62 protein-coding genes and 2 pseudogenes (2 of these 64 only partly in view) are annotated in these 56,928 nt (G+C 45.4%); 54 read left to right on the top strand and 10 right to left on the bottom strand.

Features of this window, described 5'->3' with window-relative positions; all coding sequences use genetic code 11:
• The 7 genes in view from yqeH to AXI59_RS04885 are tightly spaced (at most 19 nt apart) and all read left to right on the top strand, a layout consistent with a single transcriptional unit that may run on beyond the window.
• A protein-coding gene (gene yqeH, locus AXI59_RS04915; RefSeq protein WP_061521879.1) for a ribosome biogenesis GTPase YqeH crosses the window boundary here: on the top strand, nt 1–377 show its final stretch. The gene continues 724 nt to the left of window position 1, outside the view; 377 of the gene's 1,101 nt are visible here — the last part of the coding sequence; the start codon falls outside the window, past its left edge; the stop codon is at nt 375–377.
• Between the two features lie 19 nt (nt 378–396).
• Complete coding sequence (gene aroE / locus AXI59_RS04910; protein ID WP_061527546.1) at nt 397–1,239, top strand: shikimate dehydrogenase; 843 nt, start codon at nt 397–399, stop codon at nt 1,237–1,239.
• A complete protein-coding gene (yhbY, locus tag AXI59_RS04905) occupies nt 1,233–1,523 on the top strand; it encodes a ribosome assembly RNA-binding protein YhbY (RefSeq protein WP_061527545.1) in 291 nt (96 codons plus the stop codon). Before aroE ends, yhbY begins: the two co-directional genes overlap by 7 nt.
• 10 nt (nt 1,524–1,533) lie before the next feature.
• Entirely contained in the window at nt 1,534–2,103 is a 570-nt protein-coding gene (locus AXI59_RS04900) for a nicotinate-nucleotide adenylyltransferase (RefSeq protein WP_061521882.1), read from the top strand.
• Nucleotides 2,093–2,653 carry a bis(5'-nucleosyl)-tetraphosphatase (symmetrical) YqeK gene (gene yqeK, locus AXI59_RS04895; protein ID WP_061521883.1) on the top strand — a complete coding sequence of 187 codons (561 nt, stop codon included), beginning with the start codon at nt 2,093–2,095 and terminating at the stop codon, nt 2,651–2,653. Before AXI59_RS04900 ends, yqeK begins: the two co-directional genes overlap by 11 nt.
• A gap of 16 nt (nt 2,654–2,669) precedes the next feature.
• The gene (gene rsfS, locus AXI59_RS04890) at nt 2,670–3,026 is read left to right on the top strand and encodes a ribosome silencing factor (protein ID WP_061521884.1); all 357 of its coding nucleotides are present in this window, start codon (nt 2,670–2,672) and stop codon (nt 3,024–3,026) included.
• Complete coding sequence (locus AXI59_RS04885; protein ID WP_061527544.1) at nt 3,023–3,763, top strand: class I SAM-dependent DNA methyltransferase; 741 nt, start codon at nt 3,023–3,025, stop codon at nt 3,761–3,763. Before rsfS ends, AXI59_RS04885 begins: the two co-directional genes overlap by 4 nt.
• A 69-nt stretch (nt 3,764–3,832) precedes the next feature.
• Here AXI59_RS04885 and comER read toward each other — a convergent pair whose 3' ends face one another.
• Complete coding sequence (comER, locus tag AXI59_RS04880) at nt 3,833–4,654, bottom strand: late competence protein ComER (protein ID WP_061521886.1); 822 nt, start codon at nt 4,652–4,654, stop codon at nt 3,833–3,835.
• Nucleotides 4,655–4,711: 57 nt separating this feature from the next.
• On the opposite strand from comER, the gene AXI59_RS04875 reads away from it, so the two are divergent.
• The 3 genes from AXI59_RS04875 (at nt 4,712) to AXI59_RS04865 (ending at nt 8,337) form a co-directional block, all read left to right on the top strand.
• The gene (locus AXI59_RS04875) at nt 4,712–5,326 is read left to right on the top strand and encodes a helix-hairpin-helix domain-containing protein (protein ID WP_061521887.1); all 615 of its coding nucleotides are present in this window, start codon (nt 4,712–4,714) and stop codon (nt 5,324–5,326) included.
• A 66-nt stretch (nt 5,327–5,392) separates the two neighbouring features.
• Entirely contained in the window at nt 5,393–5,962 is a 570-nt protein-coding gene (locus AXI59_RS04870; RefSeq protein ID WP_061521888.1) for a ComE operon protein 2, read from the top strand.
• 2 nt (nt 5,963–5,964) lie between these two features.
• Nucleotides 5,965–8,337, top strand: coding sequence for a DNA internalization-related competence protein ComEC/Rec2 (locus AXI59_RS04865; protein ID WP_061527543.1), 2,373 nt, complete (start codon nt 5,965–5,967; stop codon nt 8,335–8,337).
• Here the strand turns inward: AXI59_RS04865 and AXI59_RS19180 are convergent.
• The gene (locus AXI59_RS19180; protein ID WP_003152870.1) at nt 8,334–8,468 is read right to left on the bottom strand and encodes a YqzM family protein; all 135 of its coding nucleotides are present in this window, start codon (nt 8,466–8,468) and stop codon (nt 8,334–8,336) included. The two genes, AXI59_RS04865 and AXI59_RS19180, sit on opposite strands and share 4 nt — an antisense overlap.
• Nucleotides 8,469–8,508: 40 nt before the next feature.
• On the opposite strand from AXI59_RS19180, the pseudogene AXI59_RS19695 reads away from it, so the two are divergent.
• Both AXI59_RS19695 and holA read left to right on the top strand, forming a co-directional pair.
• Nucleotides 8,509–8,663 (top strand): annotated as a pseudogene (locus AXI59_RS19695) (hypothetical protein).
• Between the two features lie 39 nt (nt 8,664–8,702).
• Nucleotides 8,703–9,743 carry a DNA polymerase III subunit delta gene (holA, locus tag AXI59_RS04860; RefSeq protein WP_061521889.1) on the top strand — a complete coding sequence of 347 codons (1,041 nt, stop codon included), beginning with the start codon at nt 8,703–8,705 and terminating at the stop codon, nt 9,741–9,743.
• A 17-nt stretch (nt 9,744–9,760) separates the two neighbouring features.
• On the opposite strand, the gene rpsT is transcribed toward holA, so the two are convergent.
• Nucleotides 9,761–10,027 carry a 30S ribosomal protein S20 gene (rpsT, locus tag AXI59_RS04855; protein ID WP_003152876.1) on the bottom strand — a complete coding sequence of 89 codons (267 nt, stop codon included), beginning with the start codon at nt 10,025–10,027 and terminating at the stop codon, nt 9,761–9,763.
• A gap of 203 nt (nt 10,028–10,230) precedes the next feature.
• Here rpsT and gpr point away from each other — a divergent pair, with 203 nt between their 5' ends.
• From gpr to mtaB, 12 genes are all read left to right on the top strand, one after another.
• Nucleotides 10,231–11,337, top strand: a complete 1,107-nt coding sequence (gene gpr / locus AXI59_RS04850; protein ID WP_061527542.1) for a GPR endopeptidase — start codon at nt 10,231–10,233, stop codon at nt 11,335–11,337.
• Between the two features lie 66 nt (nt 11,338–11,403).
• Entirely contained in the window at nt 11,404–12,600 is a 1,197-nt protein-coding gene (gene spoIIP, locus AXI59_RS04845) for a stage II sporulation protein P (protein WP_061527541.1), read from the top strand.
• Between the two features lie 17 nt (nt 12,601–12,617).
• Nucleotides 12,618–12,956, top strand: coding sequence for a YqxA family protein (locus AXI59_RS04840; protein WP_061521892.1), 339 nt, complete (start codon nt 12,618–12,620; stop codon nt 12,954–12,956).
• A 133-nt stretch (nt 12,957–13,089) separates the two neighbouring features.
• Nucleotides 13,090–14,925 (top strand): translation elongation factor 4, encoded by a 1,836-nt coding sequence (gene lepA, locus AXI59_RS04835; protein WP_061521893.1) that lies wholly within the window; start codon nt 13,090–13,092, stop codon nt 14,923–14,925.
• Nucleotides 14,926–14,983: 58 nt separating this feature from the next.
• On the top strand, nt 14,984–16,123 hold the full coding sequence (gene hemW / locus AXI59_RS04830) for a radical SAM family heme chaperone HemW (protein WP_061527559.1): 1,140 nt from the start codon (nt 14,984–14,986) through the stop codon (nt 16,121–16,123).
• A gap of 80 nt (nt 16,124–16,203) precedes the next feature.
• Entirely contained in the window at nt 16,204–17,235 is a 1,032-nt protein-coding gene (gene hrcA, locus AXI59_RS04825; protein WP_061521894.1) for a heat-inducible transcriptional repressor HrcA, read from the top strand.
• Nucleotides 17,236–17,294: 59 nt separating this feature from the next.
• Nucleotides 17,295–17,861 (top strand): nucleotide exchange factor GrpE, encoded by a 567-nt coding sequence (gene grpE, locus AXI59_RS04820; RefSeq protein ID WP_061527540.1) that lies wholly within the window; start codon nt 17,295–17,297, stop codon nt 17,859–17,861.
• A gap of 24 nt (nt 17,862–17,885) precedes the next feature.
• Nucleotides 17,886–19,724, top strand: coding sequence for a molecular chaperone DnaK (gene dnaK / locus AXI59_RS04815; RefSeq protein WP_061521896.1), 1,839 nt, complete (start codon nt 17,886–17,888; stop codon nt 19,722–19,724).
• Nucleotides 19,725–19,917: 193 nt separating this feature from the next.
• Nucleotides 19,918–21,045, top strand: coding sequence for a molecular chaperone DnaJ (dnaJ, locus tag AXI59_RS04810; RefSeq protein WP_061521897.1), 1,128 nt, complete (start codon nt 19,918–19,920; stop codon nt 21,043–21,045).
• A 23-nt stretch (nt 21,046–21,068) separates the two neighbouring features.
• Entirely contained in the window at nt 21,069–22,004 is a 936-nt protein-coding gene (prmA, locus tag AXI59_RS04805; protein WP_061521898.1) for a 50S ribosomal protein L11 methyltransferase, read from the top strand.
• Between the two features lie 22 nt (nt 22,005–22,026).
• Nucleotides 22,027–22,797, top strand: a complete 771-nt coding sequence (locus AXI59_RS04800; RefSeq protein WP_061521899.1) for a 16S rRNA (uracil(1498)-N(3))-methyltransferase — start codon at nt 22,027–22,029, stop codon at nt 22,795–22,797.
• Nucleotides 22,797–24,152: a tRNA (N(6)-L-threonylcarbamoyladenosine(37)-C(2))-methylthiotransferase MtaB gene (gene mtaB / locus AXI59_RS04795; protein WP_061521900.1), complete on the top strand. Its 1,356-nt coding sequence runs from the start codon at nt 22,797–22,799 to the stop codon at nt 24,150–24,152. Before AXI59_RS04800 ends, mtaB begins: the two co-directional genes overlap by 1 nt.
• A gap of 40 nt (nt 24,153–24,192) precedes the next feature.
• Here mtaB and AXI59_RS04790 read toward each other — a convergent pair whose 3' ends face one another.
• A complete protein-coding gene (locus tag AXI59_RS04790; RefSeq protein WP_061527539.1) occupies nt 24,193–25,119 on the bottom strand; it encodes a Na/Pi symporter in 927 nt (308 codons plus the stop codon).
• A 171-nt stretch (nt 25,120–25,290) separates the two neighbouring features.
• Here AXI59_RS04790 and rpsU point away from each other — a divergent pair, with 171 nt between their 5' ends.
• From rpsU to AXI59_RS04670, 25 genes and pseudogenes are all read left to right on the top strand, one after another.
• The gene (gene rpsU, locus AXI59_RS04785; protein ID WP_003152957.1) at nt 25,291–25,464 is read left to right on the top strand and encodes a 30S ribosomal protein S21; all 174 of its coding nucleotides are present in this window, start codon (nt 25,291–25,293) and stop codon (nt 25,462–25,464) included.
• A gap of 14 nt (nt 25,465–25,478) precedes the next feature.
• Nucleotides 25,479–25,925: a GatB/YqeY domain-containing protein gene (locus tag AXI59_RS04780; RefSeq protein WP_007408278.1), complete on the top strand. Its 447-nt coding sequence runs from the start codon at nt 25,479–25,481 to the stop codon at nt 25,923–25,925.
• Nucleotides 25,926–26,047: 122 nt separating this feature from the next.
• Nucleotides 26,048–27,364, top strand: a complete 1,317-nt coding sequence (locus AXI59_RS04775; RefSeq protein ID WP_061527538.1) for an NfeD family protein — start codon at nt 26,048–26,050, stop codon at nt 27,362–27,364.
• Between the two features lie 23 nt (nt 27,365–27,387).
• Nucleotides 27,388–28,383, top strand: a complete 996-nt coding sequence (gene floA, locus AXI59_RS04770) for a flotillin-like protein FloA (protein WP_061521903.1) — start codon at nt 27,388–27,390, stop codon at nt 28,381–28,383.
• A 27-nt stretch (nt 28,384–28,410) separates the two neighbouring features.
• Nucleotides 28,411–28,839: a hypothetical protein gene (locus AXI59_RS04765; RefSeq protein WP_061521904.1), complete on the top strand. Its 429-nt coding sequence runs from the start codon at nt 28,411–28,413 to the stop codon at nt 28,837–28,839.
• Between the two features lie 56 nt (nt 28,840–28,895).
• On the top strand, nt 28,896–29,177 hold the full coding sequence (yqfC, locus tag AXI59_RS04760) for a sporulation protein YqfC (protein ID WP_061521905.1): 282 nt from the start codon (nt 28,896–28,898) through the stop codon (nt 29,175–29,177).
• A gap of 18 nt (nt 29,178–29,195) precedes the next feature.
• A pseudogene (gene yqfD, locus AXI59_RS04755) lies at nt 29,196–30,426 on the top strand (sporulation protein YqfD).
• Nucleotides 30,390–31,349 carry a PhoH family protein gene (locus AXI59_RS04750; protein WP_061521907.1) on the top strand — a complete coding sequence of 320 codons (960 nt, stop codon included), beginning with the start codon at nt 30,390–30,392 and terminating at the stop codon, nt 31,347–31,349. Before yqfD ends, AXI59_RS04750 begins: the two are co-directional and overlap by 37 nt.
• A 78-nt stretch (nt 31,350–31,427) precedes the next feature.
• Nucleotides 31,428–33,560, top strand: a complete 2,133-nt coding sequence (locus AXI59_RS04745; protein ID WP_061521908.1) for an HD family phosphohydrolase — start codon at nt 31,428–31,430, stop codon at nt 33,558–33,560.
• 1 nt (nt 33,561) lies between these two features.
• Nucleotides 33,562–34,035 carry an rRNA maturation RNase YbeY gene (gene ybeY / locus AXI59_RS04740; protein WP_061521909.1) on the top strand — a complete coding sequence of 158 codons (474 nt, stop codon included), beginning with the start codon at nt 33,562–33,564 and terminating at the stop codon, nt 34,033–34,035.
• Nucleotides 34,016–34,390 carry a diacylglycerol kinase family protein gene (locus tag AXI59_RS04735; protein ID WP_061521910.1) on the top strand — a complete coding sequence of 125 codons (375 nt, stop codon included), beginning with the start codon at nt 34,016–34,018 and terminating at the stop codon, nt 34,388–34,390. Before ybeY ends, AXI59_RS04735 begins: the two co-directional genes overlap by 20 nt.
• A gap of 122 nt (nt 34,391–34,512) precedes the next feature.
• Nucleotides 34,513–34,923, top strand: a complete 411-nt coding sequence (locus AXI59_RS04730; protein ID WP_061521911.1) for a cytidine deaminase — start codon at nt 34,513–34,515, stop codon at nt 34,921–34,923.
• Complete coding sequence (gene era / locus AXI59_RS04725; protein ID WP_061521912.1) at nt 34,904–35,809, top strand: GTPase Era; 906 nt, start codon at nt 34,904–34,906, stop codon at nt 35,807–35,809. Before AXI59_RS04730 ends, era begins: the two co-directional genes overlap by 20 nt.
• Before the next feature lie 150 nt (nt 35,810–35,959).
• Nucleotides 35,960–36,103 (top strand): YqzL family protein, encoded by a 144-nt coding sequence (locus AXI59_RS19175; protein ID WP_007408286.1) that lies wholly within the window; start codon nt 35,960–35,962, stop codon nt 36,101–36,103.
• 36 nt (nt 36,104–36,139) lie between these two features.
• Nucleotides 36,140–36,907, top strand: coding sequence for a DNA repair protein RecO (recO, locus tag AXI59_RS04720; RefSeq protein ID WP_061521913.1), 768 nt, complete (start codon nt 36,140–36,142; stop codon nt 36,905–36,907).
• Nucleotides 36,908–37,207: 300 nt separating this feature from the next.
• Nucleotides 37,208–38,095: a glycine--tRNA ligase subunit alpha gene (gene glyQ / locus AXI59_RS04715; RefSeq protein ID WP_061521914.1), complete on the top strand. Its 888-nt coding sequence runs from the start codon at nt 37,208–37,210 to the stop codon at nt 38,093–38,095.
• On the top strand, nt 38,088–40,127 hold the full coding sequence (gene glyS / locus AXI59_RS04710; RefSeq protein ID WP_061527537.1) for a glycine--tRNA ligase subunit beta: 2,040 nt from the start codon (nt 38,088–38,090) through the stop codon (nt 40,125–40,127). The genes glyQ and glyS overlap by 8 nt, the downstream gene beginning before the upstream one ends.
• A gap of 104 nt (nt 40,128–40,231) precedes the next feature.
• Nucleotides 40,232–40,870 carry a transcriptional regulator CcpN gene (gene ccpN, locus AXI59_RS04705; protein ID WP_061522015.1) on the top strand — a complete coding sequence of 213 codons (639 nt, stop codon included), beginning with the start codon at nt 40,232–40,234 and terminating at the stop codon, nt 40,868–40,870.
• A 23-nt stretch (nt 40,871–40,893) separates the two neighbouring features.
• On the top strand, nt 40,894–41,706 hold the full coding sequence (locus AXI59_RS04700; RefSeq protein ID WP_061527536.1) for a pyruvate, water dikinase regulatory protein: 813 nt from the start codon (nt 40,894–40,896) through the stop codon (nt 41,704–41,706).
• Between the two features lie 256 nt (nt 41,707–41,962).
• Entirely contained in the window at nt 41,963–42,469 is a 507-nt protein-coding gene (locus tag AXI59_RS04695) for a YaiI/YqxD family protein (RefSeq protein WP_061521917.1), read from the top strand.
• A 21-nt stretch (nt 42,470–42,490) separates the two neighbouring features.
• Nucleotides 42,491–44,302, top strand: coding sequence for a DNA primase (dnaG, locus tag AXI59_RS04690; RefSeq protein ID WP_061521918.1), 1,812 nt, complete (start codon nt 42,491–42,493; stop codon nt 44,300–44,302).
• 195 nt (nt 44,303–44,497) lie between these two features.
• Nucleotides 44,498–45,619, top strand: a complete 1,122-nt coding sequence (gene rpoD, locus AXI59_RS04685) for an RNA polymerase sigma factor RpoD (RefSeq protein ID WP_061521919.1) — start codon at nt 44,498–44,500, stop codon at nt 45,617–45,619.
• A gap of 343 nt (nt 45,620–45,962) precedes the next feature.
• Nucleotides 45,963–46,325, top strand: coding sequence for a cytochrome c550 (cccA, locus tag AXI59_RS04680; RefSeq protein WP_061521920.1), 363 nt, complete (start codon nt 45,963–45,965; stop codon nt 46,323–46,325).
• A gap of 182 nt (nt 46,326–46,507) precedes the next feature.
• On the top strand, nt 46,508–47,158 hold the full coding sequence (locus AXI59_RS04675) for a tRNA (adenine(22)-N(1))-methyltransferase (protein ID WP_240491488.1): 651 nt from the start codon (nt 46,508–46,510) through the stop codon (nt 47,156–47,158).
• On the top strand, nt 47,151–48,272 hold the full coding sequence (locus tag AXI59_RS04670; protein ID WP_061527535.1) for a Nif3-like dinuclear metal center hexameric protein: 1,122 nt from the start codon (nt 47,151–47,153) through the stop codon (nt 48,270–48,272). The genes AXI59_RS04675 and AXI59_RS04670 overlap by 8 nt, the downstream gene beginning before the upstream one ends.
• A 19-nt stretch (nt 48,273–48,291) precedes the next feature.
• On the opposite strand, the gene AXI59_RS04665 is transcribed toward AXI59_RS04670, so the two are convergent.
• Together AXI59_RS04665 and vrrA are read right to left on the bottom strand one after the other, a co-directional pair.
• Nucleotides 48,292–49,236, bottom strand: coding sequence for a 4-hydroxy-3-methylbut-2-enyl diphosphate reductase (locus AXI59_RS04665; RefSeq protein ID WP_061521922.1), 945 nt, complete (start codon nt 49,234–49,236; stop codon nt 48,292–48,294).
• A 122-nt stretch (nt 49,237–49,358) separates the two neighbouring features.
• Entirely contained in the window at nt 49,359–50,084 is a 726-nt protein-coding gene (vrrA, locus tag AXI59_RS04660; RefSeq protein ID WP_061521923.1) for a VrrA/YqfQ family protein, read from the bottom strand.
• Between the two features lie 166 nt (nt 50,085–50,250).
• Between vrrA and AXI59_RS04655 the strand changes: the two genes are divergently transcribed.
• Both AXI59_RS04655 and AXI59_RS04650 read left to right on the top strand, forming a co-directional pair.
• Nucleotides 50,251–51,567, top strand: a complete 1,317-nt coding sequence (locus AXI59_RS04655) for a DEAD/DEAH box helicase (protein WP_061521924.1) — start codon at nt 50,251–50,253, stop codon at nt 51,565–51,567.
• A 10-nt stretch (nt 51,568–51,577) separates the two neighbouring features.
• Nucleotides 51,578–52,471: a deoxyribonuclease IV gene (locus AXI59_RS04650; RefSeq protein ID WP_061527534.1), complete on the top strand. Its 894-nt coding sequence runs from the start codon at nt 51,578–51,580 to the stop codon at nt 52,469–52,471.
• A gap of 27 nt (nt 52,472–52,498) precedes the next feature.
• Here AXI59_RS04650 and AXI59_RS04645 read toward each other — a convergent pair whose 3' ends face one another.
• Nucleotides 52,499–52,753, bottom strand: coding sequence for a DUF2624 domain-containing protein (locus AXI59_RS04645; protein WP_061527533.1), 255 nt, complete (start codon nt 52,751–52,753; stop codon nt 52,499–52,501).
• Nucleotides 52,754–52,871: 118 nt separating this feature from the next.
• On the opposite strand from AXI59_RS04645, the gene AXI59_RS04640 reads away from it, so the two are divergent.
• On the top strand, nt 52,872–53,753 hold the full coding sequence (locus AXI59_RS04640) for a YitT family protein (protein WP_061521927.1): 882 nt from the start codon (nt 52,872–52,874) through the stop codon (nt 53,751–53,753).
• 122 nt (nt 53,754–53,875) lie between these two features.
• Complete coding sequence (zur, locus tag AXI59_RS04635) at nt 53,876–54,286, top strand: zinc uptake transcriptional repressor Zur (RefSeq protein WP_061521928.1); 411 nt, start codon at nt 53,876–53,878, stop codon at nt 54,284–54,286.
• 65 nt (nt 54,287–54,351) lie between these two features.
• Here zur and AXI59_RS04630 read toward each other — a convergent pair whose 3' ends face one another.
• Nucleotides 54,352–54,933, bottom strand: coding sequence for a 5' nucleotidase, NT5C type (locus AXI59_RS04630; protein ID WP_061527532.1), 582 nt, complete (start codon nt 54,931–54,933; stop codon nt 54,352–54,354).
• 132 nt (nt 54,934–55,065) lie between these two features.
• Between AXI59_RS04630 and AXI59_RS04625 the strand changes: the two genes are divergently transcribed.
• Nucleotides 55,066–55,449 (top strand): DUF308 domain-containing protein, encoded by a 384-nt coding sequence (locus AXI59_RS04625; RefSeq protein ID WP_156476227.1) that lies wholly within the window; start codon nt 55,066–55,068, stop codon nt 55,447–55,449.
• Between the two features lie 25 nt (nt 55,450–55,474).
• On the opposite strand, the gene ispG is transcribed toward AXI59_RS04625, so the two are convergent.
• On the bottom strand, nt 55,475–56,593 hold the full coding sequence (gene ispG, locus AXI59_RS04620; protein WP_197464685.1) for a flavodoxin-dependent (E)-4-hydroxy-3-methylbut-2-enyl-diphosphate synthase: 1,119 nt from the start codon (nt 56,591–56,593) through the stop codon (nt 55,475–55,477).
• Nucleotides 56,594–56,724: 131 nt separating this feature from the next.
• On the bottom strand, nt 56,725–56,928 hold the 3' portion of the coding sequence (locus tag AXI59_RS04615) for a LysM peptidoglycan-binding domain-containing protein (RefSeq protein WP_061522017.1). The gene runs 99 nt beyond the window's last position; only the last 204 of its 303 coding nucleotides appear in the window; its start codon lies off the right edge, out of view; its stop codon occupies nt 56,725–56,727.

The raw sequence follows: 56,928 nt of genomic DNA, 5'->3' as shown, positions 1-56,928 counted from the left end.
AATTAAAGCCGCGCACATTCCAGCTGAATGATAAACAGACGCTTTACTTTGGCGGCCTCGCCAGATTTGATTATGTATCAGGCGACAGATCGGCGTTTGTCTGCTATATGCCGAATGAATTAATGATTCACAGAACAAAACTTGAAAATGCTGATGCTTTATACGAAAAGCATGCCGGGGAATTGCTTACACCGCCCGGAAAAGATGATCTGGACGAATTTCCGGAGCTTACAGCCCATACGTTTACGATCAAGGAAGGGAAGACGGATATCGTTTTTTCCGGTTTGGGCTGGGTGACGGTTCAGGATGCAGATAAAAAAATAACAGCATACGCTCCGAAAGGCGTTCACGTATTTGTCCGCCGTTCATTAATATAGAGAGAAGGGGAGAGGGAGCATGAAACAATTGTACGGAGTGATCGGAAATCCGATCGGGCATTCGATGTCCCCGGATATTCATAACGCGGCTTTAAAAGATAAGAACATTAACGGGCAGTATTTTGCGTTTCAGGTGGAACCTCATGATCTCAAGGACGCCGTTAACGGCATCAGGGCGCTCGGCATCAGCGGCATTAATGTGACAGTTCCGCATAAGGTGGCCATTATGGAGCATCTGGATGAAATCCATGAAAGCGCAAAAGTACTCGGAGCGGTCAACACTGTCAAAAGAGAAGGAGACAGGCTTATCGGGTATAATACTGACGGGGAAGGGTTTTTTAAGTCCTTAGTAAAGGTATTGGACAAACCCATATCAGAGCTTTCCATCTTAATGATAGGAGCGGGAGGAGCGGCGAGAGCCATCTTCACGACGATCGTCCGCGCTGAGCCGAAACAATTTGACGTCTGCAACCGTACGCCGGAAAAAGCAAGCAAACTGATCGAGGCCGCTCCCTCTTTTCAAAATAAACATGCCCTTACATTACAGGAAGCTGAAAAGCAGCTTGAACAATATGATGTCATCATTCATACCACATCTGTCGGCATGTATCCGAAAACAGACGACGCGCCGCTCTCGCTGGAACGCGCCAAAAACAGCGCGATCGTTTGTGATATCGTCTACAATCCGATTCAAACCGCTTTATTAAAAGAAGCCGAGAAAAAGGGCTTAACTGTCTTGGACGGAGTCGGCATGTTTGTTGAACAGGCGGCGCTGTCTTTTCAGCTATGGACGGGACAAGAGCCTGACAGCGGGTTAATGAGAGCAATTGTTGAAGGAAAACTAGGAGGAACACAATGTTAACAGGAAAACAAAAACGTTTATTGCGCTCAAAAGCGCACCATCTAACGCCAATTTTTCAAGTAGGAAAAGGCGGAGTCAACGAAAACATGGTCAAACAAATTGCCGAAGCGCTTGAAGCAAGAGAACTGATTAAAGTCAGCGTGCTTCAAAATTGCGAAGAGGATAAAAACGATGTCGCCGAAGCACTCGTTAAAGGCAGCCGTTCACATTTAGTGCAGACGATCGGCAGCACGATCGTACTGTATAAAGAATCAAAGGAAAATAAACAAATCGAGCTTCCGTAAGGTGGTTGACATGAAGAAAATCGGAATTTTCGGGGGCACGTTCGATCCCCCTCATAATGGTCATCTCCTGATGGCGAACGAAGTGCTGTATCAGGCGGAGCTCGATGAGATTTGGTTTATGCCGAACCAAATTCCCCCGCATAAGCAGAAAGAAGACTTCACAGACAGCTTTCACCGGGTGGAGATGCTGAAGCGTGCGATCGGTTCTAATCCGAATTTTAAGCTTGAGCTGGCCGAAATGGAGAGGGAAGGCCCTTCATACACCTTTGATACGATCCGCTTACTGAAAGAGCGCCAGCCGGACGATAAGCTCTTCTTTATTATCGGGGCGGATATGATTGAATTCCTGCCTAAATGGTATAAACTAGATGAACTGCTCACACTTATTCAATTTATCGGGGTGAGGCGTCCGGGCTTTCATATCGAGACTCCGTATCCGCTGCTTTTTGCCGACGTTCCGGAATTTGACGTTTCGTCCACGATGCTGAGAGAACGTCTGAAAGCCAAAAAGCCGACACAATACTTAATGCCTGATAAAGTGAAGCAGTATATAGAGGAGAATGGTTTATATGAATCGTGAGGAAGCACTTGCCTGCGTCAAAGAGCAGCTGACCGAGCATCGGTACATCCACACAATCGGCGTGACAGATACGGCGGTTATCCTTGCCGGCCGCTTCGGAGCAGATCCTGAAAAAGCCGAAATGGCAGCTATTTTTCACGATTATGCGAAATTCCGCCCGAAAGAGGAAATGAAGCAGATTATCGTGAGAGAAAAAATGCCGGCTGATCTGTTAGAGTATAATTCCGAGCTCTGGCATGCACCTGTAGGCGCCTATTTGGCTGAAAAAGAAGCCGGTATTACCGATCCAGACATTTTAGATGCAATCCGCTATCATACGTCAGGGCGTCCCGGCATGACCCTTTTAGACAAAGTCCTTTACGTTGCCGATTATATTGAACCCGGCCGCAAATTTCCCGGGGTTGATGACGTGCGCGAACTGGCGGAAACGGATTTAAATCAAGCGCTGATACAAGCGATGAAAAATACAATACTATTTCTGATGAAAAAAAACCAGCCAGTATTTCCGGAGACGTTTGCAGCTTACAACTGGCTGGTGTCTCAAAATTGACAGGAGGAATATGGGAATGAATCAAGCTTCCGTATTAAAAATCGCAGCAAAGGCCTGCGATGATAAACGTGCAGAGGATATTTTAGCACTGGACATGGAAGGAATTTCTCTCGTTGCGGATTACTTTTTAATCTGCCACGGGAATTCTGATAAGCAGGTTCAGGCAATTGCGCGTGAAATTAAAGATCAAGCAGAAGAAAACGGCATCAATGTGAAAAAGATGGAAGGGTTTGACGAAGCCCGCTGGATCTTAGTCGATCTCGGCGATGTCATCGTCCATGTATTCCATAAAGACGAAAGAAGCTATTACAATCTGGAAAAGCTGTGGGGCGACGCGCCGCTTGCAGAACTTGAACTTGGATTCAATTCATGATTTACCAAGGCTTCGCCAGCGTCTATGACGAGTTAATGTCCCATGCGCCTTACGATGACTGGGCAAGCTGGATCGAAGCCGCTCTTCCTGGAAAGGGACGGGTGCTTGATCTTGCCTGCGGAACGGGAGAAATTTCAATCAGGCTTGCCGAAAAAGGCTATGAAGTCACAGGGATTGATTTGAGCGAAGACATGCTGAGCTGTGCACAGCAGAAAAAAACGGGAAAACAGCCGATTCTTTTTCTCCAGCAGGATATGAGGGAGCTTTCCGGCTTTCAGGAGCAGTTTGACGCTGTAGTCATCTGCTGTGATTCCTTAAATTACTTAAAAACGAAAAATGATGTCAAAAGCACTTTTAAAAGCGTTTTTCAAGTATTGAAGGAAGGCGGCTTGCTTCTGTTTGACGTCCATTCCCCGTTTAAAATGACGGAGCTTTTTCCGAACAGCACCCATGCTGATCAGGATGAGCAAATCAGCTACATTTGGCAAAGCTTTGCCGGCGATGAAGAGCTTTCTGTCATCCATGATATGTCCTTTTTTGTATGGAACGGACAAGCGTATGAGCGCTATGATGAGACGCATGAGCAAAAAACCTTTTATATAGAAGAATATGAACAAATGCTTGCGGACACCGGATTTGAACTGAAGAGGATCACGGCTGATTTTACAGAGAACCCTCCTTCAGTTGAGTCTGAGCGTCTATTCTTTACGGCAGGCAAATCAAAAACCATCGTTTAAACAGAACGATGGTTTTTAAAATTCTTTTTTCACGATTGGCGGTATGAGCGGAGTCTATGGCATACTGATTTACACGTGAAATTGCTTTTCCACTAAAGAAATATCCTCTTCATATTTTGCGTGTGTATTTTGAAAAACACGGTTGAACATATCCTGCACGCCGCTTTCGAGCGCTTTCAGCCCTTCTCCGGTGACGCCGCCTTTTACGCAGACCTTTTCCTGTAAAGCCGGAAGGGTGTAAAGCTCCGTCTCCAGCAGTTTCCCGAGCCCGACAAGCATTTCCTTCGACATGATCACAGCTTCCTGTTTTGAAATCGATGTTTCTTCGACCGCCGCGTCAATAAAACGCTGGATAAGGTAACTCATAAAAGCAGGCCCGCAGCTGACGATATCAGAGGCCGCTCTCGTAATGCCGCTCTCGATTTCCAAAGGCTTTGAAATGTGGGACATCAGAGTACGAATCTGCGTTTTTGCCGTGTCGCTGCAGCTCTCGCCGAACGTAACAAGCGATACCCCGGCCAAGGCCCGGTTCGTAATGCTCGGAATGACGCGGGCTGTCTGGCACGGAACTGTGTGTTCAATCTGCTCTGTCTGAATGGGGCTTGTAATGGAGATTAAAATGTGATCTTCTCTTAAATGCGGTGTGAGCTTTTTAAGCAAAGGATAGATATCCAGCGGTTTCACACAGATGAAGATCATTTCGTTTTCTCTTACCAGCCGTTCCTGGTCTTCAGTTACATGAAGGCTGCTGCAGCGTTCCTTTATCTTTAACGCTTTATCGATCGTTCTGTTCGTAATGGTGATTTGTGAGGGATCGGCAGCGTTTGATTCAATAAACGATTCGATCAGGATTGTACCCATATTTCCGGTGCCGATAAAGCCTATCTTCAAAATTCTCCCCTCCTTTTCCCTTAATCCTCTAAACCTTATGCAGGGAGGCAAAACAATATGACAAAAGCGATTGTTTCAGAGTGGATGCGGCGGCATATGAAAATACTGGCCGCCTGTTCCGCGGTATTGCTGATCATTGTCTGTTTTTTAATATTCCGCCCGGAAAAAGAAGAGCCGGTAAAACAGCCGTCCGTTTTCGAAGAGACCGCCTCCGCGTCCGCTCAGCGCAAAAAGGATCCTGAAGCAGAAACGATCATGATCGACATCAAAGGCGCTGTCCGAAAACCCGGCGTATATGAAATGAAGCAGGGAGACAGAGTGACGCAAGCCATTGAAAAAGCGGGCGGTATGAATGAAAAGGCAGATGAAAAAAATATTAATTTAGCAGAGCAGCTGCAGGACGGGACGATCGTTTATATTCCGAGTGAAGGAGAAGAGGAGAACGAGCCGAAAAAAGCAGCGGGCACTAAGGCTGATGCGCCTGTGAACATAAACACAGCGTCTCTCGACGAACTTCAAACCATCTCCGGCGTCGGGCAGAAAAAAGCGGAAGCGATTATCGCGTACCGTGAAGAGAATGGCCGTTTTCAGACTGCTGAAGACATTATGAATGTATCAGGGATCGGAGAAAAGTCATTTGAAAGAATAAAAGCTTCCATTACGGTAAAGTAAATTGACGATCTTGATAAAATCTATGTAAACTTAGGACAGGCAACACGACTTTTGGAGGGAACACTTGTGGAACGAATCTCATGGAATCAATACTTTATGGCTCAAAGCCATTTACTGGCGCTTAGAAGCACATGTCCGAGACTGTCTGTCGGCGCTACGGTTGTCAGAGACAAGCGGATGATTGCGGGCGGATACAACGGCTCAATTGCCGGCGGCGTCCATTGTGCTGATGAAGGATGCCTGCTGATTGATAACCATTGCCAAAGAACGATACATGCAGAGATGAATGCGATATTACAATGCTCTAAGTTCGGCGTACCGACTGAAGGAGCCGAAATATATGTGACGCATTATCCGTGTATTCAGTGCTGTAAATCAATCATTCAAGCAGGAATAAAAACGGTCTATTATGCCGAAGATTACAAAACTCAGCCTTACGCAAGGGAACTATTTGCACAGGCAGGCGTAAAAGTAGAGCAGGTTGAATTGGATGAAATGATCATTGACCTGAAAAACCGTGAAAAATTGTCTTTTGTAGCCGGACTTATTCAGCAATTATCGGATGCAGGACTTAAAGAGGACGAATTGAAAAAAATTCACGAACAGGCAAATGAGCTGTTCACAAGCTACGTATAAGCATGAAATACAAGCGTCTTCTTTTACCTCTGGCGGCGATTTCTGCGACTGCAGGAATTGCTGCCGCCATTTACTTCTCTGTCTTTTTCTTTTTTCTCCTATTTCTCCTCTTTGTTATTGTAAAGACAAAGCAGCGCGGACTATCCATCGGCTGCCTCTTCTCTTTTTGTCTTTATTTCTTTCTTTATACCGCGGCGGATTCAGCAAATGTATCTGCGTATCAGGCCGGAAATTATACGGAAGATGCGCTCATACTGGAGATTCCAAAAATAGACGGAGACAGACTGTCAGCCGTTATCCGTACACGGGACAAAGAGAAATGGGCGGCCTCTTACAAAATTCAGTCTCTTGAAGAAAAACGAAAAATGGCGCAGCTGGAACCGGGCATGAGCTGTACATTCACAGGTTCTTTAGAAGAACCTAAACACGCGACGGTTCCGGGCGGGTTTGATTATAAAGAGCATCTTTACCGTCAGCATATTCACTGGCTTTTCTCCGTCTCCTCTATTCAACATTGCGCAAAGTCTGAAAAAACGGCATTTAAACTGCTGCAAATCAGGAAGCACTTTATTTCTGTGATACGGCGTCATGTCCCCGAATCATCCGCCGGGATCGCAGAGGCGCTGACTGTAGGCGAAAGGTTTTCTGTAGAGGACGATGTACTCAGTGCCTATCAAAAGTTGGGTATCGTCCATTTGATGGCGATTTCCGGAATGCACGTCGGTCTTATTGCGGCAGGTTTATTTTATGTGTTGATCAGAATGGGGATCACAAGAGAAAAGGCTGGTATTTTGCTGCTGCTTTTTTTGCCGGTCTACACGGTGTTAACCGGTGCTGCGCCATCTGTTTTGCGTGCATCACTTATGTTAGGCTTTTATGTCGCGGGAAATCTTTTTAAGCGCCGGATTCATTCTTCTGCGGCAATATCCTTGTCGTATTTACTGCTTCTTCTGTTTAACCCCTATCTGCTTTGGGAAATCGGATTTCAGCTTTCCTTCGCAGTGAGCGCCGCTTTAATTCTGTCATCCTCCATTTTACAGAACGTCCGGGAAAAAAAGCTCGCCCAGCTTGCGATGGCTTCATTTGTGGCAGAGCTTAGTTCACTGCCGTTTCTTCTCTATTATTTTCAGCAGATTTCACTCGTCAGCTTTCCGATGAATATGATCATGGTGCCTTTTTATACGCTGTTTGTGATTCCCTTTTCTGTCATTGGCTTTGTCGTGCTCTTAGTATCAAGGCCCGCAGGCGAGTTTGTGTTTTGCTGGTTTGACCTTGTAATGGCGTGGGCGCACAAACTGATTACTTCTGCAGCATCAATTGAATCATTTACAATCGTTGTTGCCAAACCGGGCATGCTGTCTCTTATATTGCTGGCGATTTCCATTTTTTCTATTTTTGCAGCCGTTGAAAAACACGGTGTTCTCAGACTGCGGAAATCTGCTCTTTTCTTCTGCGCCGTTTTTGTTTATATAGCAATCCGTCCTTATCTCAGCCCTGAAGGAGAAGCGGATATGCTTGATATCGGACAGGGTGACAGTCTGTTTATGAGCGCGCCGCACCGCAGGGGAGCCGTGATGATTGATACAGGAGGAATGCTTTCATATTCTGACGAACCATGGAAAGAAAAGCGACATCCTTATTCTATCGGAGAAAAAGTTTTGATTCCGTTTTTAAATGGGAAAGGAGTGAAAAAGCTTGATGCCTTAATCTTGACTCACGCGGATCAGGACCATATCGGCGAAGCCGGAATTTTAATCAAAAAGCATAGAGTGAAACGTTTAATAGTGCCTGAGGGATTTGTGAAAGAACCGAAGGACAATAACATTATACAGATGGCCAAAGAAGAAAACATCAGCATTACCGAGGCTAGGCGCGGCGATACCGTCACAGCGGGTGATTTGCGGTTTGAGGTGCTGTCTCCTGAAGGGCCCGATGCAAGGAGTAAAAACGATTCATCACTTGTCCTTTGGACGGTTTTAGGCGGGGTAAGCTGGCTTTTGACGGGGGATTTAGAGATGGATGGGGAACAGGAAGTGCTTGATGCTTTTCCGAAATTGAAAGCCGATATACTGAAGGCGGGGCATCACGGCAGCAAAAGCTCCACCGGGGAGGCATTTTTGAAACAGCTGGAGCCGAAAACGGCCTTGATTTCAGCCGGAAAACATAATCGCTATCATCATCCGAATCAGGAGGTGCTTGACCGTTTAAAGGCATATTCCGTCAATGTGCTCCGAACCGATGTCAGCGGAACGATTCAATACAGATTCAAAAGCGGGTTTGGAACCTTTTCTGTCTTCCCTCCATATGATATAGAAGAAACGCGGGCGCCGAACGAAAAAAGACTGCCGATTGACAGCAGCCCGGAAAGCGGCTAAGAGCCGATAAGGTGGATGGCTGTTGCCATCACGAACAAAAAGGCGAAAAATCCGAAGGACACGACAAAACCGACAGCTGAGTCTACAGCATCATTTCGTTTGCTTTGAACGTTTTTTTCAAAATCATTCAATTTCATCCCTCCTGACTTCCCTTAGTATACTGGAATTGTTTTGAAAAATCTAGAAGTGATGGTAACGTTTTCTGTTCTTGTGATTATCGCCTTTTTACGAGCAGACCCGGGAGCTTGTGAATCAGGCGTTTATTATAAATGAGGAAGCTGTTCTTTTTAAAGCTTCCTCTTTACTATTTGCCAAACTCAATTTAGGATAGAAGAGGATCAAGAAAGAGAGGAAGTCATACGATCATGGTATTTGATGTCTGGAAAGCCCTGAAAAAAGGGGATGTCCGCTCCGTTTATTGTTTATACGGAAAAGAAACTTATCTGCTCCAAGAGACCGTCAGCCGGATCAGACAAGCTGTCGTTGATGAGGAGACAAAAGATTTTAACCTGTCTGTTTTTGATCTTGAAGAGGACCCGCTTGACCACGCCATTACCGATGCCGAAACATTTCCGTTTATGGGTGAGAAACGGCTGGTCATTGTTAAAAATCCGTCCTTTTTAACAGGAGAAAAAAAGAAAGAAAAAATAGAGCATAATACAAGCGCTTTGGAGGCTTACATAAAAGAACCCGCGCCTTACACCGTTTTTGTTATTGTGGCTCCGTATGAGAAGCTGGACGAGCGGAAAAAGCTGACGAAGGCTCTCAAACAGCAGGCCTTTATGATGGAGGCCAAGGAGCTGAACGCAAAGGAAACGACTGATTTTACGATCAATTTGGCGCAAACCGAAAATAAAACGATGGATACAGACGCTGCCGAGCATTTGGTTTTGCTCGTAAACGGACACCTGTCTTCCATCTATCAGGAAATCCAAAAGCTCTCCGCCTACACCGGTGACAGGCCGAAAATCACGCTTGAGGATGTCCGGGAGCTTGTCGCGAGGAGTTTGGAGCAGAATATTTTTGAACTGATCAATAAAATCGTGAACCGAGAACGGACGGAAAGCTTGCAGATTTTTTATGATCTTCTTAAGCAAAACGAAGAGCCGATCAAAATTATGGCGCTGATCGCCAGCCAATTCCGCCTTATTTTGCAGACGAAATATTTTGCCGGGCAGGGATACGGGCAAAAGCAGATTGCCTCTAATTTAAAAGTCCATCCATTCCGCGTAAAGCTGGCAATGGATCAGGCGAGGCTTTTTTCCGAAGAAGAGCTGCGCCGCATCATGGAGAAACTCGCCGTGATGGACTATGAAATGAAAACGGGCAAAAAGGACAAGCAGCTGCTGCTTGAACTCTTTCTCTTACAGCTTCTTCAGGCAAATGAAAAAAACGATCCCCGGTAAAAGGGATCGTTTTTGTATTATGCAGAAAGTCCGTTCACTTGTTTCGCAAGTCTTGATTTGTATCGAGCTGCGGCATTTTTGTGTACAAGACCTGTTTTCACTGCTTTATCAATACGTTTCGCTGCTTCAGAAAGAGCAGTTTTCGCTTTATCCGCTTCGTTGTTAGCAACAGAAGCTTCTACTTGTTTGATTGCAGTACGCATAGCAGATTTGATTGTCGCGTTATGAGCGCGGCGTTCGTTATTCGTTTTTGTACGTTTAATCGCTGATTTAATGTTTGGCATGTGTTTCACCTCCTAAGATACAACCTGTAGCACAGTGTCTTAAGGTTAAATCTTCTTCACAATAGAACAAATTGTATTCTATCAAACAGAACTTTAGATTGCAATATAAATGTAAAGTATTTTTCATTGAAGGGCTGAATTCGCATGATTCGTTTTACAAATGGCAACACTATGTACCACGATGATTGAAGGAGGTCTTCCCCGTGAAAAACAGTGAACTGGATGTCAATCAATTTCTTATACGGACGGACTTAGCGGTAGAAACAAAACAGGCGCTAAAAGACGGACAAGCTGACCAGCAGAAAGAAATAAAAGGTTTTATCGAGAAAGAACGCGACAGCGGCGGTATTAAAATCAGAACCGTTGATATTACGAAAGAAGGCGCCGAAATATCGGGAAAAAAACAAGGACGTTATGTCACGATTGAAGCGCAGGGCGTGAGAGAGCATGATTCAGAAATGCAGGAGAAAGTAACTGAGGTGTTTGCCGAGGAATTTTCCGCTTATCTGAACAGCTTAAAGATTCCCAAAGAGGCGAGCTGTCTGATCGTCGGGCTGGGAAATTGGAATGTGACGCCTGATGCGCTTGGTCCTCTCGTTACGGAAAACCTCCTTGTGACGAGGCATTTGTTCAAGCTTCAGCCGGAGAATGTGCAGGAAGGATACAGGCCTGTCAGCGCCCTTGCACCGGGTGTGATGGGCTTAACAGGCATTGAAACGAGCGATATCATCCAAGGCGTGATAAAAGAATCAAAACCGGATTTTGTCATTGCTGTTGATGCTTTGGCGGCGAGGGCCGTTGAAAGGGTGAACACCACCATCCAATTTTCAGATACCGGCATTCATCCGGGTTCTGGCGTCGGCAATAAAAGAAAAGAATTAAGCAAGGAAACACTCGGTATTCCTGTCATTGCAATCGGTGTCCCGACTGTCGTTGATGCAGTTACGATCGCAAGCGACACAGTGGATTACATATTAAAGCACTTTGGCAGAGAAATGAAAGACGACAGCCCGTCAAAATCTCTTGTGCCGGCCGGGATGAACTTCGGCAAAAAGAAAGTACTCACCGAAGAAGATCTTCCGGGTGAAAAAGAGCGCCAATCCTTCCTTGGTATCGTCGGCACGCTGGAAGAAAACGAAAAGCGCCAGCTTATTCATGAGGTGCTTTCTCCGCTCGGTCACAATCTGATGGTAACGCCAAAGGAAATCGACACCTTTATTGATGATATGGCGAACGTGCTGGCCAACGGGTTAAACACGGCGCTTCACGAAAAAGTGTCACAAGACAACAAAGGCTCTTACAATCACTAAATGGTTCTACTTCCTCTAGCTTGTTCATAGAGTAATTACTAGACAAGCGCTGGAGGGATTCGAACAATGAGAAAAAAACGCAGAAACCGTCAAATTGTCGTTACAGTAAACGGTGGAAATGCGCTCAAAGGTATGTTTCTGTTTATTGCAAGCCTCATCGTCATTTTCGTATTATCCGGTGTGCTGACGTCTCTTCGCCCCGAACTGAGGCTTTCTTCCGATTCTCTGCACGGGATTGCCGGGGAACTGCCGGGTGACGCGTTTGCACACCTTCTCGGAATGGAAAATCATTATTTTGCATCAGAGCTTCCGGAAAAAGACAGCTCGTTTCATCTGTCACGGCTTTCCTTAAAGCTCGCGACAAGCATTAATTTGGAAGACCCGCGCAGCTTTTTGGGCCGGGAGCTGCCGGGCTTTGCCCAATTTGATACGGAAATCCTTTTGGCGGGACAAGGGACCGATTATACAAACATGCCGGCTGAATCTCCGCCCCCGTCAAAGGTAATGGAAAAAGAAAAAGAAGTAAATCTCGCAGAAATCGAAAACAAAACGAAAAAAGAAGAAAAAGATCCGCCGAAACATTCAACGGGCAACAGAAAAGTCGTTTTTATTTATCACACCCACAATACGGAATCCTATCTCCCGCTGTTAAAAGGCGAAACCAATCCGGATAATGCCCGCCATTCAAAAGCGAATGTCACGCTCGTCGGAGATATGTTCGGCAAGGCGCTTGAGGCTGAAGGTGTCGGCGCGACCGTAGATAAAACCGACATTCAGGCCCAGCTGAATAAAGATGGTTTAAATTATGCGCGAAGCTATGATGAATCAAGGCCTGTTGTGAAAAGCGCGCTCGCGAAAAACAAAAACCTGCAATATACGATAGATATCCATAGAGACTCCCGGCGGAAGAAAAATACGACAACCGACATCAAAGGAAAGAGATATGCCAGAGTCGCCATTGTCGTCGGCAAAAAAAGCCCTAACTTTGAAGAAAACTATAAACTCGCAAGTGAGCTTCATAAGCTGATGGAGAAAAAATATCCGGGTTTAAGCGTCGGTGTTTTATCAAAAGGCTCTCCCGGTGATAATGGAGTGTACAACCAGGATTTAAACGACAGGTCGCTTCTTTTGGAGTTCGGAGGCGTCGATAACAACCTTGATGAGCTAAGGCGCGCGGCGGACGCCATGGCAGATGTATTCAGCGAATTGTATTGGAATGCTGAAAAAGTCAGCTCGCAATCAGGGGATAAGAAAAAACAATAAGAAATCAGGTGATTCAAATGATCCGCTTTACCGGCAAATGCCTGCTGATTGTCACTGTCATGTTTTTAGGCGTTTTGTTTGGTATGCAGCAGGCAAACAACGGAATGCTTGATATGAAAGGCTATAAGGACCCTTCCTTAAAAGGGGCATTTACCCTGACTGACGGAGAGCATCAGGAAAAAGAAGCCTCCATTCTCGGACAAACCGTTACGGCGAAAGACTTGGAGGAAAAACAAAAGCAGCTGGAACAGGCAGAAAGCTTTAACTTATTTTCAAAAGCCGGAGAAGCCCTTTCAAATACCGTGACAGACTCGGCGCAGGCCATGTATGATTGGGTTTTGAAGCTGAACCGGTAGCGCCAGTGAAGAGAAAAGCGGACTTCTCCTTATGAGGAAGCTTTTCTCTTTCTTGTTTTAATTGAATGTTTACAATCCTATTGATATAATCTAAGCTAGTGTATTTTGCGTTTAATAGTAGGAGTGATAGATTGTGACAGATAAAGAAAAGCGTTTAGAGAGGCAGTCAAGAATTCGGAATTTCTCCATCATCGCCCATATTGACCACGGCAAATCGACCTTGGCGGATCGGATTTTAGAAAAAACATCGGCGATCACCCAGCGGGAAATGAAAGAACAATTGCTTGATTCAATGGACCTTGAACGCGAACGGGGAATTACCATCAAATTAAATTCCGTTCAGCTGAAATATAAAGCAAAGGACGGAGAAGAATATATATTCCATCTGATCGACACGCCCGGACACGTCGACTTTACATATGAAGTATCGCGAAGCCTCGCCGCCTGTGAAGGAGCGATACTCGTTGTAGATGCCGCGCAGGGGATTGAGGCGCAAACATTGGCGAACGTCTACCTGGCGCTTGATAATGACCTTGAGATTCTTCCTGTCATTAATAAAATCGATCTTCCGAGCGCAGAGCCTGAACGTGTGCGTCAAGAGGTGGAGGACGTTATCGGCCTTGACGCTTCAGATGCGGTCCTCGCTTCAGCGAAAGCAGGCATTGGTATAGAGGATATTTTAGAGCAGATCGTAGAGAAAGTGCCAGCTCCTTCAGGCGACCCGGAAGCACCGCTTAAAGCGCTCATTTTTGACTCGCTTTACGATGCATACCGCGGGGTCGTCGCTTATATCAGAGTCGTGGAAGGAACTGTAAAACCGGGCCAGAAAATTAAAATGATGGCGACTGGAAAAGAGTTTGAAGTGATCGAGGTCGGCGTTTTCACTCCGAAGGCGCAGCCGGCTGACGAACTGACCGTCGGCGATGTAGGCTACCTGACAGCAGCGATAAAAAATGTCGGCGACACCCGTGTCGGTGATACGATCACAAGCGCGGTTAAACCTGCGGCAGAAGCGCTGCCGGGCTACCGCAAGCTCAATCCGATGGTTTACTGCGGGCTTTATCCGATTGACACCGCAAAATATAATGATTTGCGTGAGGCATTGGAAAAGCTTGAACTGAACGACTCATCACTTCAATATGAGGCCGAGACGTCTCAAGCGCTCGGCTTCGGTTTCCGCTGCGGCTTTTTAGGAATGCTGCATATGGAAATCATTCAAGAGCGGATCGAACGTGAATTTAAAATTGATCTCATTACTACCGCACCGAGCGTTATTTATGACGTCTACATGACAGACGGCGAAAAAATCGTGGTGGATAACCCGTCAAACATGCCAGACCCGCAAAAGATAGAGCGGGTGGAAGAACCTTATGTCAAGGCGACCATGATGGTGCCGAATGATTTTGTCGGGGCGGTTATGGAGCTTTGCCAAGGGAAACGCGGCAACTTTATCGATATGCAGTATTTAGACGCCAACCGGGTCAGCATTGTATATGACATGCCTTTAGCGGAAATCGTTTATGAGTTTTTCGATCAGCTGAAATCAAGCACGAAAGGGTACGCCTCTTTTGATTATGAACTGATCGGCTACAAACCATCAAAGCTTGTCAAAATGGACATTATGCTGAATGCAGAAAAAATCGATGCGTTGTCATTTATCGTGCATCGTGATTACGCGTACGAGCGCGGGAAACTCATCGTTGAGAAGCTGAAGGAATTGATTCCGCGCCAGCAATTCGAAGTTCCCGTGCAAGCGGCGATCGGACAAAAAATCGTGGCGCGTTCAACCATTAAAGCCATGCGGAAAAATGTACTGGCAAAATGTTACGGAGGAGACATCTCGCGGAAACGGAAACTTCTTGAAAAACAAAAAGAAGGTAAACGCCGGATGAAGCAGGTCGGCTCAGTTGAAGTGCCGCAGGAAGCGTTTATGGCCGTCCTTAAAATGGATGACAGCCCAAAAAAATAACAGAAGCCGCCGCAGTCTTGCACTGCGGTTTCTTTCTGTAATGAAGAAGGTGTACCGAGTGAAATCAGCTTATATTCATATTCCGTTTTGTGAGCATATCTGCCACTACTGCGATTTTAATAAATATTTTATCCAGAGCCAGCCCGTTGATGAGTACTTAAACTCACTCGAGAAGGAAATGTTAAATACGATAGAGCGGACGGGACGCCCGAACCTCCGAACCATTTTTATCGGCGGAGGCACACCGACGTCCTTGTCTCCGGCCCAGCTGGAAAAACTGATGGATTCCATTCATCGCGTCCTGCGTCCCTCGCCAGGCCTTATCGAGTTTGCGGCAGAAGCGAATCCGGATGACCTTTCCGCCGAAAAATTAAAGATTCTTAAAAACGCGGGCGTCAATCGGCTGAGCTTCGGGGTTCAAACGTTTGAAGACGATCTTTTGCAAAAGATCGGCAGGGTGCACAAACAAAAGGATGTTTTTTCTTCTTTTGAAAGGGCGCGGACGCTCGGATTTGATAATATCAGCCTGGATTTAATGTTCGGCCTGCCGAACCAGACATTGGCCCATCTTGACAATTCTATCAAAACGGCATTGTCGCTTGATGCTGAGCACTATTCTGTTTATTCGCTCATAGTAGAGCCGAAAACGGTGTTTTATAATTTAATGCAAAAAGGCCGCCTGCATCTCCCGGCACAAGAACAGGAGGCCGACATGTATGAAACGGTGATGAACCAGATGAACGAAGCCGGTATCCGCCAATATGAAATCAGCAACTTTTCAAAGCCCGGATACGAATCACAGCATAATTTGACGTATTGGAGCAATGAAGATTATTTCGGCTTCGGGGCAGGGGCGCATGGATATATGAACGGCACCCGCACCGTCAACGCCGGCCCTGTGAAGCATTACATGCAGCTGATCGAAGAAAAAGGTCTGCCTTACCGGGACACACATGAGGTGACGAAGGAAGAGCGAATCGAGGAGGAAATGTTTCTCGGCCTCAGAAAAATGTCTGGCGTGAAGAAGAAAGCGTTCCGGGAAAAATTCGGACGCTCTGTAGATGAACTCTTCCCTGATGTCCTGAAAGACCTCGCCGAAAAAGGACTGATCCGAGACACAGAAGAGTCTGTCACATTAACGCATGAAGGTAAATTATTAGGGAATGAGGTTTTTGGCGCTTTTTTGGGTGAGTTATAATTGACATTTTTCTTTTGGTTTGTTACTTTTGTTATAGAATTAGCACTCGCTGACTTAGAGTGCTAACAGGGGTGATGATGATGTTAACAAATCGTCAGCTATTGATCCTGCAAGTGATAATTAATGACTTTATACAGTCAGCACAGCCTGTAGGGTCAAGAACTCTTTCAAAAAAAGACGAAATTACATTCAGCTCTGCAACGATAAGAAACGAGATGGCTGACTTGGAGGAATTGGGCTTTATCGAAAAAACCCACTCTTCCTCAGGACGGGTTCCGTCAGAAAAAGGGTACAGGTATTATGTCGATCATCTGCTGTCGCCCGTCAAGCTGACAAAAACCGACTTAGATTTAATCCACTCGATATTTAAAGAAAAAATCTTCGAGCTGGAAAAAACAGTTCAAAAATCAGCGCAGATCCTGTCCGAACTGACAAACTATACATCCATTGTTCTCGGACCGACGCTGAGCGAAAATTATCTTAAACAGATTCAAATCGTTCCGATCCAGCCGGATAAGGCGGTCGCCATTCTCGTGACGAATACGGGGCATGTCGAAAACCGCACCATCAGTTTCCCGGCCAAAATGGATCTGTCTGATATTGAAAAACTGGTCAATATATTGAATGAACGATTAGCAGGCGTTCCGATGGATGAGCTGAATGAGCGCATTTTTAAAGAGGTCGTCACGTATTTAAGGCAGCACATTGCCAACTACGACAGCATTCTTGAGGCGCTCCGTTCCTCATTTCATCCTGCAGGCCATGTCGAGAAACTGTTTTTCGGCGGAAAAATCAATATGCTGAATCAGCCGGAGTTTCACGATATTGAAAGAGTTCGATCACTTCTGTCTTTAATTGAAAAAGAGCAGGATGTACTGAAGCTGTTTCAATCGTCAAAAGCAGGCATTTCGATTAAAATCGGGAAAGAAAACGACTACGAGGAAATGGAGAACTGCAGCTTAATTACGGCCACATATACCGTTGATACGAAACAAATCGGATCAATCGCCATTATCGGTCCGACGCGTATGAACTATTCCAGAGTCGTCAGCCTGCTTCAGCACGTGACTTCGGACTTGTCAAAAGCATTCACAAATTTGTATGATGAATAAGGGAATTTTGGCAATGATTTTCAGGAATCCTTTTACATCTTTTGAGGGAGGTGAACACAATGTCAGAAGAAAAACAAACCGCAGAACAGGTTGAAACAGAAGAACAAGAAGAAATGGCTGAACAAGCCGCAACTGAAGAACAGCATGATGAAACAGCTGCTGAAGACGAAGCCCTTCAACAACAAATCCAAGAATTGCAAGATTTGCTTGATGAAAAAGAAAACAAACTTTTGCGTGTTCAAGCAGACTTTGAAAACTATAAACGACGCAACCGCCTTGAAATGGAGGCTGCACAGAAATACCGTTCTCAAAGCATCGTGACGGAAATTCTGCCGGCCCTCGACAATTTTGAGCGGGCTTTACAGGTAGACGCCGAAAGCGAGCAGACAAAAAGCTTGCTGCAAGGTATGGAAATGGTTCGCCGCCAGCTGATGGAAGCGCTGAAAAAAGAAGGCGTCGAAGCCATCGAGGCTGTCGGTCAGGAATTTGACCCGAACCTTCACCAAGCCGTTATGCAGGTGGAAGATGAAAACTTCGGCAGCAGCATTGTCGTTGAAGAAATGCAAAAAGGCTACAAACTGAAGGATCGCGTTATCCGCCCTTCAATGGTAAAAGTGAATCAATAATTAAATAGCAGGAGGTAATTCAAAGTGAGTAAAGTAATCGGAATTGACTTGGGTACGACAAACTCATGCGTGGCAGTGCTTGAAGGCGGCGAGCCTACAGTCATCGCAAATGCTGAAGGAAACCGCACAACTCCGTCAGTTGTTGCGTTTAAAAATGGCGAACGCCAAGTAGGGGAAGTGGCAAAACGCCAATCGATCACAAACCCTAACACAATTATGTCTATCAAACGCCACATGGGTACTGACTACAAAGTGGAGATTGAAGGAAAAGACTACACGCCTCAAGAAGTGTCAGCCATCATCCTTCAGCACCTTAAATCATACGCGGAAAGCTATCTTGGCGAAACAGTTTCAAAAGCTGTTATCACAGTTCCTGCATACTTCAACGATGCAGAACGCCAAGCGACAAAAGACGCGGGTAAAATCGCCGGTCTTGAAGTAGAACGTATTATCAACGAGCCGACTGCTGCAGCATTGGCATACGGACTTGATAAAACAGACGAAGACCAAACAATTTTGGTATACGACCTTGGCGGCGGTACGTTCGACGTATCTGTTCTGGAACTTGGCGACGGCGTATTTGAAGTACGTTCAACTGCCGGCGACAACCGTCTTGGCGGGGACGACTTCGACCAAGTTATCATCGACCATCTCGTAGCTGAATTCAAAAAAGAAAACGGCATCGATCTTTCTAAAGACAAAATGGCGCTTCAGCGTTTAAAAGATGCGGCTGAAAAAGCGAAAAAAGATCTTTCCGGCGTGTCATCTACGCAAATTTCTTTACCGTTTATCACAGCGGGAGACGCGGGTCCTCTTCACCTTGAGCTGACGCTGACACGCGCTAAATTCGAAGAGCTTTCCGCTCATCTTGTAGAGCGCACGATGGCTCCGGTCCGTCAAGCGCTTCAAGATGCGGATCTTTCTGCAAGCGAAATCGACAAAGTCATCCTTGTCGGCGGTTCTACACGTATTCCTGCCGTACAGGAAGCAATCAAAAAAGAAACAGGCAAAGAAGCGCATAAAGGCGTAAACCCTGATGAAGTAGTAGCGCTTGGTGCTGCGATCCAAGGCGGCGTGATCACAGGTGACGTAAAAGACGTTGTTCTTCTTGACGTTACACCGCTTTCTCTCGGTATTGAAACAATGGGCGGCGTGTTCACGAAGCTGATCGACCGCAACACAACAATTCCGACAAGCAAATCTCAAGTGTTCTCAACTGCCGCTGACAACCAAACGGCTGTTGACATCCACGTGCTTCAAGGGGAACGCCCGATGTCTGCCGACAACAAAACGCTCGGCCGCTTCCAGCTTACGGATATCCCGCCGGCACCGCGCGGCGTACCGCAAATCGAAGTTTCTTTCGATATTGACAAAAACGGTATCGTAAACGTAAGAGCGAAGGACTTAGGCACAGGCAAAGAACAAAACATCACCATCAAATCTTCTTCAGGTCTTTCTGATGATGAGATCGAACGCATGGTAAAAGAGGCGGAAGAAAACGCTGACGCTGATGCGAAGAAAAAAGAAGAAATCGAAGTCCGCAACGAAGCTGACCAGCTTGTTTTCCAAACAGAGAAAACATTAAAAGATCTGGAAGGCAAAGTGGACGAAGAGCAAGTGAAAAAAGCAAACGACGCAAAAGACGCGTTAAAAGCTGCGATCGAGAAAAACGAATTTGAAGACATCAAAGCGAAAAAAGATGAGCTTCAAGCGATCGTTCAAGAGCTTTCTATGAAGCTTTATGAAGAAGCGGCAAAAGCGCAGCAAGCTGAAGGCGGAGCAAACGCTGAAGGCAAAAAAGCGGACGACAATGTTGTCGATGCGGAATACGAAGAAGTAAAAGAAGACGAAAACAAAAAATAAGTTCCTTTCTAACGCTGCCCAGGCAGACGGCGGAAAGAACGCACAGCATATTCTGATTCAACAGACAGAAAGTCAAAGTCAGGCATCTCTTGGCTTTGACTTTTTTTCTTGCCCGGGATAAAAGGAATTGAAAAAACATAATTCAAAATGATACAATCTAATTTATGTGAGAAATTCGGGAGAGTGAAGCGAGATGAGTAAGCGTGATTACTATGAAGTGCTTGGAGTAAGTAAGAGCGCTTCAAAGGATGAAATCAAAAAAGCCTATCGGAAGCTTTCAAAAAAATATCATCCTGATATCAATAAAGAATCCGGAGCAGATGAAAAATTCAAAGAGGTAAAAGAAGCATACGAAGCGCTCTCAGACGACCAAAAACGCGCGCAATATGACCAATTCGGCCATACAGACCCTAATCAGGGCTTCGGCGGCGGTTTCGGAGGCGGAGGAGACTTCGGCGGCTTCGGTTTTGATGACATCTTCTCAAGCATCTTTGGCGGCGGCACGAGACGCCGGGATCCGAACGCACCTCGGCAGGGAGCTGATCTGCAGTATACAATGACCCTGTCATTTGAAGATGCGGCTTTCGGGAAAGAGACGATTATTGAAATTCCTCGTGAAGAAAATTGCGAAACATGTAAAGGCTCCGGCGCGAAGCCCGGAACAAAACCGGAAACGTGCTCGCATTGCGGGGGCTCCGGCCAGCTGAATGTTGAACAAAACACGCCGTTTGGCAAAGTTGTCAACAGAAGAGTCTGCCACCATTGTGAAGGCACCGGGAAATTCATTAAAAACAAATGTGCGGACTGCGGCGGCACAGGCAAGGTGAAAAGACGGAAAAAAATCAATGTCACGATTCCTGCCGGCGTGGACGACGGACAGCAGCTGCGCGTTCCGGGGCAAGGCGAACCCGGCGTAAACGGAGGTCCTGCGGGAGACCTGTTTGTCGTATTCCATGTGCGCGCCCATGAGTTTTTCGAGCGCGACGGAGACGATATTTACTGCGAAATGCCGTTAACGTTTGCCCAAGCGGCTCTCGGCGATGAGGTGGAAGTGCCGACGCTTCACGGAAAAGTGAAACTGAAAATTCCTGCCGGCACACAAACGGGAACAAAATTCAGATTAAGAGGCAAAGGCGTGCAGAATGTCCGGGGGTACGGCCAAGGCGATCAGCACATTGTCGTTCGGGTAGTCACTCCGACAAATCTGACGGATAAACAAAAAGACATCATCCGCGATTTTGCTGAAGTCAGCGGCAATCTGCCGGATGAGCAAGAAATGAGTTTCTTTGACAAAGTAAAACGCGCATTTAAAGGCGAGTAATGATTGGATAGGAGTTGGTAGTTTTGAAATGGTCCGAAATCAGCATTCACACAACACATGAAGCGGTCGAACCCATCTCAAATATTTTGCATGAAGCTGGTGCGAGCGGGGTTGTCATCGAAGATCCGCTTGATTTAATAAAAGAACGTGAGAATGTATACGGGGAAATCTACCAGCTCGACCCCAATGATTACCCCGATGAGGGTGTCATTGTCAAAGCGTATTTGCCGATTAACAGTTTTCTCGGCGAAACGGTCGACGGCATTAAAGAAACGATCAATAATCTGCTGCTTTACGATATTGATTTAGGGAGAAACAAAATCACCATTTCTGAAGTCAACGAAGAGGAATGGGCAACGGCTTGGAAAAAGTATTATCACCCTGTGAAAATTTCCGAAAAATTCACGATCGTTCCGACATGGGAAACATACACACCGGTGAATACGGATGAACTGATTATTGAAATGGATCCGGGAATGGCGTTTGGCACGGGAACGCATCCGACAACCGTTCTTTGCATTCAGGCGCTCGAACGGATTGTCCGAAAAGGCGACCGCGTCATTGATGTCGGCACGGGTTCAGGAATTTTAAGCATCGCCGCTGCCATGCTTGAGGCTGAATCGGTTCATGCGTATGATCTTGATCCGGTCGCTGTCGAAAGCGCGCGCCTGAATGTGAAATTGAACAAAGTGAGCGATACGGCCGAAGTGAAGCAGAACAATCTGTTAGACGGCATCACGGGCGAGCATGATGTCATTGTCGCGAATATTTTAGCGGAAGTGATTCTCCGCTTCACGTCCCAGGCGTACGGCCTGTTAAAAGACGGCGGCCATTTCATTACGTCCGGCATTATCGGCCAGAAAAAACAGGAAGTAAAAGATGCGTTGGAAAAAGCCGGCTTTACCATCACAGAAATTCTGTCAATGGAAGATTGGGTCAGCATCATTGCGAAAAAATAACAGTTAGTAGGTGTCACAGCGTATGCAACGATATTTTATCGAGCTCACGAAGCAGGAGATGAACGAAGCTCATGAATTCCAAATAACAGGCGAAGATGTTCATCATATTGCCAACGTCATGAGGATGAATGCCGGTGACCGGATTATCTGCTGCTCGAAGGATGGCCATGAAGCGTTATGTAAGCTCCAAGCTGTTTCTAAAGAACACATATCATGCCTCGTGTCTGAATGGACGGGGGAAGATCGCGAGCTGCCGGTAAAGGTTCTGATAGCCAGCGGTCTTCCGAAAGGCGATAAGCTTGAATGGATTATCCAAAAAGGGACCGAGCTCGGCGCGAGCATGTTTATCCCTTTTCAGGGCGCCCGATCCGTCGTTAAGCTGGACGACAAAAAAGCAAAGAAAAAGCGGGAGAGATGGACGAAAATCGCGAAGGAAGCGGCCGAACAGTCGTACCGAAATGAAATTCCCGAAGTGAAAACCGTTCATACGTTCCGGCAGCTGCTTGAGATGGCGGAGAATGTCGATAAATGTGTCGTTGCATACGAAGAGTCATCAAAGCAAGGAGAATCGAGCGCTTTCGCTGCGGTTGTGCAAAGCCTGCCGTATGGGTCGTCGCTTTTAATCGTATTCGGCCCTGAAGGCGGTCTAACTGAATCTGAAGCACAGCAGCTTTCAGAAAAAGGCGCCGTCTTATGCGGACTCGGACCGAGAATTTTACGGACTGAAACTGCGCCCATGTACGCGTTAAGCGCAGTTTCTTATCATACAGAGTTATTAAGAGGTGATCAGTAATGGCAACTGTTGCTTTTCATACCCTTGGCTGCAAGGTCAACCATTATGAAACAGAAGCAATCTGGCAGCTGTTTAAAGAAGCGGGTTATGAACGAAAAGAATTCGAACAGACAGCAGATGTATATGTCATTAATACATGTACGGTAACAAACACAGGAGATAAAAAAAGCCGCCAAGTCATCAGACGGGCCATCCGCCAAAATCCTGACGGGGTGATCTGTGTGACGGGATGCTACGCACAAACGTCCCCGGCAGAAATTATGGCCATTCCCGGCGTTGACATCGTCGTCGGCACACAGGACCGTGAAAAAATGCTCGGCTACATAGAGCAGTACAGAGAAGAGCGCCAGCCGATTAACGGTGTCGGCAACATTATGAAAGCGCGCGTGTTTGAAGAGCTTGATGTTCCCGCCTTTACAGACCGGACAAGAGCGTCATTGAAAATCCAAGAGGGCTGCAACAATTTCTGCACGTTCTGCATTATTCCGTGGGCGCGCGGCTTACTGCGTTCCCGAGATCCTGAAGAGGTTATTAAACAGGCTCAGCAGCTAGTGGATGCCGGTTACAAAGAGATCGTTCTGACGGGAATTCATACGGGCGGTTACGGAGAGGATATGAAAGATTACAATTTCGCAAAGCTACTCCGTGAATTGGATACCCGAGTAGAAGGCTTAAAACGGATCAGAATTTCATCTATTGAAGCAAGCCAAATCACTGACGAAGTGATTGAGGTGCTGGATGCTTCTGATAAAATTGTCCGCCACCTCCACATTCCGATTCAGTCAGGCTCAAACACCGTTCTTAAACGGATGAGACGAAAGTATACGATGGAATTTTTCGCGGACCGGTTAAATAAGCTGAAAGAAGCGCTGCCAGGCCTTGCTGTCACATCTGACGTCATCGTCGGCTTCCCCGGTGAAACGGAAGAAGAATTTATGGAAACATACCAGTTCATCAAAGAACACAAGTTTTCTGAGCTTCATGTGTTCCCTTACAGCAAACGCACCGGAACACCTGCGGCCAGAATGGATGACCAGGTTGATGAAAACGTAAAAAATGAACGGGTTCACAAGCTGATCGCGCTTTCTGACCAGCTTGCAAAAGAATACGCTTCTGATTACGAAGGAGAGGTTCTGGAAATCATTCCTGAAGAAGCGTTTAAAGAGTCCGATAAAGACGGCATGTTTGTCGGCTATACGGACAATTATATGAAAGTCGTCTTTAAAGGGACGGAAGACATGATCGGCAAACTTGTCAAAGTCAAAATCCAAAAAGCGGGTTATCCGTACAATGAAGGGCAGTTCGTCCGGATTGTTGAAGAAGAAACGGCACAGAAAATGCGAATGTCTTCATAATATTTTTGAAAAACCGATGCCCCCTGTGCATCGGTTTTTTTTATTGTTTAGAGGGAATAAGCCTGTCAATAAACTGGTGAAACAGATTGGTGAACGGTAAAAACAGCAGGGCGGTCACGACATTGAATAAAAGGCTGAAATGGGCAATCATTTGAGCGGGGTCGCTTGTCAGCCGTTCCATGATGCCTGCCGACGCCGACAGAAAAGGAAAGACGAGAAGCACACCGAGGACATTAAACACAACGTGGGCGCCCGCGGTCTGTCTCGCGGCATTTCCGCCTGAAACAGCAGCCATTACAGCCGTAATGCATGTCCCGATATTAGATCCCAAGACGACGCTTATGGCCTGCTCAACGCCAATCACCCCTTCATTCATAAAGCTCATTAAAATGCCGATGCATACCGAGCTTGAATGAATGATTGCTGTCAATATCATGCCGATAAAAAGAGCGGACCAGCTTGAATCGTTTACATGCCGCAGCACCTCCGCGCCTGCCTTCATTTCTGTCAGCGGAACGGCGAGGCGGCTGAAGCACGTGATGCAAAAAAAGATAATGCCGAGGCCCAGAAAGCTCGTTCCGATCTGTTTGAACGGATATTTACGAATAAACAAAAACAATAAACCGCCGATGAAAAGCGCCCAGATGAGCACATCCATTTTAATGGCCAAAAACTGCGTCGTAAATGTTGAGCCGACATTCGTTCCGAGAATCATCGGAATCGTCCGCTTAAAAGTCAAAGCGCCCGCGCTCACAAATCCAATGACAATGACCATAAAGGCGGAGCTGCTCTGAAGTAAACCTGTAAACACGATGCTGATGAGAAAAGCTTTCAAAGGGTGGTCAGTAAACAGAAGCAGGCTCTCCTCAATTTTTGAATACGTTAAAGATATCAGCCCTTGCCTGAGCAGGCTCATTCCGGCTAAAAAAAACAAGATAAGTGCAGCAAAGCAGATCAATATCAGCAAACGAAACACCCCTTTCCATCATTATATAGACAAGCAGCGCCATTCATGACGGAAAAGTGAACTCACTTAGTTGACCTGACTGATGGCTTATATTATAATGTCAAAGTACATGTTTATATGTGTATCTTTTTAAAGGTAGTCGATTGGTGTATTCGGAGGGAGGGAAAGAGAATGTCAAAAACGGTCGTTAGAAAAAACGAATCGCTTGAAGATGCTCTTCGTCGCTTCAAACGCAGTGTATCAAAGACAGGTACTTTGCAAGAAGCAAGAAAGCGCGAATTTTATGAAAAACCTAGCGTAAAGCGCAAGAAAAAGTCTGAAGCTGCTAGAAAACGCAAATTCTAAAAGAGGGTGGATTTATGAGTCTTCTTGAGCGACTTAACCAGGATATGAAGCTGTATATGAAAAGCCGTGAGAAAGACAAACTGACTGTCGTTCGAATGGTGAAAGCTTCACTTCAAAACGAAGCAATTAAGCTTAAGAAAGACAGTTTGACCGAGGATGAGGAACTTACTGTCCTATCTCGTGAACTTAAGCAACGTAAAGACTCCCTCCATGAATTTTCAAACGCTAATCGTTTAGATTTAGTAGATAAAGTTCAAAAAGAGCTGGACATTTTAGAAGTTTATTTACCGAAGCAGCTTTCTGAAGAAGAGCTGCAGACAATCGTAAATGAAACCATCGCTGAAGTCGGTGCGAGCTCCAAAGCGGACATGGGCAAAGTGATGAGTGCTATTATGCCTAAAGTAAAAGGTAAAGCTGACGGAAGTGTAATTAACAGACTTGTCAGCAGTCAATTATCTTAATTGACAAAGAAAAAGACATCTTTCCTGGAGAGATGTCTTTTTTTATACATAAAAAAATGAAACTTAAGTACATTTGTTACGTATATAAAGAAGAACGAAAAGGGAAGGAGGGTATATCGGCCTTGTTCCGAAAAAAAACCGGAATTGCTGTTGCTCTATTGGTCCTATTTGTATTATGTTTATTAGGGGTTCAGTTGAACGCAAAAGCTGATCATCCAGCGGTCTATGTCATCCCGGTTGAGAAACATGTCGAAAAGGGGCTTGCTTCGTTCTTATCGCGTTCTTTCAAGGAGGCGAAAGAAGCCGGAGCGTCACACATTATTCTTGACATCAATACGCCGGGCGGCGCCGTTCATTCTGCCTTAAACATTGCAGATGTGATAAATGGCGCGGATGTGCCTGTTACCGCTTACGTAAATAAACGGGCGCTTTCCGCAGGCGCGTATATTGCGCTTCAAGCAGACGATATTTATATGGCGCCGGGAGGAAAGATGGGGGCTGCGGCCATTATTGACGGAAAAGGAAACGCCGCTGACCAAAAAGCCCAATCACTGTGGCATGCGGAAATGGAAGACGCAGCCGTTAAGAACAATCGGAATCCGAAATACGCGCTGGCCATGGCAGACCCTGCAATAGATGCGGAGGAAGCGGGAGCCCCAAAGGGGAAGCTGCTGACGCTGACTGCTGAAAAAGCCGAGGAAGTCGGTTATTCGGAAGGCACCGTGCCAAACCTTGACGCATTGTATAAAAAGCTCGGGTTTCAAAAAGCCGATGTTCAGCACGCTCAAGAAGGCTTCGTCGACAAAATGGGCAGATGGTTCACAAACCCGTTCGTTGTGCCTGTCTTATTAACCTTAGCTTTTCTGGGCCTGACCATTGAACTGTTCTCTCCGGGTGTCGGTATACCGGGGGCCGTCGGATTTACGGCCTTGCTGCTGTTTTTCGTCGGACATCTTGCCGCCGGTTTTGCAGGCTATGACAGCGTATTCCTGTTTGTCGCCGGTTTGGTTTTTATCCTATTAGAAATCTTTCTGCCGGGAGGCATCATCGGTCTCCTCGGAATCATCGGCGTTATCGCGAGCCTTTTTCTCGCGGCAGGCAGCTCTACTGTAATGGCGGTTTCTCTCTTGATCGCCGCGGCTGTTTCCATTGCAGCCTTTATCATATTCACAAGGGTGTTGGGAAAACGGATGAAATTCTTTAAGAAATTTATATTGACTGATTCTACAAGCACAGAGAGCGGTTATGTTTCAAATCAAAATCGGACAGAGCTATTGGGCAAGGTCGGCGTGACCGCTACCGCCCTCAGGCCGTCAGGCACCGTTATTATTGAAGATGAACGCCTTGATGTCGTTTCAGAAGGCTCGTTCACTGAAAAAGATAAGCAAGTAAAAGTGGTAAAAGTGGAAGGCTCGCGCATCGTCGTGAGAGAAATATAGATAAAACCTTGAGGAGGAATTAGATGGAACTGTCAAGCTTGGCGATTTTAGCATTAGTCGCAGCCGCAATCATTGTATTAGCCGTGTTCTTCACCTTTGTACCGGTGATGCTTTGGATCTCGGCGCTTGCGGCGGGAGTCAAAATCAGCATTTTCACTTTAATCGGAATGAGGCTTCGCCGCGTTATTCCGAACCGTGTGGTAAACCCGTTAATTAAAGCGCATAAAGCGGGCATTGCCGCTTCAACAAATCAGCTTGAGAGCCACTACTTGGCCGGAGGTAATGTCGACAGGGTCGTCAATGCCCTGATTGCGGCACAGCGCGCCAATATTGAGCTGACGTTTGAACGCTGCGCTGCCATTGACCTGGCCGGCCGAGACGTATTAGAAGCCGTTCAAATGAGCGTAAATCCAAAGGTCATTGAAACACCGTTTATCGCGGGTGTCGCCATGGACGGAATTGAAGTCAAAGCGAAAGCCAGAATTACGGTGAGAGCCAATATCGACCGCCTCGTCGGCGGAGCCGGCGAAGAAACCATCGTCGCCCGTGTCGGCGAAGGGATTGTATCAACGATCGGTTCATCAGTCAATCATAAAAAAGTGTTGGAAAACCCTGATATGATCTCGCAAACCGTACTGGGAAAAGGATTGGACTCAGGCACCGCATTTGAAATTCTTTCGATCGATATCGCCGACGTTGACATCGGCAAAAACATCGGAGCGATTCTGCAGACAGACCAGGCGGAAGCAGACAAAAACATTGCACAGGCAAAAGCGGAAGAACGCCGCGCCATGGCAGTGGCGCAAGAGCAGGAAATGCGCGCCCGCGTAGAAGAAATGCGTGCTAAAGTAGTGGAAGCAGAAGCGGAAGTGCCGCTTGCGATGGCTGAAGCATTGCGTGAAGGAAACATCGGCGTTATGGACTACATGAATATAAAAAATATTGACGCCGATACAGGCATGAGGGATTCAATCGGCAAGCTGACAAATGACCAGCAAGATGAAGACCATCAATCCTAACCTCTCTTATAAGGAGGGAGCCGTTATATGTACGAGATTCTGACAAACCCGCTCGTCATTGCTGTCGTCATCGGCATTATATCGGCGATATTCGGCAAAAAAAGCAAAGATGAGAAACAGAGCGCCAAAAACCCTGCGCCGCAGGCTCAACAGCAGCCGACCCAACAGCAGCCGGCTGACCAGCATAAACTGGAAGAAGTGCCTGTTGTTTCAGAAGAAAACCCGTTTGAACAAAAAAGACGGGAAGCTGAAAAAAGACTTGCGGAAACAAAGCGGACGTTCAAAGGACTTGAACGCGAGCTGACTGCTGTGCGCGGCAGGAACGCGTCCCTGAAGAAAAATGTTCTCAAAGTAAATAAAGACACCGCGGTGCAAGGCGTCATTTTCGGAGAAGTTTTCGGCCCGCCGCGTGCCAAAAAACCTCACCGCACGATGCAGAGCATCCGTAAAAATTAAAGTGTTAGAACCCCTTTTCAAATCATACATATGAGATGAAAGGGGGTTCTTTTTGTATGGGGCAAAGAAAGAATCGTATAAAGGCGTGGCTGACAAGAGCATTGGAAATTCCCCCGGACGTTATGATGGATCTGCCTCGTATTACGATGGTCGGCAGACTTCATATCTACATAGAGAACCACAGAGGCCTCTTGCTTTTCAGCGAGGAAGAAGTAAGACTGATGCTGAAGCAGGGGCAATGTATCATATCAGGAAAAAACTTGGTTATTAAGGCAATCCTTCCTGAGGAGATTTTACTGGAAGGCACGATAGATCATGTTCGATATGTCGACTCATAAAGCCGAGGGGGAAATGATGTGAAAAATAAATGGCTGTCTTTTTTTTCGGGTAAAGTCCAGCTGGAAGTGAAAGGAAAAGGAATCGAACGGCTGCTGAATGAATGCACAAGGAATGGAATCGCGCTTTATGCGGTGAAAAAAAAGAAAGACTGTGTCCTGCTTATGATTCAGCTTCAGGATGTACATGCCTTCAGGAGGGCCATCAGAAATCATGAATGCAAAGCAAGCTTCAAAAAACGAAAAGGGCTTCCCTTTCTGCTTCTTAAATCAAAACTGAACATGGGATTTACCGCGGGATTTGCGGTTTTTTTCATTATATTATTTCTCTTATCAAACATGGTCTGGAAAATTGATATTAAAGGGGCCAAGCCTGAAACAGAACACCAAATGATGAAGCACCTTGAAGAGATCGGGGTGGAAAAGGGCCGTCTGCAATTTTTAATGATGACGCCGGAAAAAATCCAAAAATCGTTAACAAACGGAATTGAGAATATTACGTGGGTCGGAGTGGAATTAAACGGGACATCCCTTCATATGAAAGTTGTCGAAAAAAATGAACCGACAAAAGAAAAGTACATCAGCCCCCGCCATATCGTAGCCAAAAAGAAAGCGATTATTACAAGAATGTTCGTTCAAAAGGGACAGCCGATGGCCTTTGTGAACGATCATGTAGAGAAGGGGCAGCTGCTTGTCTCAGGCTTGATCGGAAGTGAAGATCACCAGCATAAAGTTGCTTCAAAAGCGGAAATTTACGGAGAAACATGGTACAAGTCAAATGTAACTGTGCCTCTTGAAACATCATTTACGGTATATACGGGTAAAGTAAGGACGAAGCACAAGCTGGCTTTCGGATCATTAGCCGTGCCTTTCTGGGGTTTTTCTTTTAAGGAGGAGCCGCTGAAAAATCCGAAAACAGAGCAAGAAAACCATCCGTTTCAATTTCTGGGGCTGAAGCTTCCGATTTCTTATGTAAAAGAGCAAACGAGGGAAAGCGAACCTTCGGTGAGGACCTACACGAAAGAACAGGCGGTCAAGGCGGGAATTAAAATGGGAAAACAGGACGTAGAGAAACAATTAGGCGACAGCGGAGAGGTGAAAAGTGAAAAAGTTTTGCACCAATCCGTTGAGAATGGTAAAGTAAAGTTGATTATTCTCTACCAAGTTATAGAAGATATCGTTCAAACCACACCTATTGTTCAGGGAGACTAAAGAATGGCAGAACATTTACTTGCGATTAATCACAAACTGAAAAGCCCGGACGAAGCACTTTCATTGTTCGGCAGCCAAGATTCCTTTTTGAAGCTGATGGAAAAGGATCTGGGTGTAAGCATCATCACACGCGGTGAAACCGTATACGTTTCCGGCAATGATGAGTCTTTTCAAATTGCCGACAGGTTATTGGGATCGCTCCTCGCTTTAATTCGCAAAGGGATAGAGATTTCGGAACGAGATGTGCTGTATGCTGTGAAAATGGCAAAAAAAGACAAACTTGACTATTTTGAAAGCATGTATGAAGAGGAAATTACGAAAACGGCAAAAGGCAAACCGATCCGTGTCAAAACCATCGGGCAGAGAGAATATGTTGCGGCGATGAAAAAAAATGACATGGTGTTCGGCATCGGGCCCGCGGGGACCGGTAAAACATATTTGGCCGTCGTAAAAGCGGTACATGCCTTAAAAAACGGCCTCATTAAAAAAATCGTTTTAACGAGACCCGCTGTTGAAGCCGGCGAGAGCCTCGGCTTTTTGCCCGGAGACTTAAAGGAAAAAGTGGATCCTTACCTGCGCCCGCTGTATGACGCGCTTCATGATGTACTGGGAAGCGACCATACGGAACGCCTTTTAGAAAGAGGGGTTATTGAAATCGCCCCGCTTGCTTATATGAGAGGGCGGACGCTTGACGACGCGTACGTGATTCTTGACGAAGCCCAGAATACCACCCCCGCTCAAATGAAAATGTTTTTGACGAGATTGGGTTTTGGCTCTAAAATGATCATTACGGGCGACGTAAGCCAAATTGACCTGCCGAAAGGTGTCACATCGGGACTTGCAGTAGCGAAGGATATGCTGAAGAATATAAACGGCATTTCCGTGATTGAACTTGACCAGACAGACGTGGTCAGGCATCCGCTGGTTGCGAAAATTATTGAAGCTTATGATAAGCAAAAGTAATGCTAAAATGACCCGATCTCCCGTTATCGGGTCATTTTTATGATGTGTTGCTGATGTTTCAGGGAGGAGGTTCTTGTTTTGAAAAAGAAGGGAAAGAGCAAAAGCGGCCGGGAACGGTTCCGCAGTTTCAGACATGCCCGTTCAGCCCACGTACTGTTGTATTTGCTGCTTTCGGCGATTATGTTTGGCTTGCTCTTTATTCATGTAAAACCTGAATCACTTAATTTGGATTTGTTCTCAGTCAGTGATAAGACCATCTACGCGCCTGCAACAGTGGAAGACCAGCAGGCGACGGAAGCGAAAAAGCAGGCGGCCGAAGACGCTGTTGAGGACCAATACACACTGAAAAAAGGCTATACCGACAACCGCCTTGATCTCATCACGTCTATTTTCGACAGCATCAGCGAAGTGAAACAAAATGCTGAAAAAGACAAAAAAGCTCCTTCGGAAAACTCTTTGGTAAAGTCGGTAAAAAACAAGCTGACTCAAGATGTGAATGAATCCATTTCAGAAGACACTATTAAAGCGCTTCTGCATGCGAACAATGAAGATTTCTCATTTGTGAGGGATTCCGTCATTACTGCGGTGAATACGGTGATGAGCAGTGAGATACCGTCCGAAAAATTAGCAGAAGCGAAGGAAAAAGTCGCAAAAGAGCTGAAAAGTGCTTCGGTGCCGTCAAAGTATTTGTCAGCGGCAACTGAAATCGGAAAATATGCGGTCATCCCGAATTACGTATTTGATCCGAAAGCGACCGATGCAAAGCGGCAGGAAGCCTCAGACAGTGTCCAGCCGGTTCAGATCAAACAAGGACAGGTTCTTATTGAGGAGAATGACCTGATCGACCGGGAGGTATACAGAAAGCTCGAATTAACGGGGCTGTTAAACAATTCGAATCTGTTAAAGCCTATCACCGGTCTGTTACTGATGATCGGTCTGTTCATTGCTACGCTTGTCTACTATTTTGAGAAACAGCAGCAGGAACTTAAGCTGAAAAATAAATCACTTTTGTTATTTTCCATTATTACAACGCTGATTCTTGTCATTATGGAAGTCGTCAGCCTGTTTCAAAAAATCGAATACACCAATATCGGTTATCTTGTTCCGATCGCCGCCGGCGCCATATTATTCAGGCTGCTGCTCAATGAAAGGCTCGCTATTTTAGGAAGCATCATTTTAGCGATTTGCGGCAGTATGATGTTTAATCAGGGCGTAACGGGAACGTTTAATTATGTAATCGGAATTTACTATTTAATCAGCAGCATTTCAGGCATTTTGTTTTTAGGAAAACATAATGCGAGATCTAAAATTTTGCAGGCCGGATTGTTCGTGTCGTTTATTAATATGATTATCGTGCTCTCGCTTTTATTAATACAAAACACGGCGCTGTCCGCTGTTGAAATCGGAACGTTAATGCTGATGGGGGCCGTGTCGGGCCTGGCTGCATCGGTTTTGATTATCGGCCTTATGCCGTTTTTTGAAACGGGATTCGGCATTCTGTCGACGATGAGGCTGATTGAGCTGTCAAACCCGAATCATCCTCTGCTTCGTAAGATTTTAACGGAAACACCTGGTACATATCATCACAGCGTTATGGTTGCGAATCTGTCGGAAGCGGCCTGTGAAGCTGTAGGTGCAAACGGCCTGCTGGCGCGTGTAGGGGCGTATTATCATGATCTTGGCAAAACGAAACGCCCGCAATACTTTATTGAAAATCAAATGAATATGGATAATCCTCATGATAAGCTGTCTCCGCAGCTCAGTAAAAATATTATCATCGCCCATACGACAGACGGCGCGAACATGCTCAGAAGCTATAAGTTTCCGCAAGAGCTTGTGGACATCGCTGAGCAGCATCATGGGACGTCCCTTTTAAAATTCTTTTATTATAAGGCGAAGGAAAAAGGCGACCAGATTACAGAAGAAGAGTTCCGCTACCCGGGACCGAAACCGCAATCAAAAGAGGCTGCCATTATTTCAGTGGCTGACAGCGTCGAGGCTGCCGTCCGTTCGATGCACAATCCAAATCCGGAGCGGATCGAGAAGCTTGTGCGCGGGATTATATCCGATAAGCTTCAGGACGGGCAGTTCTCGGAATGTGATCTGACCTTCAGAGAGCTGGATACGATCGCTAAAACGCTCTGCGCAACATTAAAAGGAATTTTCCACTCCCGGATTGAATATCCGGAGGCTACGAAGAAGGTGAAATAAAATGGGTTTACTGATAGATATCGTTGATGAAACAAACAGTGTCTCAGCCGACTCACTGAAAGAAGTTGAAAAGCTGCTTCAATTTGCGGCGGATAAAGAAGGCGTTCAGGATCAGGCTGAGGTCTCAGTGACAATTGTCTCCAATGAGGAGATCAGAGAAATCAATAAAGAATATAGGGGAAAGGACACCCCGACAGATGTCATTTCGTTTGCTCTTGAAGAAGAAGGGGAAGACGAAATCGAGATAGTGGGCGCCGACATGCCGCCTGTTTTAGGAGATATCATTATCAGCGCTGACCGAACGAAAGAGCAGGCAGAAGAGTACGGCCATTCCTTTATGAGGGAGCTCGGCTTTCTCGCTGTCCACGGCTTTTTGCATTTGCTTGGCTATGATCATATGACTAAGGAAGATGAAGAAGAAATGTTTTCTAAGCAAAAGGATTTGCTGGATGAGTATGGACTCACGAGATCATAAAAATGAGTGGAGCCGTCTTATAAAGAGTTTTGTCCACGCATGGAGAGGGATCTGGAAAACGGCGCGGTCGGAGCGGAATTTTCAATTTCACACCGCCGCAGCCTGCGCCGTCATTCTTTGCGGCTTCCTCACCGGGCTCAGCTCGGCTGAATGGGCCGTTGTTTTGATGCTGATCGGAGGCATGCTCTCACTGGAGCTGGTGAATACGGCTATTGAACATCTTGTTGATTTAGTAACGGATCAGTACCATCCGCTCGCAAAAGCGGCAAAGGACGCGGCCGCCGGAGCTGTTTGCGTATTTGCCGTCATTTCGTGTATCATTGGTTTACTCATCTTTTTGCCGAAGTTATTTTAGCAGAAGATTCTTACAATTATTTTACATTACCAAAAATGGGCGTGAAAAACCAATAAAAATTATGTAAAATAAAAGTGACAGCGGTATCATACAGGATAAAGGTAAGAGAGGAACATGTACACATGAACAGACAAGAACTTATTGCAGAAGCATTAAAAGCACGGGACACAGCGTATGTGCCGTATTCAAATTTCAGAGTCGGAGCCGCTCTTCTTACCAAAGACGGAAAAGTGTACAGAGGCTGCAACATTGAAAATGCAGCATACAGCATGTGCAACTGTGCTGAACGCACCGCTTTATTCAAAGCTGTATCTGAGGGGGATACGGAATTCAGCATGCTGGCCGTAGCAGCGGATACACCGGGACCGGTGTCACCGTGCGGAGCTTGCAGACAAGTAATTTCCGAGCTCTGCTCAAAGGATATGCTCGTGATTCTGACCAACTTACAAGGACAAATAAAAGAAATGACTGCAGAAGAATTATTGCCAGGCGCATTTTCATCGGAGGATTTACATGACGAACGAAAGCTTTAAATCAGGATTTGTATCTATCATCGGAAGACCTAACGTAGGAAAGTCTACCTTTTTAAACCGGGTCATCGGACAAAAAATCGCCATTATGAGCGACAAACCCCAGACGACAAGAAATAAAGTGCAAGGGGTGCTCACAACAGGCACATCACAAACCATTTTTATTGATACACCCGGCATTCACAAACCGAAGCACAAGCTTGGCGACTTTATGATGAAAGTGGCGCAGAACACGCTGAAGGAAGTTGACTTGGTGTTATTTATGATTAACGCTGAAGAAGGATACGGAAAAGGCGACGAGTTTATTATCGAAAAGCTCCGTCAAACATCTACGCCCGTATTTTTAATCGTAAACAAAATCGATAAAATCCATCCTGATCAGCTCCTGCTATTAATTGACGAGTACCGCACGCGTTATCCGTTTAAGGAAATAGTGCCGATTTCAGCATTGGAAGGCAACAACGTTGAAACGCTGCTCGCACAGATTGAAGCATATTTACCGGAAGGGCCCCAGTTTTATCCGAGTGACCAGGTGACAGACCATCCTGAGCGGTTTATTATTTCTGAACTGATCAGAGAAAAGGTGCTCCACCTCACAAGGGAAGAAATCCCGCACAGCATCGCGGTGAGCATCGAATCCATAAAGGCGCAGGATAACGGCTCTGTCCATGTGGCGGCCACAATCGTGGTGGAACGCGATTCGCAAAAAGGAATCGTCATCGGGAAAAAAGGCAGCCTTTTAAAAGAAGTCGGCAAAAGGGCAAGAGCTGATATTGAAGCGCTGTTAGGCTCACGCGTTTATTTGGAGTTGTGGGTAAAGGTGCAAAAGGACTGGCGGAATAAAATGTCCCAGCTTCGCGATTTCGGTTTTAAAGAGGATGAATATTAAGATCTCAGCGCATGCCTGATGTGTGATTACCTCACAAGAACAGGGATACGTTAGCAAAATTTGTTTAACATGAAAAGGGGGACACCAGGTCAAGATAAGGGTAAGAATTTGGATTGGCAAGCTAGTTTAATTATGAAAGGTGGGTTTTTTGTGTTGAATTTTACCTGGAACGTATTTTCTCAAACAGGAAGTGTTGATACGTACCTTCTTTTTAAAGAACTGGAAAAAGAGAACCTGGAAAGACCCGAAGAACCGGAAGATGAGCTAGCCCGAATTGATTTTCCAATTTTGTAAACCTCTTGGCCCCTCCCATTGTTGGAAGGTGCGGAAATGCTGACAAAATGTGAAGGAATCGTGCTCCGTACGAATGATTACGGAGAGACGAATAAGATCGTGACATTGCTGACAAGGGAACACGGCAAAATCGGCGTCATGGCAAGAGGCGCCAAGAAAACAAACAGCCGGTTATCAGCAGTCAGCCAGCCGTTTTTGTATGGGTCATTTTTAATGCAAAAAACATCCGGACTCGGCACGCTCCAGCAGGGTGAGATGATTCTCAGCATGAGAACGATCAGAGAAGACTTATTTTTAACGGCATATGCCGCCTTTATTGCTGAACTTACTGACAAAGGAACCGATGAAAAGAAACCGAACCCTTACTTATTCGAATTCATTCTCGAATCCTTTAAGAGGCTGAATGAAGGAACGGATCCGGATGTGATCACTTTCATTGTTCAGATGAAAATGCTCGGCGTTATGGGACTGTATCCCGAGCTGAATCATTGTGTCCACTGCAAAAGCCAGGACGGAACGTTTCACTTTTCTGTCAGGGATAACGGGTTTATCTGCCACCGCTGCTTTGAAAAGGATCCGTACAAAATTCCGATTTCGCCGCAAACGGCAAGGCTTTTAAGGCTGTTTTATTACTTTGACATCGGACGCCTCGGCAGCGTATCCTTGAAACAGGAAACAAAAAATGAAGTGAAACGGGTCATCGACCTGTATTACGAAGAATATTCAGGACTTTATTTGAAGTCCAAACGGTTTTTAGACCAAATGGAAAGCATGAAAAACCTTTTGGATGAAAACAAAAGTTGACATTCTGCCCATCTTTTTATATGATCATTTATTATAAAATATGTTGCAGTGACAGAAAGAAGTACTTGCGTCCAACTCATATAAAGCGACCTTAGGACAGTGTGAGCTAAGGATGAGCGCGCAACGAAAGGCATTCTTGAGCAACGCTTTAAAAAGAGGCTGAGCGATTCACTCCTCAGCAACTAGGGTGGAACCGCGGGAGAACTCTCGTCCCTATGTTTGCGGCTGGCAAGCATAGAGACGGGAGTTTTTTGATTGCGGCCGCACGTGTAAAAGAATGAGAAAGTGGAGGTGCTTGAAATGAACATTCAAGATATGATATTAACCCTGCAAAAGCATTGGTCCAATGAAGGCTGTGTTCTCATGCAGGCATATGATGTGGAGAAAGGCGCAGGCACAATGAGCCCGTATACATTTTTACGCAGCATCGGGCCTGAGCCGTGGAAGGTGGCTTACGTTGAGCCGTCCAGACGGCCTGCGGACGGCCGTTACGGAGAAAATCCAAACAGGCTTTATCAGCATCACCAATTTCAGGTGATCATCAAGCCGTCCCCTGATAACATTCAGGAGCTTTATCTTGATTCATTGCGCGCGCTCGGTATTGATCCGCTCGAGCATGATATTCGATTCGTAGAGGATAACTGGGAAAACCCGTCTCTAGGCTGCGCCGGCCTCGGCTGGGAAGTATGGCTGGACGGCATGGAAATCACGCAGTTTACATATTTCCAGCAGGTGGGCGGAATAGAGTGTAAACCGGTTTCTGTCGAGATCACGTACGGAATTGAACGTCTTGCTTCTTATATTCAAGATAAAGAAAATGTCTTTGATCTGGAATGGACGTCAGGATTTACGGTTAAAGATTTATTTATGATGGCTGAATATGAACATTCCGTTTACACATTTGAAACGTCCGATGTGGAAATGCTCTTCCATTTATTCAGCACATATGAAAAAGAAGCGATCAGGCAAATGGAGAACGGACTTGTGCATCCGGCCTATGATTATGTGCTGAAATGCTCGCACACGTTCAATTTGCTTGATGCGAAGGGCGCTATTTCGGTGACGGAGCGTACGGGTTATATCGGCCGTGTCCGTAACTTAGCGAGAAAAGTAGCAAAAACGTATTATGAGGAACGGGAAAAATTAGGGTTCCCAATGCTTAAAGAGGAGGGCTCTTCTCATGAGTAAACAAGATTTGCTTTTAGAGATCGGATTAGAGGAAATGCCGGCGCGTTTTTTACATGACAGCATGGTGCAGCTCGGTGAAAAGCTGACGGCTTGGCTGGCGGAAAAAAATATTGCTCACGGCGAAGTGAAACTTTTTAATACTCCGAGACGTCTGGCTGTATATATAAAAGATGTCGCAGAAAAACAGGCTGATATTCAAGAAGAAGCAAAAGGCCCGGCTAAAAAAATCGCTCTTGACGCTGACGGAAACTGGACAAAAGCGGCGATCGGCTTTTCTAAAGGCCAAGGCGCCGGTGTGGACGATCTGTACATGAAAGACGTAAACGGCACGGAATACGTCTTCGTTCAGAAATTCCAGGCCGGACAAGAAACGAAGTCGCTTTTACCACAATTAGAAAACTTGATTACAAGTATGCATTTTCCGAAAAACATGCGCTGGGGAAATCAAGATTTGCGTTATATCCGCCCGATTAAATGGATTATCGCTCTCTTCGGAAAAGAAGTCATTCCGTTTGCCATTACAAATGTTGAATCCGGACGAAAGACACAAGGACACCGCTTCCTCGGTCAAGAAGTATCTATTGATACGCCGTCAGCATACGAAGAACAGCTGAAGGAGCAGCATGTCATTGCTGACCCGACTGCCCGGAAACGCATGATTCAAAGCCAGCTTGATGCAATTGCAGCAGAGAACAAGTGGAATATTCCGATTGATGAGGACCTGCTTAACGAAGTCAATCACCTTGTGGAATATCCGACGGCTCTTTACGGCTCTTTTGAATCGGAATTTCTTTCTATTCCTGAAGAGGTGCTTGTGACGACGATGAAAGAGCACCAGCGCTACTTCCCGGTAAAAGACGGAAACGGTGAGCTGCTGCCTCATTTCATTACGGTAAGAAACGGGGACAGCCATGCGATTGAAAACGTCGCGCGCGGAAACGAAAAAGTGCTGAGAGCCAGACTTTCTGACGCCTCGTTCTTCTATAAAGAAGACCAAAAACTGAACATTGACGAAAACGTGAATAAGCTTGAAAACATTGTTTTCCACGAAGAGCTTGGTTCCCTTGCGGATAAAGTAAGAAGAGTGACTGCCATTGCAGGCAAACTTGCCGTTCGTCTTAAAGCTGATGAACAAACGCAAAAACTTGTTAAGCGCGCCGCGGAAATTTCTAAATTTGACCTTGTCACGCATATGATTTATGAATTCCCTGAGCTGCAAGGCGTAATGGGAGAGAAATATGCCCGCATGCTCGGTGAAGATGAAGCGGTCGCTTCTGCGGTAAATGAGCATTATATGCCGAAATCAGCCGGAGGGGCAGTGCCGTCAACATTTACAGGGGCAGTTGTCGCGTTAGCGGATAAGCTCGATACGATCGCTTCCTTCTTCAAGATCGGCGTCATTCCAACGGGTTCTCAGGACCCTTACGGCTTGCGCCGCCAGGCAAGCGGCATCGTTTCGATCCTTATAGACCGAAACTGGGGCATTTCATTCAAAGAGCTTTTAACGTTTGCAGAAACAGAAAAAGAAAATGAACTGCTCGACTTCTTTACACAGCGCCTGAAATACGTCTTAAACGCTGAAGAGATCCGTCACGACGTAATTGAAGCCATTCTGGACAGCACGGAGCTTGAGCCGTACTCAGCTGTCCATAAAGCGCGAGTGCTGGAGAAGCAGCTCGGAGCACCGGGCTTTAAAGAAACGGCTGAATCACTCGGCCGGGTCATCTCCATCAGCAAAAAAGGAGAAAGCCGCGAAATCAAACCGGACCTGTTTGAAAATGAACAGGAACAAAAGCTGTTTGATGCTTATCAAAAAGCGAAAGACAGTGTCCGGGAAAGTTTCGGCTCCAAAGACTATGAAAAGGCTCTCGCCGCGCTCAGCGCCTTAAAAGAGCCGATTGAAGAATACTTTAATCATACGATGGTAAATGCGGATAACGAAGCATTAAAAACAAACCGTTTAGCGCAAATGGCTTCTCTTGCAGATGTGATCAAGTCCTTTGCTAATATGAATCATCTTATTGTAAAATAAAGAGAAGGAAAAGACGGTTGCTGTGTGATCGGCAATCGTCTTTTCCCCTTTACATTACATCAAAGATTTAAAATCATAGATATTGAAAACCTTCCATAAAGGTGGTGAGTACGATCGAATTAAATAAACGGCAAGAACAAATTTTACAGATTGTAAAGGAAAACGGCCCAATTACCGGGGAGCATATTGCGGAACAGCTCAATTTAACGAGGGCCACGCTGCGCCCAGACTTGGCCATACTCACCATGTCAGGCTTTTTAGAGGCTCGTCCGCGAGTCGGTTATTTTTATACAGGGAAAACAGGAAACCAGCTGCTTGCGGATAAACTGAAAAAGCTGCAAGTAAAAGATTTTCAATCTATCCCCGTCGTCATCCATGAAAATGTTTCGGTATACGATGCCATCTGCACCATGTTTTTAGAAGATGTCGGCACGTTATTTGTCGTGGATCGTGATGCTGTCTTAGTCGGTGTGCTGTCGCGCAAAGATTTGCTGCGGGCGAGCATCGGCCAGCAGGAACTTGCCTCAATACCTGTCCATATCATTATGACAAGAATGCCGAATATCGCCGTATGCCGGCGAGACGATTATGTGATGGACATCGCAAAGCATTTAATTGAAAAACAGATCGATGCGCTGCCCGTTATAAAAGAAACGGAAAAAGGCTTTGAAGTCATCGGCCGGTTTACAAAAACGAATATGACGAAGATACTCGTCAGTTTATCAGAAAATGAAATCATATAGCTTAAAACTAACGGGGGGATAACATGGACAATCGCATCATTTATGTAGTATCAGACTCAGTCGGAGAAACGGCCGAACTCGTGGTAAAGGCTTCGCTCAGCCAGTTTAACGGCTCTGCCGATGATACGCATATCAGAAGAATTCCTTATGTTGAAGACATCGGCACAATTAATGAAGTCGTGTCTCTCGCCAAAGCGGACGGCGGCATTATTTGTTTCACCCTTGTCGTTCCTGAAATTCGGGAATATTTAGTTGCAGAAGCGGAAAAAGCCAATGTGTTGTATTACGATATTATCGGCCCGCTTATTGATAAAATGGAAACAGCCTACGGCCTGACGGCAAAATATGAGCCTGGCCGCGTCCGCCAGCTTGATGAAGATTATTTCAAAAAGGTGGAGGCCATCGAGTTTGCTGTCAAATATGATGACGGCAGAGACCCGAGGGGCATTTTAAAAGCCGATATCATATTGCTCGGTGTATCCAGAACGTCTAAAACCCCATTATCTCAATATCTTGCCCATAAGCGGCTGAAGGTGGCCAATGTTCCGATCGTTCCAGAGGTTGACCCGCCGGAAGAGCTGTTCAGCGTTGATCCTAAAAAGTGCATCGGCTTAAAAATCAGCCCTGATAAACTGAACCATATTCGAAAAGAACGGTTAAAATCTCTCGGCTTAAACGACAAGGCCATTTACGCCAACATTAACAGAATTAAAGAAGAGCTGGAGTACTTTGAGAAAATTGTAGACCGAATCGGGTGTCAAGTCGTTGATGTTTCGAATAAAGCGGTTGAGGAAACAGCTAATATCATTCACCATCTGAAAACAAAGGGCCGATAACTCAGGACGCTTTATCCTGGGTTTTTGGGTATGCAAATAGGGAATAAACAAAAAGGATGGCATCTTTGCGAAGTTTGTATTATAATAAAAAATTGTGATAAAATGTTTATTTTTAGGTTTAAGCTTAGTGTGATACGAATAAACTATTACGGATAAGATGTCAAGAAATACTCCCGGAAATTTTTCGACAAACGCTCAGAATAGATCTGCAGTCATGGAGCATATGCGATTTCGCTTGTTTTTATGCAGGAGATTGATGGAGGGATGGAGAATTAGTCTTCTTAATGAAAAAGAAAAGACGATTTTTGTCGATGCAGACGCATGTCCTGTAAAAGAGGAAATATTGCTTATTGCATCGCAATTCAGCGTTCGGGTTGTTTTCGTCGCATCATTTGAACACTATCAGCTTTCCAGAAACAAAGACGAGAATTGGATATACGTTGACCCTCATAAAGAAGCGGCTGATTTATATATCGCAAACCATGTGCGGCCGGGAGACGTCGTTGTCACGCAGGATATCGGTTTAGCTTCCCTGCTTTTGAACAGAAATATTGCCGTTTTATCAGAAAGAGGCCGTTCTTATACAGAGGACACGATTGACTTCGCTCTGATGAGCCGTCATATGTCAGGCAAACTAAGAAGAAGCGGCATCTATTCCAAAGGACCTAAAAAATTAAATAAAGAAGATCGGAAACGATTTGTTACCCTGCTTAAAAAAATCCTGTCGAATGATGAAGGGATTTCAAATCAAAACATCGAATAATGTACGACGGAGTGTTATAAGATGGGAAACCGCATACCAGATGAAGTAGTAGATCAGGTGCAGCAGTCGGCAGACATTGTTGAAGTCATAGGTGATTATGTCCAATTGAAAAAGCAAGGCCGCAACTACTTTGGGCTCTGCCCGTTTCACGGGGAAAACACGCCTTCGTTTTCTGTATCGTCCGATAAGCAAATTTTTCATTGCTTCGGCTGCGGTGCTGGCGGCAATGTTTTCTCTTTCTTACGGCAGATGGAGGGCTATTCATTTACGGAAGCCGTTTCTCACCTTGCGGATAAATATCAGATTGATTTCCCTGATGATATAACGATTCACTCTGCATCCCGGCCTGAATCTTCCGGAGAGCAAAAAATGGCTGAAGCTCACGAGCTTCTTAAGAAATTTTACCATCATTTGCTAATAAACACAAAGGAAGGCCAGGAAGCGTTAGATTACCTTTTTTCAAGAGGTTTTACGAAAGAGCTCATAGATGAGTTTGAAATCGGCTATGCGTTGGATTCATGGGATTTCATGACGAAATTCTTAGCAAAACGCGGTTTTAAAGAAGAGCAGATGGAAAAAGCGGGCCTTTTGATCAGAAGGGAAGATGGAAGCGGATATTTTGACCGTTTCAGAAACCGGATTATGTTTCCTATTCATGATCATCACGGAGCCGTGGCGGCTTTTTCAGGAAGAGCACTCGGGAGCCAGCAGCCGAAATATATGAACAGCCCGGAAACGCCGCTGTTTCATAAATCAAAGCTTCTGTACAACTTTCACAAGGCGCGCCTGCCGATCAGAAAGCAGGAGAGAGCCGTGCTGTTTGAGGGATTTGCGGATGTGATTTCCGCTGTCAGCTCCGGCGTGAAAGAGAGCATCGCCACAATGGGCACCTCGCTTACAGAAGAGCATGTGAAGATCCTGAGAAGAAACGTTCAAGAGGTCATTCTTTGTTACGATTCGGATAAAGCCGGTTATGAAGCTACGCTGAAAGCGGCAGATCTGCTTCAGAAAGCTGATTGTAAAGTAAGAGTGAGCATGATGCCTGACGGGCTGGACCCTGATGATTATATCAGGAGCCGTGGCGGAGAAAAATTCAAGACCGAGATCATTGAGGCAAGCGTCACGGTCATGGCTTTTAAAATGCAATATTTCCGGAAAGGAAAAAACCTATCTGACGAAGGGGACCGGCTGACTTACATGAAAGAAGTGCTGAAAGAGATCAGCGCTCTTTCCGGGTCGCTCGAACAGGAAATGTATGTGAAGCAGCTCGCATCCGAGTTTTCCCTTTCAGAAGAATCGTTAACAGAACAGCTTTCCATCTATTCAAAACAAAACGCACCGGCCGCAAAAAACGCCGAAACGCAAACGAGACGGGCCCGGATTACGACAAAAGCGAAACAGCGGCGTCTGCGTCCGGCCTACGAGAATGCGGAAAGACTTCTTCTCGCTCATATGCTTAGGGACCGAAACGTTATCAAAAAAGTAATTGAACGTGTCGGTTTTGAATTTAACATTGACGGACATCGTGCGCTGGCCGCATATCTGTACGCTGTTTATGAAGAAGGTGCTGAATTGACGCCGCAGCATCTCATGGCAAAAATGCAGGATGAGGAAATCAGCCAGCTGCTTTCAGATATATGGATGCTCCAGGTAAACGAGGAGCTGACAGAGGCCGAGTTATCCGATTACGTAAAAAAAGTGTTGGATCACAGAAAATGGTCAATGATAAAGGAAAAAGAAGCAGAAAGAGCAGATGCAGAGAGACAGAAAGACTTTATAAAAGCTGCGTCTTTGGCTCAAGAAATTGTCTCATTAAACCGATCATTAAAATAACAGTAAAAAGAGGCACAGCGTTCAGGTTGGCAATGATTCCTTGCGGAGGAGCAAATAGATCGCTTAACCTCACCATGAATTGTCATTTATTATCCGCTGCTACCCGCATGCTGAAAAATAGATAATGCCCTGGGGACGGATAAGAAACATACCGCTTTTAGAATTCGTTGCAAGCTTTGGAAGGAGGGATCCATAATGGCTGATAAACAAACCCACGAAACAGAAACAGAACTCACACTAGACCAAATAAAAGACCAATTGACAGAAGCCGGGAAAAAACGTGGCGTTTTAACATATGAAGAAATTGCTGAACGCATGTCCAGCTTTGAAATTGAATCAGACCAAATGGATGAGTATTATGAATTTTTAGGAGAACAAGGTGTTGAATTAATTAGTGAAAATGAAGAAACAGAAGATCCTAATATTCAACAGCTTGCCAAAGCCGAAGAAGAATTTGACCTTAATGACCTCAGTGTACCGCCTGGTGTAAAGATCAATGATCCAGTCCGCATGTACCTAAAGGAAATCGGACGGGTAAATCTTCTTTCTGCTAAAGAAGAAATCACCTACGCTCAAAAAATTGAAGAAGGTGACGAGGAATCTAAACGCAGACTGGCTGAAGCAAACCTTCGTTTAGTTGTCAGCATTGCTAAACGGTATGTCGGCCGCGGCATGCTTTTCTTAGACTTGATTCAAGAAGGAAACATGGGTCTCATGAAAGCTGTCGAAAAATTTGACTACCGTAAAGGATATAAATTCAGTACGTATGCAACTTGGTGGATCAGACAGGCGATTACACGCGCCATCGCTGACCAGGCGAGAACGATTCGTATCCCTGTTCACATGGTTGAAACCATCAACAAATTAATCCGTGTGCAGCGCCAGCTTCTTCAGGATTTAGGCAGAGAGCCTACACCGGAAGAGATTGCCGAGGACATGGATCTTACGCCTGAAAAAGTCCGTGAAATTTTAAAGATTGCTCAAGAGCCTGTTTCTTTAGAAACGCCGATCGGTGAAGAAGACGATTCACATCTCGGTGATTTCATTGAAGACCAGGAAGCGACGTCTCCGTCGGATCATGCGGCATATGAGCTGTTAAAAGAGCAGCTGGAAGATGTGCTGGATACGTTGACAGATCGTGAAGAAAACGTGTTGCGTCTCCGTTTCGGGCTTGATGACGGACGTACAAGAACGCTGGAAGAAGTCGGCAAGGTATTTGGAGTAACGAGAGAGCGTATTCGTCAAATTGAAGCAAAAGCGCTTCGTAAATTGAGACATCCAAGCAGAAGCAAACGCCTGAAGGATTTTCTCGAATAGAACGGGTCTTTTTGATCCGTTCTTTTTATTTGAAAAGATATATGGATAATATACCTTTATTTTACTGGATAAGCATATGATTTGCAAATGGGCTTCGGCTAAAATGCAGTATGTACGGAGGGGAATGAGTAAGAAAGTTTATTTATATTCCTTATTGTAAGCGTATACAATTCATTATACAATAGAATAAAGATAATTTTGGATAAACAAATCAGTTATTTTTCTTTTTTGTATAAATTGTGAAATCAATGAAATTGCTTTGCAAATCCATTTACTTTTTGTAAAAATAAGTTAGAATTAGAAGTGTTTACATAGGGGGAGAATGAAAAAGGGGGATGGAGACATGAAATGGAATCCGCTGATTCCTTTTTTGCTGATTGCGGTGCTTGGAATAGGTTTGACTTTCTTTTTGTCTGTAAAAGGAAATGGGGATGCGCATCAAATCGCAAGCGGCGGTGAAAGCAAGTCCGATGAAAAGGAAACTGCAAACGCTTCACCTGAAGAGATTTATAAAGCGAACTGTATTACCTGCCACGGTGAAAACTATGAAGGCGTGTCAGGTCCAAGCTTAAAAGGTGTCGGAAAAAGAAAAGATGTTGCTGCTATTAAAACAAGAATTGAAAAAGGCGGCAACGGAATGCCCGCAGGCCTCGTTCCGGCCGAAAAAATTGACGATATGGCGAAATGGGTATCCGGGATTAAATAATCAGCCGGCAGGCGCCCTGTAAAAGACATATGAAAAACTCTATCCGCCGCTTGGATTCCGGGCGGTTTTTTTATATGATAGTAAAGGAAAAAGAACCTGAGAAAAGTTGTGATATTGTGAATGAAATGAAGTTATCTAAAAGATTGCAGACTGTAGCGGAGTACATCCCCCGTGACGCGGCGGTGGCAGACATCGGATCGGATCACGCGTATCTTCCTTGCTATGCCGTTTTAAACAAATTGGCCAGCCGTGCGATCGCAGGCGAAATCACGGACGGGCCGTATCTTTCTGCAAAACAGCAGGTGGAAAAACTGAACTTAAGCGCTCAAATATCCGTAAGAAAAGGCGACGGGCTAAGCGTCATTGAAAAAGGAGAAGCCGATGCCATTACAATCGCGGGTATGGGAGGAGCGCTTATCGCCCATATTTTGGAGTCGGGAAAAACAAAATTAACGGGGCGTGAACGGCTGATCTTGCAGCCGAATATTCATGCCGTTCATATAAGAGAATGGCTTTATCGGGAAGGCTTTGAACTTATCGATGAAGTGATCCTTGAAGAAGACGGAAAGTGTTACGAGATACTCGTCGCAGAAGCCGGAGATCCGAATGCGCCGTATCAACATATGACAATGGCCGCCGGAATGCTGGTAGGACCGTTCTTATTAAAAGAAAAGAATGAAGTTTTCATCAAAAAATGGAGTCAAGAGCTTAAGCATACAGAACATATTTACGAACAGATCAGCAGTGCTGCGAAAGATGGGCAGAGTCATGAAAAATTAGCTGAGCTGAAAGAGCGCATCGCTTTGTTAAAGGAGGTTATCGGTCATGCCTAAACATATTAACGGGCAAGAGATCATTCAGTTATTTGAACAATTTTCTCCGAAGGCTTTTGCGGTTGAAGGTGATAAGATCGGTTTGCAAATCGGCAGCCTGAATAAGCCGGTGAAAAATGTGATGGTCACACTTGATGTTCTGGAAAGTACAGTGGATGAAGCCATCGAAAAACAAGCGGATTTAATTATCGCCCACCATCCGCCGATTTTCCGGCCGCTTAAACAGGTAACAACTGATCAGCCGGCCGGAAGACTGATTGAAAAATGTTTAAAACATGATATCGCTGTATATGCGGCCCATACGAATCTGGATGTAGCTGACGGCGGTGTGAATGATCTGCTTGCAGAGGCACTCGGCCTTACAGAAACAGAAGTGCTTGTCCCGACGTATACGGACCCGCTTAAAAAGCTGGTCGTGTATGTACCGAAGGACTATGAAGAAGCTGTCAGAACGGCGCTTGGTAATGCGGGAGCCGGACATATCGGCAATTACAGCCATTGCGCGTTTTCTGCAGAGGGGATCGGCAGCTTTAAGCCGCTGGACGGGGCTAAGCCGTTTATCGGCCACACAGGAGAATTGGAGCTTGTCCATGAAGTAAGGCTTGAATCCGTTTTTCCCGCCAGTTTAGAAAAAGCAGTCGTGAAAGCGGCAGTGAAAAGCCATCCGTACGAAGAGGTGGCATACGATATTTATCCTGTAGAGCAGTCTCCTCTTGAAAAAGGCCTCGGCCGCATCGGGAAACTCCAGCAGGAGATGACGCTCCGGGAATTTTCATTGTTTGTCAAAGAGAAGTTTGACGTCAACGGAGTGCGGATGGTCGGCGAGCCTGACAGCACGGTTAAAAAAGTGGCGGTGCTCGGGGGAGACGGGAATAAATATATTTATCAGGCAAAACGCAAAGGCGCAGATGTTTACGTGACGGGTGATCTTTATTTTCATGTGGCGCATGACGCGATGATGATGGGATTAAACGTCGTTGATCCGGGGCATTACGCTGAAAAAATCATGAAAAAGGGCGTAGCTGAAAAGCTTGCTGCCATGGCCGGAGAGAAAAATTACGAAGTGCGTATTTTTGCTTCGGAAACAGATACAAATCCATTTACCTTCTTATAAAAAAACTGAGGCGGGAGCCTCAGTTTTTTATCTTTACTTTCGGAAGAATTTTTTGGAGCGGCACATTATGCTCAATACCCCAAGTCGATTCATCGTTATGATTGAATTGTTCTAAAAAGCGGATCACTTCTTTTGTAATTGGCGTCGGTGTGGACGCACCGGCGGTAACGGCGACCGTATGAACATCTTTGAGCCAATCAAGCTTTAGCTCGCTGAGGTCTCCGATCCGGTAGGCTTTTGTCCCGGCGATTTCTTCTGACACTTGGGCGAGCCTGTTTGAGTTGTTGCTTTTCGGGTCACCGACGACAATCGTTAAGTCCGCTTTTTTTGCTTGCTCTGATACGGCTTCTTGGCGGACCTGTGTTGCCAGGCATATTTCCTGATGGTACTCCACATGAGGATACTTTTCTTTGACCGTTTCCATAATGTCATGGACGTCCCATTGCGACATTGTCGTTTGGTTCGTGACGATTAACTTCTCTGCCTGGATATCGAGATTCCTGACATCTTCCTCTGTTTCAACGAGATGAACGATTTCAGGCGCGACGCCGACGGCTCCTTCAGGCTCAGGGTGTCCTTTTTTGCCGATATAGATGACGTGATAGCCTTCCGCTTTTACTTTTAAAATTAAGTCATGTGTTTTCGTAACATCGGGGCATGTCGCGTCAATCGTTACAAGCCCTTTTTCTTCAGCGGCTTTCCGAACTTCGGGAGACACTCCGTGAGCCGTAAAAATAACGGTTCCTTTGTCCACCTGCTTTAAAATCTCCAGACGGTTTGTTCCGTCCAGTGTGTAAATCCCGTCTTCTTCAAATGCATCTGTGACGTGTTTATTATGAACGATCATTCCGAGTATATATATAGGTCTTGGCAGGCTTTTATCGAGTGACGCGTTTTTGGCAATGACCATAGCATCAACGACGCCATAACAATAGCCGCGCGGCGAGATTTTGATAACGTCCAATGTAATGTCCTCCTATCAAAAAGTGAGTGTAGAGGCAATATAAAAAGCCGTAGTTAAACGGCTCTAATCTTGCATTCTTCTGATCCCATTATAGCTAATCTTCCGTAAGATATCAAAGAATGTTAAATATATAATTTGGGCTTCGATCTGCCTGATGTTCTTTTTGGTTTCGGCGGGTCGGCTGAATCAGCCGCTGACGCTTCTTTTTTTTTCGAGGCTGAAGTCTGCGCTGATGTTTTTTTGGATGTTTTTTTGGATGTTTTTTTCGATGTTTGAGAAGCGGCGCTCGATTTAGCATCGTCATCTGTCTCGGACGTTTTTTCTGTTTCGCCTTTTTCTGCAGTTTCTGTTTCTTCTTTTGTTTCGTCAGTGTCGCTCTCATTTTTTTCTTCGGTCTCATCATCATCGCTGCCTAATTGGCTGTACAGCTTCATCATGGCGGGCAGATTCCGGACTAAAGGACCGTACTGCTGTATCATTGGCGTAACCTGCTGGGCCATGCCGAGCACCTTTTGAACGTTGCCGAGCATGCCTGACAGTGACGCGGGACTTGCTAAATTCTGAATACCTTGCAGGCCTGCGCTTGCGCCTCCGCTTGCTGCGGCGGGTGCGGACGCAGCCCCGCCCCCCGAACCAGGCAAAAACTTAGACAGCATTCCTTTTAAACCTCCGCCTGCGCCGCCGTTTGTTGCGCCTGCACCTGTAATCTGCTGAGGGAAAAGCTGCCTGGCAGGCTGCATGAATTGCTGCCGGGCTGCCATAGAAGCCCCTCTTCCCATCATCCGCGGGTTCATCATCTGCCGGCCCTGCTGCGCTATATTTCTCATCGGCTGCTGCTGTGGAAACATACTTGTACCTCCTTTCTGTCTCTCTGCTATTACAATATGCATCGAAGGGGGCATTTGCTTTTCGGTCTCAAAAAACAGGTTTCCCCCAAGACATGGTGTTTTTAAGTAAAATCGGTTATAATGTGATGATGGACACATAATGTGCCGCTTTAAGGAGCTGGGAAAAATGAAAGAAACGAAATTTGAACTTTATAACTTAAAACCGTTCATTATAGATGCAGTTCACCGCCTCGGTTTTTATGAACCGACAGATATTCAAAAACGGCTGATACCCGCTGTATTGAAAAACGAAAGCGTAATAGGGCAGTCCCAGACGGGAACAGGGAAAACCCACGCTTATTTATTGCCTCTATTGAACCGGATTGATCCAACTTCTGACGTTGTACAGGCTGTTATTACAGCCCCGACGAGAGAGCTCGCCAATCAGATTCATCAGGAAGCGCTTAAAATTACTCAGGGTGCAACAGACCAGCCGATTCGGTCAAAATGCTTTATCGGCGGGACGGACAAACAAAAATCGATCGACAAGCTGAAAACACAGCCTCATCTCGTCGTAGGGACGCCGGGCCGCATTGCCGATCTCATTAAGGAACAGGCACTGAACGTTTACAAAGCCGAAGCCCTTGTTATTGATGAGGCTGATCTCATGCTTGATATGGGATTTTTAGCAGACGTTGATTACATCGGATCACGCATGCCTGAAAACTTGCAGATGCTCGTTTTCTCGGCTACGATTCCTGAAAAGCTGAAGCCGTTTCTGAAAAAATATATGGAGAATCCTAAATACGCGCATGTAGAGCCGAAAAGGATCACTGCCGAAAAGATCGAGCATGTCTTAATCCCTTCCAAACAGCGTGATAAGGACAAGCTGCTTTTTGACATGATGTCACATATAAACCCTTATTTAGGCATCGTTTTTGCAAATACAAAAAACACTGCTGACCATATTGCGCGGTACCTGACGGAAAAGGGAATGAAAATCGGCCTTCTGCACGGAGGATTAACGCCGCGTGAGCGTAAAAAAGTCATGAAACAGATTAATGATCTTGAATTCACATACGTGATCGCAACGGATCTTGCAGCCAGAGGGATTGACATTAAAGGCGTAAGCCATGTCATAAACTATGAGCTTCCGGATGATCTGGACTTTTATGTCCACCGTGTCGGACGAACGGCACGCGCCGGTTCTTCAGGCCAAGCGCTGACCATTTATGAGATTTCTGATGAGGATGCGCTCGTCAGACTTGAAAAAATGGGCATTGAGTTTGAATATGCAGAGCTTGTAAACGGCGAATGGAAAAAAGGTGATGACCGCCACCGCCGTAAAAAACGGAAAAAGACACAAAATGAGGCGGACCAAATCGCACAGCGCCTTGTGAAAAAACCGAAAAAAGTGAAACCGGGCTATAAAAAGAAAATGAGCTATGAAATGGAAAAAATTAAAAGGAAACAGAGAAGAAACCAATCTAACAAAGGAAAGTAGGGGAATCGGGTTGCTGAAAATAGGTTCGCACGTCTCGATGAGCGGAAAACATATGCTCCTTGCTGCAAGTAAGGAAGCCGTCTCATACGGGGCGAATACGTTTATGATTTATACGGGCGCACCCCAAAATACGCGGCGTAAAAAAATAGAAGACCTTAATATCGAGGCGGGCCGCGCCCATATGAAGGAAAACGGCATCGATGAAATTGTCGTGCATGCGCCTTATATCATTAATATCGGAAACACGACGAACCCGGCAACATTTGAGCTGGGGGTTGATTTTCTCCGTTCTGAAATTGAAAGAACAGCAGCGATCGGCGCAAAGCAGATCGTACTTCATCCGGGCGCCCATGTCGGAGCCGGAGCAGAAACGGGCATAAAAAAAATCATCGAAGGTTTAAACGAAGTCATTGACCCGAATCAAAATGTTCAAATTGCGCTGGAAACAATGGCAGGCAAAGGGTCTGAATGCGGCAGAAGCTTTGAAGAGCTTGCGCTGATTATCGAAGGCGTCACGCACAATGAGCATCTTTCCGTTTGTTTTGACACATGCCACACGCATGATGCAGGGTATGACGTTGCCAATGATTTTGACGGTGTCCTGAATGAATTCGATAAAATCGTCGGCATCGACAGAATTAAAGTGCTTCATGTCAATGACAGTAAAAATGTCAGAGGGGCGAAAAAAGACCGGCATGAAAATATCGGCTTTGGAGAAATCGGTTTTGACGCTCTTCAATATATCGTTCATCATGAGCAGCTGGCTGACATTCCGAAAATCCTTGAAACGCCGTATGTAGGTGAGGATAAGAAAAACAAAAAACCTCCATACCGTTTTGAAATTCAAATGCTGAAAGAAAAGCAGTTCGACGAGGAACTGCTCGAAAAAATTTTAGCTCAATAAAAAGGAGGGACAACCGTCCCTCCTTTTTTAACCTGAGAATTGATTGAAAAGTTCGTCAACTTTCCGGGCTGTTTCTTTAGAGGTTATCGTTTCCACTTTTTTCAGCAGCCGTAAGCGTTCCTGCTCATCAAAAATATTAATGTTTTTACCGTGCATCAGTTCCGCTACTTCTGAAGCTTGGTTTCTTGTGAGACTGATGCCGTATTGCTTAGAATACTTCAGCAAATCGTCTGCAGTGACCTGATTGAGCCGCTGCAAAATAATTCTTTGAATTAAAATCATCGACAATTTCACCTCTTTAGACATAATGTATTGAGCAAATCATTAAAATGTTACAGTTTTTAATGGTAAAATAGAGATATATACTATTTAAAATAGTTATTACAGGAAAGGAGATTTTATGTCCCCAAATAAACAACATAAAAAAGAATCATTTTTACGCTTTATCTTCAGGGTCATTATGATTCTGATCGGGGCGGGTTCTGCCGCCGTAAGTATTGAATTGTTTCTGGTCCCTAATAATTTTATCGACGGAGGCATTATCGGTGTTTCATTAATTTTAGACCACCTCTTTATGTCCAATCCCATCCTCAATTTCGCTTTATTCGTTGTTTTACTCAACATCCCATTTATGATTTTCGGGTATAAATATATCGGAAAAACATTTCTAATCTCTACAGTTATCGGAATTGTCGGATTAGCTTTAATTGAATCCTCTTTGCACCATGTGGAAGCGGTCACGACCCAGCCGATTTTGGCGACGGTATTCGGGGGGCTTTTGCTCGGTTTCGGGGTAGGCCTTGTCATCCGAAACGGAGGCTCGATGGACGGTACGGAAATACTCGGTATCCTTCTCACAAAAAAGCTGCCCTTTTCAGTCGGGGAATTCGTTATGCTTATCAATGTGTTTATTTTTATTTGGGCCGGTTTTGTGTTCGGTCCGGAGCAGGCGATGTATTCTTTCATGACTTACTATATTGCCATGAAAACGATTGATGCCGTCATCCAAGGGCTTGATGAAACGAAAGCAGTCATTATTGTTGCAGAGCAATATGCTGAGATCTCAGACGCTATATTGCATCGGCTTGGACGGGGAACCACTAAGCTTCAGGGAAAAGGCGGATATACAGATGAATCTAAAGAAGTCATTTATGCGGTTGTGACAAGGCTGGAAGTGACGAAACTGAAATCCATTGTTTTTGAAATTGATAAAAATGCGTTTATTACGATTATGAATACCCATGAAACCAGGGGCGGCAAGTTCAAAACTGCGATCCACTAGGCTTTCATTTACTTTTATTAATTTTATAGGTATAATTTTATACATCATAAGAAAATGGCCTGCTGATCTTCCAGCTGCCATTTTCTTTTTGGAGCGATATGTGAAGTAAAGGGGAGGTCCTCATGAACGTACAAGAAGCGTTGAACCTGCTGAAGGAAAAAGGATATAAATATACGAGCAAGCGTGAAGACATGCTTCAGCTTTTTGCCGATTCTGATAAATATTTGACCGCAAAAAACGTGCTTGCCGCATTAAATGATGACTATCCGGGGTTAAGCTTTGATACCATATACAGAAATCTTTCTTTATATGAGGAGCTCGGCATTTTGGAAACGACAGAACTTTCCGGAGAAAAACTGTTTCGTTTTACATGCTCTTACACCCATCATCATCACCATTTTATCTGTTTAACCTGCGGGAAAACGAAGGAAATTGAGTCCTGTCCGATGGATAAGCTTCACGATGATTTGGAAGGATATGAGATCACCGGCCATAAATTTGAAATTTACGGGACATGTCCTGCGTGCCGATAAGAAAAAACCTCCTGCCCGCCAGGAGGTTTTTTTATTTAAGCAGAAACATACAGAGGCTCCGTTTCTCAGCTTTTTACCCGCTGAAGGCTGTGTTTGTTTTGGTTTATCCATGAAACGGCTTCGAGCCAATCGTTAACCCTGATAATATTTGAATCGGTGGGGAGCTGATTGTAAGGGGAGTCGAACAGAATAACCGGAATGCCGGCTTCTTTTGCGATCATCGTCGCGTTGCCGTGGTGATCTTCAAAAAACAAATCAATGCCATGCTTTTTGACAGCTTCCACTTTATGATGTCCGCCGACAAGCTCGACATGGTCATAGTGAATGTCTCGGCTTGTGAACCAGTCTAACGTCACATCCGCCAAGTGATCGCGTCTTGCTGTAATATATATGAGACGGTGCTCTTCTTTCAGCCCGTCCAGCGCTTGTTTGGCGAAATCTGCAGGTTTTGCTTCTTTATAAATGGCTGCTTCATGTACATTCATCCATTCCCAAAATTCCTCTGCCGTTATATTCAGCAGCTTAGTCAAATCATAATCAGTCATATCATCCAAAGTAATGGAAAGGTGAAATGAGCGGTTTAAATAAGGGACAAATGTATCCTGTGCCGTGATCGTGCCGTCAATATCTATACCTAAACGTAACATGTCCACACTCCTATATTTTCATCCCTTCAAGTGTAACATAAACAATTAACAATAACAGAAAAGTTTAGCAAACATGATTCCGGAAAAAAGGTGAAAACTAAAAAAGCTCCTTTAATAAAAGAGAAGGGGGAATTGAAGGTGGCATACGATTACGAAAAACGCGAAGGCAATAACTATTATGTGGATCATGGTTCTGAAGGAACAGATATAACGCGTGATGTTTATTCAGAGGAAACAGCTGCTGAAATCGCAGAGCCTTACCGTGCTTCTGACCGAATCAGCGACCGTGATGATGACCGCGACGACACAAATGTTAATGAAGGCCGTGGGATAGGGTACGCAGCATTGGCCCTTTCGATCATCTCACTGTTTGTGCTTCCTGTTTTATTAGGAGCATGCGGCATTATTGTCGGCTATATCGCCAGAAGAAGAGGCGCAGGCGCTTTAGGCGGCTGGGCGATGGGAATCGGTATTGTTTCCCTGGTGCTCGGCATCTTTATCACACCGTTTTTCTAAAACAAAAAAGCTTGACGGATATCCGTCAAGCTTTTTGTGTTTCCTGCTGTAATTTTGCTTTTTCAGCTTCAAGCTTTGCGTAGTGCTCTTCAGCAAGCTTGTCAATTTCTTTTTTCAGTTCTTCGACCATTGTTTCCTCAGGAACTTTGCGGACGATTTCGCCTTTGCGGAAAAGAAGTCCTTCGCCGCGTGCGCCGGCAATGCCGATGTCTGCTTCTCTGGCTTCTCCGGGACCGTTTACGGCGCATCCGAGAACAGCTACTTTGATCGGCGCTTTTACCTTCGAGATGTATTCTTCCACTTCGTTTGCGATGCTGATCAGATCAATTTCAATCCGTCCGCATGTCGGGCACGAAATAAGCGTGGCAGCGTTTGAAGCAAGCCCGAATGATTTTAACAGCTCTCTGGCTACTTTCACTTCTTCAACCGGGTCGGCGCTTAAGGAGATACGCATTGTATTTCCGATTCCTTTGCTTAAAATAGCGCCCAGTCCGGCCGCGCTTTTTACCGTTCCGGCAAACAGCGTGCCTGATTCTGTGATCCCGAGGTGAAGCGGGTAATCAAAAGCCTTTGCCGCTTTTTCATACGCTTCAATTGCAAGGTTGACGTCAGATGCTTTCATACTGACGATGATGTCATGAAAGTCGAGGTCTTCCAAAATTTTAATATGGTGTAGTGCACTTTCAACCATTCCGTCCGCAGTCGGATAGCCGTATTTTTCTAAAATCCGTTTTTCTAAAGAGCCTGCGTTAACCCCGATCCGAATCGGAATTCCTTTCTCTTTTGCCGCTTTTACGACGGCTTCCACTTTTTCGCGGCGGCCGATGTTTCCCGGATTGATTCTGATTTTGTCAGCGCCGCCCTCAATGGCTTTTAATGCAAGCTTGTAATCAAAATGAATGTCCACAACGAGGGGAATGGAAATTTGTTTTTTAATATCCGCAATGGCGTTAGCAGCGCGTTCGTCCGGGCATGCTACCCGCACGATTTGGCAGCCGGCTTCCGCTAAACGGTTGATTTCCGCCACTGTTGCTTCTACGTCGTGTGTTTTTGTTGTCGTCATGCTCTGGATGACAACTTCATTATTTCCGCCTATTGTTAAAGGTCCCACTTTAACGGGACGCGTTTTTGTACGATGGGTGATTTCACTCACTTGTCAATCGCTCCTTAATTGTAGTTACCGCTTGTAAGCCAGTCCTCATACGTTTTCAGGCAACTTCTATTTACATGTTATATTGTAACAGTGTATTTGCCGAACTGACAAGAAATTAACGTTTAATTACGGTAGACAGGGAATTTATAAGCCGCACCGGCTTGAATGGCATTTGCTTTTACATTCGGATTCAGCGCTTCGAAATCTTTTACGATATCGTCAGGCATTTTGTTTGCGCCGACTATCGACATGACCGTATCCCCTTTTTTGACAGTGACCGTTTTGTATGCCGGGTCCTGTATTGACGGCTGTGCGGCCGCTGCGTA

This window comes from Bacillus nakamurai (assembly GCF_001584325.1).
Lineage (GTDB): Bacteria > Bacillota > Bacilli > Bacillales > Bacillaceae > Bacillus > Bacillus nakamurai.
The sequence above is the reverse complement of the archived record's forward strand: the minus strand, read 5'-3'. Positions and strand labels throughout refer to the sequence as shown.

Excerpts from the sequence above, each read along its gene's own strand:
- holA (WP_061521889.1), top strand. The coding sequence starts at position 8,703 with ATGGTATTTGATGTCTGGAAAGCCCTGAAAAAAGGGGATGTCCGCTCC.
- yqeK (WP_061521883.1), top strand. The coding sequence starts at position 2,093 with ATGAATCGTGAGGAAGCACTTGCCTGCGTCAAAGAGCAGCTGACCGAG.
- floA (WP_061521903.1), top strand. The coding sequence starts at position 27,388 with ATGGAACTGTCAAGCTTGGCGATTTTAGCATTAGTCGCAGCCGCAATC.
- era (WP_061521912.1), top strand. The coding sequence starts at position 34,904 with ATGACGAACGAAAGCTTTAAATCAGGATTTGTATCTATCATCGGAAGA.
- AXI59_RS04865 (WP_061527543.1), top strand. The coding sequence starts at position 5,965 with ATGAAATACAAGCGTCTTCTTTTACCTCTGGCGGCGATTTCTGCGACT.
- AXI59_RS04885 (WP_061527544.1), top strand. The coding sequence starts at position 3,023 with ATGATTTACCAAGGCTTCGCCAGCGTCTATGACGAGTTAATGTCCCAT.
- glyQ (WP_061521914.1), top strand. The coding sequence starts at position 37,208 with ATGAACATTCAAGATATGATATTAACCCTGCAAAAGCATTGGTCCAAT.
- mtaB (WP_061521900.1), top strand. The coding sequence starts at position 22,797 with ATGGCAACTGTTGCTTTTCATACCCTTGGCTGCAAGGTCAACCATTAT.
- AXI59_RS04800 (WP_061521899.1), top strand. The coding sequence starts at position 22,027 with ATGCAACGATATTTTATCGAGCTCACGAAGCAGGAGATGAACGAAGCT.
- aroE (WP_061527546.1), top strand. The coding sequence starts at position 397 with ATGAAACAATTGTACGGAGTGATCGGAAATCCGATCGGGCATTCGATG.
- cccA (WP_061521920.1), top strand. The coding sequence starts at position 45,963 with ATGAAATGGAATCCGCTGATTCCTTTTTTGCTGATTGCGGTGCTTGGA.
- AXI59_RS04840 (WP_061521892.1), top strand. The coding sequence starts at position 12,618 with ATGATCCGCTTTACCGGCAAATGCCTGCTGATTGTCACTGTCATGTTT.
- rpsT (WP_003152876.1), bottom strand. The coding sequence starts at position 10,027 with ATGCCAAACATTAAATCAGCGATTAAACGTACAAAAACGAATAACGAA.
- AXI59_RS04670 (WP_061527535.1), top strand. The coding sequence starts at position 47,151 with ATGCCTAAACATATTAACGGGCAAGAGATCATTCAGTTATTTGAACAA.
- AXI59_RS04700 (WP_061527536.1), top strand. The coding sequence starts at position 40,894 with ATGGACAATCGCATCATTTATGTAGTATCAGACTCAGTCGGAGAAACG.
- AXI59_RS04780 (WP_007408278.1), top strand. The coding sequence starts at position 25,479 with ATGAGTCTTCTTGAGCGACTTAACCAGGATATGAAGCTGTATATGAAA.
- AXI59_RS04640 (WP_061521927.1), top strand. The coding sequence starts at position 52,872 with ATGTCCCCAAATAAACAACATAAAAAAGAATCATTTTTACGCTTTATC.
- dnaJ (WP_061521897.1), top strand. The coding sequence starts at position 19,918 with ATGAGTAAGCGTGATTACTATGAAGTGCTTGGAGTAAGTAAGAGCGCT.
- AXI59_RS04750 (WP_061521907.1), top strand. The coding sequence starts at position 30,390 with ATGGCAGAACATTTACTTGCGATTAATCACAAACTGAAAAGCCCGGAC.
- AXI59_RS04695 (WP_061521917.1), top strand. The coding sequence starts at position 41,963 with ATGGAGGGATGGAGAATTAGTCTTCTTAATGAAAAAGAAAAGACGATT.
- AXI59_RS04875 (WP_061521887.1), top strand. The coding sequence starts at position 4,712 with ATGACAAAAGCGATTGTTTCAGAGTGGATGCGGCGGCATATGAAAATA.
- rpoD (WP_061521919.1), top strand. The coding sequence starts at position 44,498 with ATGGCTGATAAACAAACCCACGAAACAGAAACAGAACTCACACTAGAC.
- recO (WP_061521913.1), top strand. The coding sequence starts at position 36,140 with ATGCTGACAAAATGTGAAGGAATCGTGCTCCGTACGAATGATTACGGA.
- AXI59_RS04765 (WP_061521904.1), top strand. The coding sequence starts at position 28,411 with ATGTACGAGATTCTGACAAACCCGCTCGTCATTGCTGTCGTCATCGGC.
- hrcA (WP_061521894.1), top strand. The coding sequence starts at position 16,204 with ATGTTAACAAATCGTCAGCTATTGATCCTGCAAGTGATAATTAATGAC.
- spoIIP (WP_061527541.1), top strand. The coding sequence starts at position 11,404 with ATGAGAAAAAAACGCAGAAACCGTCAAATTGTCGTTACAGTAAACGGT.
- AXI59_RS04645 (WP_061527533.1), bottom strand. The coding sequence starts at position 52,753 with ATGATTTTAATTCAAAGAATTATTTTGCAGCGGCTCAATCAGGTCACT.
- ybeY (WP_061521909.1), top strand. The coding sequence starts at position 33,562 with ATGGGTTTACTGATAGATATCGTTGATGAAACAAACAGTGTCTCAGCC.
- glyS (WP_061527537.1), top strand. The coding sequence starts at position 38,088 with ATGAGTAAACAAGATTTGCTTTTAGAGATCGGATTAGAGGAAATGCCG.
- AXI59_RS04630 (WP_061527532.1), bottom strand. The coding sequence starts at position 54,933 with ATGTTACGTTTAGGTATAGATATTGACGGCACGATCACGGCACAGGAT.
- AXI59_RS04730 (WP_061521911.1), top strand. The coding sequence starts at position 34,513 with ATGAACAGACAAGAACTTATTGCAGAAGCATTAAAAGCACGGGACACA.
- rpsU (WP_003152957.1), top strand. The coding sequence starts at position 25,291 with ATGTCAAAAACGGTCGTTAGAAAAAACGAATCGCTTGAAGATGCTCTT.
- rsfS (WP_061521884.1), top strand. The coding sequence starts at position 2,670 with ATGAATCAAGCTTCCGTATTAAAAATCGCAGCAAAGGCCTGCGATGAT.
- yqfC (WP_061521905.1), top strand. The coding sequence starts at position 28,896 with ATGGGGCAAAGAAAGAATCGTATAAAGGCGTGGCTGACAAGAGCATTG.
- AXI59_RS04735 (WP_061521910.1), top strand. The coding sequence starts at position 34,016 with ATGGACTCACGAGATCATAAAAATGAGTGGAGCCGTCTTATAAAGAGT.
- zur (WP_061521928.1), top strand. The coding sequence starts at position 53,876 with ATGAACGTACAAGAAGCGTTGAACCTGCTGAAGGAAAAAGGATATAAA.
- grpE (WP_061527540.1), top strand. The coding sequence starts at position 17,295 with ATGTCAGAAGAAAAACAAACCGCAGAACAGGTTGAAACAGAAGAACAA.
- AXI59_RS04655 (WP_061521924.1), top strand. The coding sequence starts at position 50,251 with ATGAAAGAAACGAAATTTGAACTTTATAACTTAAAACCGTTCATTATA.
- dnaG (WP_061521918.1), top strand. The coding sequence starts at position 42,491 with ATGGGAAACCGCATACCAGATGAAGTAGTAGATCAGGTGCAGCAGTCG.
- AXI59_RS04900 (WP_061521882.1), top strand. The coding sequence starts at position 1,534 with ATGAAGAAAATCGGAATTTTCGGGGGCACGTTCGATCCCCCTCATAAT.
- vrrA (WP_061521923.1), bottom strand. The coding sequence starts at position 50,084 with ATGTTTCCACAGCAGCAGCCGATGAGAAATATAGCGCAGCAGGGCCGG.
- yhbY (WP_061527545.1), top strand. The coding sequence starts at position 1,233 with ATGTTAACAGGAAAACAAAAACGTTTATTGCGCTCAAAAGCGCACCAT.